At 62.4% G+C, this 57,671-nt stretch carries 47 protein-coding genes and 5 pseudogenes (1 of these 52 running past the window's edge); 28 read left to right on the top strand and 24 right to left on the bottom strand.

The genetic code is table 11. The annotated features are described in order from the left end of the window. Together J7I86_RS11080 and J7I86_RS11075 are read left to right on the top strand one after the other, a co-directional pair. On the top strand, window positions 1-958 hold the 3' portion of the coding sequence (locus J7I86_RS11080) for an MFS transporter (protein ID WP_214819772.1). 491 nt of this gene lie to the left of the window's left edge; only the last 958 of its 1,449 coding nucleotides appear in the window; the start codon falls outside the window, past its left edge; its stop codon occupies window positions 956-958. 126 nt (window positions 959-1,084) lie between these two features. Beyond that, complete coding sequence (locus J7I86_RS11075; protein ID WP_214819770.1) at window positions 1,085-1,966, top strand: aldo/keto reductase; 882 nt, start codon at window positions 1,085-1,087, stop codon at window positions 1,964-1,966. Between the two features lie 18 nt (window positions 1,967-1,984). Here the strand turns inward: J7I86_RS11075 and J7I86_RS11070 are convergent, their stop codons facing one another. The 11 genes and pseudogenes from J7I86_RS11070 to J7I86_RS11025 all read right to left on the bottom strand — a co-directional run bounded on the left by J7I86_RS11070 (window position 1,985) and on the right by J7I86_RS11025 (window position 14,262). Continuing rightward, complete coding sequence (locus tag J7I86_RS11070) at window positions 1,985-2,926, bottom strand: carbohydrate kinase (RefSeq protein WP_214819767.1); 942 nt, start codon at window positions 2,924-2,926, stop codon at window positions 1,985-1,987. A 27-nt stretch (window positions 2,927-2,953) separates the two neighbouring features. Then, entirely contained in the window at window positions 2,954-4,378 is a 1,425-nt protein-coding gene (locus J7I86_RS11065; RefSeq protein ID WP_214819899.1) for a glycoside hydrolase family 32 protein, read from the bottom strand. A 146-nt stretch (window positions 4,379-4,524) separates the two neighbouring features. Next, window positions 4,525-6,075 (bottom strand): glycoside hydrolase family 32 protein, encoded by a 1,551-nt coding sequence (locus J7I86_RS11060; RefSeq protein ID WP_214819765.1) that lies wholly within the window; start codon window positions 6,073-6,075, stop codon window positions 4,525-4,527. Next, window positions 6,072-7,166 carry an ATP-binding cassette domain-containing protein gene (locus J7I86_RS11055; RefSeq protein ID WP_214819763.1) on the bottom strand — a complete coding sequence of 365 codons (1,095 nt, stop codon included), beginning with the start codon at window positions 7,164-7,166 and terminating at the stop codon, window positions 6,072-6,074. Before J7I86_RS11055 ends, J7I86_RS11060 begins: the two co-directional genes overlap by 4 nt. Beyond that, window positions 7,163-8,125 (bottom strand): ABC transporter ATP-binding protein, encoded by a 963-nt coding sequence (locus J7I86_RS11050; RefSeq protein WP_214819761.1) that lies wholly within the window; start codon window positions 8,123-8,125, stop codon window positions 7,163-7,165. The genes J7I86_RS11055 and J7I86_RS11050 overlap by 4 nt, the downstream gene beginning before the upstream one ends. After that, window positions 8,122-9,046: pseudogene (locus J7I86_RS11045) on the bottom strand (ABC transporter permease). The gene J7I86_RS11050 and the pseudogene J7I86_RS11045 overlap by 4 nt, the downstream one beginning before the upstream one ends. Before the next feature lie 10 nt (window positions 9,047-9,056). Next, complete coding sequence (locus J7I86_RS11040) at window positions 9,057-10,034, bottom strand: ABC transporter permease (RefSeq protein WP_214819759.1); 978 nt, start codon at window positions 10,032-10,034, stop codon at window positions 9,057-9,059. A 102-nt stretch (window positions 10,035-10,136) separates the two neighbouring features. Continuing rightward, window positions 10,137-11,810 (bottom strand): ABC transporter substrate-binding protein, encoded by a 1,674-nt coding sequence (locus J7I86_RS11035; protein WP_214819757.1) that lies wholly within the window; start codon window positions 11,808-11,810, stop codon window positions 10,137-10,139. Window positions 11,811-11,888: 78 nt separating this feature from the next. Further along, a complete protein-coding gene (locus J7I86_RS11030) occupies window positions 11,889-12,956 on the bottom strand; it encodes a LacI family DNA-binding transcriptional regulator (protein ID WP_214819755.1) in 1,068 nt (355 codons plus the stop codon). Between the two features lie 179 nt (window positions 12,957-13,135). Next, entirely contained in the window at window positions 13,136-13,264 is a 129-nt protein-coding gene (locus tag J7I86_RS22780) for a hypothetical protein (protein ID WP_286179655.1), read from the bottom strand. Window positions 13,265-13,341: 77 nt separating this feature from the next. Beyond that, window positions 13,342-14,262 carry a LysR family transcriptional regulator gene (locus J7I86_RS11025; protein ID WP_214819753.1) on the bottom strand — a complete coding sequence of 307 codons (921 nt, stop codon included), beginning with the start codon at window positions 14,260-14,262 and terminating at the stop codon, window positions 13,342-13,344. A gap of 129 nt (window positions 14,263-14,391) precedes the next feature. Between J7I86_RS11025 and J7I86_RS11020 the strand changes: the two genes are divergently transcribed. Both J7I86_RS11020 and J7I86_RS11015 read left to right on the top strand, forming a co-directional pair. Beyond that, complete coding sequence (locus J7I86_RS11020) at window positions 14,392-15,375, top strand: nitrilase family protein (RefSeq protein WP_214819751.1); 984 nt, start codon at window positions 14,392-14,394, stop codon at window positions 15,373-15,375. Window positions 15,376-15,453: 78 nt separating this feature from the next. After that, window positions 15,454-16,230 carry a type 1 glutamine amidotransferase domain-containing protein gene (locus tag J7I86_RS11015; RefSeq protein ID WP_214819749.1) on the top strand — a complete coding sequence of 259 codons (777 nt, stop codon included), beginning with the start codon at window positions 15,454-15,456 and terminating at the stop codon, window positions 16,228-16,230. 86 nt (window positions 16,231-16,316) lie between these two features. On the opposite strand, the gene J7I86_RS11010 is transcribed toward J7I86_RS11015, so the two are convergent. Together J7I86_RS11010 and J7I86_RS11005 are read right to left on the bottom strand one after the other, a co-directional pair. Continuing rightward, the gene (locus J7I86_RS11010) at window positions 16,317-17,273 is read right to left on the bottom strand and encodes a LysR family transcriptional regulator (protein WP_214819747.1); all 957 of its coding nucleotides are present in this window, start codon (window positions 17,271-17,273) and stop codon (window positions 16,317-16,319) included. Window positions 17,274-17,302: 29 nt separating this feature from the next. Continuing rightward, window positions 17,303-18,517, bottom strand: a complete 1,215-nt coding sequence (locus J7I86_RS11005) for an MFS transporter (protein ID WP_286179654.1) — start codon at window positions 18,515-18,517, stop codon at window positions 17,303-17,305. A gap of 276 nt (window positions 18,518-18,793) precedes the next feature. Between J7I86_RS11005 and J7I86_RS11000 the strand changes: the two genes are divergently transcribed. The 10 genes from J7I86_RS11000 to J7I86_RS10955 all read left to right on the top strand — a co-directional run bounded on the left by J7I86_RS11000 (window position 18,794) and on the right by J7I86_RS10955 (window position 30,287). After that, a complete protein-coding gene (locus J7I86_RS11000; protein WP_214819745.1) occupies window positions 18,794-19,813 on the top strand; it encodes a VOC family protein in 1,020 nt (339 codons plus the stop codon). Between the two features lie 5 nt (window positions 19,814-19,818). Continuing rightward, the gene (locus tag J7I86_RS10995) at window positions 19,819-20,760 is read left to right on the top strand and encodes a fumarylacetoacetate hydrolase family protein (RefSeq protein WP_214819743.1); all 942 of its coding nucleotides are present in this window, start codon (window positions 19,819-19,821) and stop codon (window positions 20,758-20,760) included. Next, window positions 20,757-21,764, top strand: coding sequence for a cyclase family protein (locus tag J7I86_RS10990; protein ID WP_309476705.1), 1,008 nt, complete (start codon window positions 20,757-20,759; stop codon window positions 21,762-21,764). Before J7I86_RS10995 ends, J7I86_RS10990 begins: the two co-directional genes overlap by 4 nt. A gap of 64 nt (window positions 21,765-21,828) precedes the next feature. Beyond that, window positions 21,829-22,953 carry an FAD-dependent monooxygenase gene (locus J7I86_RS10985; protein WP_214819741.1) on the top strand — a complete coding sequence of 375 codons (1,125 nt, stop codon included), beginning with the start codon at window positions 21,829-21,831 and terminating at the stop codon, window positions 22,951-22,953. Next, the gene (locus tag J7I86_RS10980; protein WP_214819739.1) at window positions 22,950-24,026 is read left to right on the top strand and encodes an amidohydrolase family protein; all 1,077 of its coding nucleotides are present in this window, start codon (window positions 22,950-22,952) and stop codon (window positions 24,024-24,026) included. The genes J7I86_RS10985 and J7I86_RS10980 overlap by 4 nt, the downstream gene beginning before the upstream one ends. Window positions 24,027-24,036: 10 nt before the next feature. Next, entirely contained in the window at window positions 24,037-25,038 is a 1,002-nt protein-coding gene (locus J7I86_RS10975) for a fumarylacetoacetate hydrolase family protein (protein ID WP_214819737.1), read from the top strand. A 134-nt stretch (window positions 25,039-25,172) separates the two neighbouring features. Beyond that, window positions 25,173-26,195: a DUF808 domain-containing protein gene (locus J7I86_RS10970; protein WP_214819735.1), complete on the top strand. Its 1,023-nt coding sequence runs from the start codon at window positions 25,173-25,175 to the stop codon at window positions 26,193-26,195. Window positions 26,196-26,459: 264 nt separating this feature from the next. Next, window positions 26,460-27,506 (top strand): homoserine dehydrogenase, encoded by a 1,047-nt coding sequence (locus tag J7I86_RS10965; RefSeq protein WP_214819734.1) that lies wholly within the window; start codon window positions 26,460-26,462, stop codon window positions 27,504-27,506. Beyond that, entirely contained in the window at window positions 27,499-28,914 is a 1,416-nt protein-coding gene (locus J7I86_RS10960; protein ID WP_214819732.1) for an aldehyde dehydrogenase family protein, read from the top strand. Before J7I86_RS10965 ends, J7I86_RS10960 begins: the two co-directional genes overlap by 8 nt. After that, complete coding sequence (locus J7I86_RS10955; RefSeq protein ID WP_214819730.1) at window positions 28,911-30,287, top strand: aspartate ammonia-lyase; 1,377 nt, start codon at window positions 28,911-28,913, stop codon at window positions 30,285-30,287. The genes J7I86_RS10960 and J7I86_RS10955 overlap by 4 nt, the downstream gene beginning before the upstream one ends. Before the next feature lie 102 nt (window positions 30,288-30,389). Here the strand turns inward: J7I86_RS10955 and J7I86_RS10950 are convergent, their stop codons facing one another. The 3 genes from J7I86_RS10950 to J7I86_RS10940 form a co-directional block, all read right to left on the bottom strand. Beyond that, window positions 30,390-30,845, bottom strand: a complete 456-nt coding sequence (locus J7I86_RS10950; RefSeq protein ID WP_214819728.1) for an Lrp/AsnC family transcriptional regulator — start codon at window positions 30,843-30,845, stop codon at window positions 30,390-30,392. Between the two features lie 102 nt (window positions 30,846-30,947). After that, window positions 30,948-32,207, bottom strand: coding sequence for an MFS transporter (locus tag J7I86_RS10945; protein WP_214819726.1), 1,260 nt, complete (start codon window positions 32,205-32,207; stop codon window positions 30,948-30,950). A 3-nt stretch (window positions 32,208-32,210) separates the two neighbouring features. After that, the gene (locus tag J7I86_RS10940; RefSeq protein ID WP_214819724.1) at window positions 32,211-33,098 is read right to left on the bottom strand and encodes a dihydrodipicolinate synthase family protein; all 888 of its coding nucleotides are present in this window, start codon (window positions 33,096-33,098) and stop codon (window positions 32,211-32,213) included. A gap of 116 nt (window positions 33,099-33,214) precedes the next feature. On the opposite strand from J7I86_RS10940, the gene J7I86_RS10935 reads away from it, so the two are divergent. Next, window positions 33,215-34,612 carry a PLP-dependent aminotransferase family protein gene (locus J7I86_RS10935; RefSeq protein WP_214819722.1) on the top strand — a complete coding sequence of 466 codons (1,398 nt, stop codon included), beginning with the start codon at window positions 33,215-33,217 and terminating at the stop codon, window positions 34,610-34,612. Between the two features lie 26 nt (window positions 34,613-34,638). On the opposite strand, the gene J7I86_RS10930 is transcribed toward J7I86_RS10935, so the two are convergent. From J7I86_RS10930 to J7I86_RS10920, 3 genes and pseudogenes are all read right to left on the bottom strand, one after another. Further along, window positions 34,639-35,673 (bottom strand): AAA family ATPase, encoded by a 1,035-nt coding sequence (locus J7I86_RS10930; protein ID WP_214819720.1) that lies wholly within the window; start codon window positions 35,671-35,673, stop codon window positions 34,639-34,641. Between the two features lie 55 nt (window positions 35,674-35,728). After that, window positions 35,729-36,879 (bottom strand): annotated as a pseudogene (locus tag J7I86_RS10925) (fatty acid desaturase family protein). Between the two features lie 13 nt (window positions 36,880-36,892). Further along, window positions 36,893-37,993, bottom strand: a complete 1,101-nt coding sequence (locus J7I86_RS10920; RefSeq protein WP_214819718.1) for a ferredoxin reductase — start codon at window positions 37,991-37,993, stop codon at window positions 36,893-36,895. Between the two features lie 261 nt (window positions 37,994-38,254). Here J7I86_RS10920 and J7I86_RS10915 point away from each other — a divergent pair, with 261 nt between their 5' ends. Then, window positions 38,255-39,718, top strand: coding sequence for an MGDG synthase family glycosyltransferase (locus J7I86_RS10915; RefSeq protein WP_214819716.1), 1,464 nt, complete (start codon window positions 38,255-38,257; stop codon window positions 39,716-39,718). Between the two features lie 20 nt (window positions 39,719-39,738). On the opposite strand, the gene J7I86_RS10910 is transcribed toward J7I86_RS10915, so the two are convergent. Further along, the gene (locus J7I86_RS10910) at window positions 39,739-41,943 is read right to left on the bottom strand and encodes a beta-glucosidase (protein ID WP_214819714.1); all 2,205 of its coding nucleotides are present in this window, start codon (window positions 41,941-41,943) and stop codon (window positions 39,739-39,741) included. Window positions 41,944-42,066: 123 nt separating this feature from the next. Here J7I86_RS10910 and J7I86_RS10905 point away from each other — a divergent pair, with 123 nt between their 5' ends. From J7I86_RS10905 to J7I86_RS10880, 6 genes and pseudogenes are all read left to right on the top strand, one after another. Then, complete coding sequence (locus tag J7I86_RS10905; RefSeq protein ID WP_214819712.1) at window positions 42,067-42,759, top strand: histidine phosphatase family protein; 693 nt, start codon at window positions 42,067-42,069, stop codon at window positions 42,757-42,759. Window positions 42,760-42,783: 24 nt separating this feature from the next. Beyond that, window positions 42,784-43,335, top strand: coding sequence for a DUF3090 domain-containing protein (locus J7I86_RS10900; protein WP_214819710.1), 552 nt, complete (start codon window positions 42,784-42,786; stop codon window positions 43,333-43,335). Continuing rightward, a complete protein-coding gene (locus J7I86_RS10895) occupies window positions 43,335-44,102 on the top strand; it encodes an SCO1664 family protein (RefSeq protein WP_214819708.1) in 768 nt (255 codons plus the stop codon). The genes J7I86_RS10900 and J7I86_RS10895 overlap by 1 nt, the downstream gene beginning before the upstream one ends. Window positions 44,103-44,331: 229 nt before the next feature. Further along, entirely contained in the window at window positions 44,332-45,531 is a 1,200-nt protein-coding gene (locus tag J7I86_RS10890) for a pyridoxal phosphate-dependent aminotransferase (RefSeq protein ID WP_214819706.1), read from the top strand. Then, window positions 45,528-46,487 (top strand): D-glycerate dehydrogenase, encoded by a 960-nt coding sequence (locus J7I86_RS10885; RefSeq protein ID WP_214819704.1) that lies wholly within the window; start codon window positions 45,528-45,530, stop codon window positions 46,485-46,487. Before J7I86_RS10890 ends, J7I86_RS10885 begins: the two co-directional genes overlap by 4 nt. 187 nt (window positions 46,488-46,674) lie before the next feature. Next, a pseudogene (locus tag J7I86_RS10880) lies at window positions 46,675-47,954 on the top strand (mycothione reductase). Between the two features lie 78 nt (window positions 47,955-48,032). Here the strand turns inward: J7I86_RS10880 and J7I86_RS10875 are convergent. Beyond that, window positions 48,033-48,644 (bottom strand): GAF and ANTAR domain-containing protein, encoded by a 612-nt coding sequence (locus tag J7I86_RS10875; protein WP_286179651.1) that lies wholly within the window; start codon window positions 48,642-48,644, stop codon window positions 48,033-48,035. 535 nt (window positions 48,645-49,179) lie between these two features. Then, a pseudogene (locus tag J7I86_RS10870) lies at window positions 49,180-50,009 on the bottom strand (hypothetical protein). Between the two features lie 87 nt (window positions 50,010-50,096). Here J7I86_RS10870 and J7I86_RS10865 point away from each other — a divergent pair. Both J7I86_RS10865 and J7I86_RS10860 read left to right on the top strand, forming a co-directional pair. Further along, on the top strand, window positions 50,097-50,774 hold the full coding sequence (locus J7I86_RS10865; protein ID WP_214819700.1) for a hypothetical protein: 678 nt from the start codon (window positions 50,097-50,099) through the stop codon (window positions 50,772-50,774). A 202-nt stretch (window positions 50,775-50,976) separates the two neighbouring features. Further along, entirely contained in the window at window positions 50,977-51,642 is a 666-nt protein-coding gene (locus tag J7I86_RS10860) for an SDR family oxidoreductase (RefSeq protein WP_309476709.1), read from the top strand. Between the two features lie 569 nt (window positions 51,643-52,211). Here the strand turns inward: J7I86_RS10860 and J7I86_RS10855 are convergent. Next, on the bottom strand, window positions 52,212-53,006 hold the full coding sequence (locus J7I86_RS10855) for an SDR family oxidoreductase (protein ID WP_214819696.1): 795 nt from the start codon (window positions 53,004-53,006) through the stop codon (window positions 52,212-52,214). Window positions 53,007-53,086: 80 nt separating this feature from the next. Here J7I86_RS10855 and J7I86_RS10850 point away from each other — a divergent pair, with 80 nt between their 5' ends. Further along, window positions 53,087-53,962, top strand: a complete 876-nt coding sequence (locus tag J7I86_RS10850) for a sigma-70 family RNA polymerase sigma factor (RefSeq protein ID WP_214819695.1) — start codon at window positions 53,087-53,089, stop codon at window positions 53,960-53,962. Window positions 53,963-55,121: 1,159 nt separating this feature from the next. Here J7I86_RS10850 and J7I86_RS22770 read toward each other — a convergent pair. Continuing rightward, window positions 55,122-55,265, bottom strand: a complete 144-nt coding sequence (locus tag J7I86_RS22770) for a hypothetical protein (protein ID WP_286179650.1) — start codon at window positions 55,263-55,265, stop codon at window positions 55,122-55,124. Between the two features lie 257 nt (window positions 55,266-55,522). Between J7I86_RS22770 and J7I86_RS10840 the strand changes: the two are divergent. The 3 genes and pseudogenes from J7I86_RS10840 to J7I86_RS10830 all read left to right on the top strand — a co-directional run. After that, window positions 55,523-56,513: pseudogene (locus J7I86_RS10840) on the top strand (IS481 family transposase). A 379-nt stretch (window positions 56,514-56,892) separates the two neighbouring features. Further along, the gene (locus tag J7I86_RS10835) at window positions 56,893-57,081 is read left to right on the top strand and encodes a hypothetical protein (RefSeq protein ID WP_214819692.1); all 189 of its coding nucleotides are present in this window, start codon (window positions 56,893-56,895) and stop codon (window positions 57,079-57,081) included. 399 nt (window positions 57,082-57,480) lie between these two features. Then, window positions 57,481-57,671 (top strand): NAD-dependent epimerase/dehydratase family protein (locus tag J7I86_RS10830; RefSeq protein ID WP_214819690.1); only part of this gene is annotated, 191 nt, incomplete at its 3' end.

Here is a 57,671-nt window from a genome sequence, read left to right as displayed (position 1 = left end):
GATCTCCTGGCGTGCAGGATTCTTCGTCAACGTACCCATCGGCGCAGCAATGATCGCCCTCGCCCCCAAGGTCCTCCCGGAGACCGGACGGAGCCGGGGCCGTTTCGACGTGTTCGGCGCCCTGGGCGCCACCCTCGGTGTCGGCGCTCTGGTGTTCGGAATCATCCACACCACTGAAGCGGGCTGGAACTCGCCCGTGACGCTCACAACCGTCAGCACCGGCGTCGTACTTTTGATCCTCTTCGTCCTCATCGAACGCAAGGCCGCCCAGCCCATCATGCCGCTGCGCCTGTTCGCCAGCCGCCGCCGCACCGGCGCCTACCTCGCACGCTTCCTGTACCTGGGGGCGATGATCGCCTTCTTCTTTTTCACCACCCAGTTCCTGCAGGAAGTCCTGGGATTCAACCCCCTGCCGGCTGGCATGGGATTCCTGCCCATGACAGCAGTCAATTTCGCTGTTGCCATGAGCATCCCCCGAATCCTGCGCAACATACCCGGATCACTCGCACTTGTAGCCGGGGTGCTGATCACCCTTGCAGGGATGATCTGGCTCAGCCAGGCCGGAGTCGGAACTGACTACACCCTCGGGGTGGCACTGCCGATGGTGCTCATCGGTACCGGCCAAGGGCTCGCGTTCGCTCCCCTGACCTCCTTCGGCATCACCGGAGCACCAGCCGACGACGCCGGTGCCGCATCCGGCCTGGTAAACACGTTCCACCAAGTGGGCACCTGCCTAGGGCTCGGCATCGCAGTGGCCGCCGCAGCGACAGTCCCCACCACCGGGACGGCCGCAGTCGATATGGCCGCCCAGGTCGGTGTCGCCCTCACCACAGGCAGCGTCCTGCTGCTCCTCGCCCTGATTGTCACCATCATCCTGATACTCCCCGCCGACTTCGCAGCACGAAAAAGGACACCTCGAACGGCCGCGCCTACACCCGAAACCGCGCACGCCCGCTAACCGAGTCGGCGCTCCAAGCCCAGCACTTCAAGCCCCGCACTTCAAGGGGGTACTGACATGCACTCCCTGGGGGTCGACACCAGGTGTTCACTGGAACCGAACCAGGACCTACAAAGGAAAGATCGCATGGACATCACACTTAACAATGGAGTCACCATGCCGGCCATAGGGCTCGGCGTCTTCCAAAGCGCTCCGGAAGAGACGACGGCGGCTGTCGAGGCCGCACTGAACACCGGCTACAGGCACATCGACACCGCGGCTGCTTATGCCAACGAGCGGGAAGTCGGGCAAGGCATCCGCAATTCAGGTCTGAACCGTTCGGACCTATTCATTGAGACCAAAGTATGGGTCAGCGACTACGGCTATGACCAGGCACTGCACGCGTGGGACAAAGCAGTCGGCAAACTCGGCGTGGAGCATCTTGACTTGTTCATCCTGCACCAACCCGCTCCGGACCGGTTCGAGAAGACCATCGACGCGTACAAGGCCCTCGAGGCACTCCTCGCTGATGGGCGTGTACGGGCGATCGGTGTCAGCAACTTCATGCCGAACCATCTAAAGCAACTCCTCGACGCCACTACTGTCATCCCGGCCGTAAACCAAGTTGAACTCCACCCCTACTTCACCCAACCGGAAGTCCAGGCAGCCAACGCCGAGCACGGGATCATCACCCAGGCGTGGTCGCCGATCGGAGGAATCACCTTTTACCCGGGGTGGGGCGAGGACCGCCGGAACGTCATGGAAGACCCTGCCATCGCCGCTATCGGTCAAGTCCATGGCAAGACCCCGGCGCAAGTAATGCTTCGCTGGCACCTGCAGCAGGGCCGCTCAGCGATACCGAAATCGACCAACCCGAACCGCATCGGCGAGAACTTCGACGTGTTCGACTTCGAGCTATCCGAAGCCGATACCGCCGTCATCAACGCGCTCGACACCGGCGTGCGGAGTGGACCCGACCCGGACGAAGCCCGCGAAGAGCGGTTCGCCATGGTCATTCCCGAAGCCTGAACGAAAGAAATCATCCATTTATCCCACCCGCTGACTTTCGAGACGGGCAGTCAGCTCCTCCAGGCTGGGCGGGTTTGCCCCCGGACGTTGAACGGTGATTGCAGCAGCAGCGGCCGCAGCCCGCCCGAGTTGCTCCAGAACGGCAGGGGCGAACCCTTCCGTGTCGCGATTGAGCAGCCCATGAATCAGGGCTGACATGAACGAGTCTCCGGCGCCGATGGTATCTGCAACTTTGGTTTTCACGGCAGGAACGGTGACGTCAAAGCCCGGGGTGCTCAGGTAGGAACCTTCTGCGCCCCTGGTGATGACCGTGAGGCTGGTACCCAGCCCGAGGATGCGCGCAGCTGTCTCGTCAACGCTGTTCCCTGGGTATAGCCACTGCGCATCCTCGTCGCTGAGTTTGACGACGTCGGTGAACCTCACCAGATCCTCGAAGATGGCCCTCGCTTCCGCATGGCTGCCAAGGAGGGCCGGGCGGATGTTTGGGTCATACGTGATCACACAGTGCCTGTGGGCTTGTTCCAGCAGTGATCTCACAGCACCGGCGCCCGGGGCCAGAAAAGTGGCGATGGAACCGGTGTGCAGGATTTTCGGGAAAAGGGCAGGGGTCTGAGGGGCCAGGTCCCAAGAGATGTCGAAGTCATAATGGGCTGAGCCATCGGCCGCAACGGTTGCTGTTGCCGATGCCGTCCGGGCGAGGCGCTTCGATCCCGGCAGGAGCACGACTCCAGCGCCACTGAGATGCTCTTCAATTCGCCTCCCCCAGGCATCCGGGGCCATGGCTGTCAGGAGGCCGGTGGTGACCCCGAGCCGTGCAAGTCCGTAGGCGACGTTGGCTGGTGAACCGCCAGGGTGTTCCACCCTGTGGTTCCCGGAGGTCACCACGTCGATGAGTGCTTCACCAACCACCATGACATCAAGCTGCGGATGCGGTTGGTCGGCGGTTTTGAGGTAATCCATCAGTTCTCTCTCTCGTTCAGGGGCGAGCTATTGCGTCGCCTTGAGCTCACGGATGGTCAGGTCCCGGAACGTGGCGGCTCCTTCATGGGCGTAGAGGCGGATGCCGTCATCGCCTTCAAGGGGGAAAACCCGGTGCGAGTGAACCACCCGCCCATCGCCGACGAACATCTCCACGCTGGTGCGATCCACCAGGATCCGCAGCGTGAGTCGCCCGGAGGCCGGGTCCATCGGGGTTTGGGTTTCGCCTGCAGTGGGGTTGATGGTGGGGCGGCGATTGACGTAGGTAAACGGTCCGCGCAGGAAGACGCCCACGGCCACATGCCGGCCTCCACCTGGCGCACGGCATACCTCCAGACCGAGATTTGCCGGTGGCTCGGCCGGATCCCACACCAGCTCGCAGCTCAGATCGTAGGCGTTGGAGCGGACTTTCAGGTCATGAGTACCCGCAACCGCCACATCGCCCAGTCGATGCGTCCGCTTCACGTGGTCTTCCAGCGCAGACGTGGGTGCGGAAGCGAGGTAATAGGCGCCGTTTCCACGCTTGAGCCGGACATCGCGGACAATCATGTCATCGCCGTTGTAGCCGTCAGTGGCAAGGGTGGGCGTGTTATGCGGGTAGTCCCAGAAGTTTGCCCAACCGATCGCCCGGCGGAGGGTCGGGTCCCCCGCACCCGATGCATCGTGATGCGGATACGTCACCGCGCCGTAGAAATCGAAGCCACAATCAAGCCATTCCGGCTCGGTACGGTCGGGCGTGAAGGAACTGCCGTCAAAAGCTCCCGTCCAGTAGGCATACGTCGCAGGCAGTCCGCGGCCCTTGCCGTTGGCGCTGGTACCCAAGACCCAATGCGAGGTGCCGTCGTCGGCAGTCATCCTGAAAAGGTCAGGGCACTCCAGCAGCCCCAGGTCGCTGCGAAGGAATTCGCCTGCACGCTTCCAGGACCGCAGGTCCGGGGAGGTGTAAAAACCCAGCTTTTGCCCCTCTGCATTGGCCATGAACCACCGGCCACGGGCCTCATCCCATATGACCTTGGGATCACGGAAATCATGCACCCCCGGGTTGGGCAATACCGGAGCCTTGCCGCCGGGTTTGAAAGAGCGACCCCTGTCCGTGGAATACCAGAGGTACTGTGCTTGCCGGCCTTCCGGTGCCTGGGTGACCAGTGCGATGACTGCACCAGCCCCATATCCCGCAGTATTTTTCTCATCAACCACCAAGCATCCGGACCAGCAGTCGCCGTTGCCGTTGCTGAACTTCGGAATCGCGACACCGCGGTCCCGGAACGCGACGTGATCGGTAGTGGTGGCCCGACGCCAGGACGTGCCGCCACCGCCCTTGATGTAGTCAGCGTTGTACAAGTAGTAATAGTGGTACTCCCCATCCAGGTAAATGGGCCGTTGAGGGTCGTTCTTCCAGTTATCGGTCACGCTGAAGTGGTAGACCGGACGCATCCGGGATGATCCTTTCGAAGGTGAGCCGCCCACGGCCGAGGCGGGATCAGCGGGACTGGACAGCGCTATGGAACCGCCCAGCGCTACCGCACCGGCGCCGGTTAGAAGTCCGCGGCGAGAGACTGATGGTGAATTTTTCATGGTTTTCACTTCCGTTCAGGCAGGAGGCTGCGGGTCTCTTCAAACACAGCGGCCATGGTCCAAGCGTCAAAGGAGAGGAGGCGCACGGAACCTTCAGTGGCGGCCAGTGTCACGCGCTCGCCGCCCAGGGTGGGGTAGATACGGGCCGTGAGTGGCTTCCCGTTGGCGAAAATTTCGACGGCGGACCGGTCCACCAGGACGCGCAGGCGAACTCGCCCGTCCGGCATGGGAAGGGGTCCGGACTTGTCCTCCACATCGATCTCAGGGTCGAGGCTGCTGCGCGTGCGGTCAAGGCGGAGAGTGCCTGTGGGGGTTCCGTCAGCAGCCCGGCTCATCACGATGACCGTTTCCTCAGCACCATCCGTGGACGCCAGCACTCCAAGCCGAACCTCCGCACCAGGGGCGAGCTGTACGTCCAGGTCAAGGTCCAGCTGGTTGCCGGACACACGGGTATCCAGTGGCGTTCCGGCTCCCACCAACGCCTGGGCCTGCACGCTGACGTGGTTGCTGCGGAGTTTCGCGATTTCGGGAACCGGTGCAAACTCCAAGGTTCCGTCCTTAGCCACTGTGGTGAGCCGCGGCAGGCTCATCACCCCGGACCAGCCGGCTTCCACCATGGCTGCGTCGCTTCGCCCTTCCTGCATCCAGCCGAACATGACACGTCGGCCGGACTCATCCTGGAAAGACTGCGGGGCATAGAAGAAGCGACCTCCATAGTCCAGCCGGTGCAGCGCCTCCGGCTCGAAGGTATCCCCGGCGTAGCGGCCGGTCCAGTAAAGCGGGTGGCGGGTTTCGCCGTCGTCCCACGCGGAGAAGACCAGCACGTCCGGCGAGTTATCAGCAGGTGCAGACCCCAGCGATCCTTCTCCGGCCCTGAACAGATCCACGCATTCCCACATGGTCCCGGTCCAGTCAGTGTCCGCGGGATCACCCTTGGAGGCGTCGCCGATGAACAGCGGCCCGAGGTAGTCCCAAGACCGCAGATCCGAAGACTCATACAAGAACGCCGTGCCGCCGAGGTGTCGAATCCCTGAACCCACCAGTTGCCGCCACTTGCTGCCTTCGCGCCACACACAGTGATCGCGGTACGCCGTGATCTCTACCCCGGCCGGCGGGGCGCCAATGACAGGATTCCGGGGATCCTTGGTCCAGTTCAACAGGTCCGCCGATCCCACGGCCACACAGGGCAACTCCTGATCCTTATAACGTCCCGAGTACACCAAGGTGGGCGTACCGTCGTCGTTCACCAGCACGCCTGACCAGCAGCCCTCGGCATCCGGTCCCGCGGACGGTTCCAAGGCAACGGGCTGATCAGACCACGTGACCAGGTCCGTGCTGGCGGCATGACCCCACTGGATGCGGTGGTGAAAAGCACCTTCAGGGTTGTACTGGTAGAACAGGTGGTACGTGCCGTTCCATTGGCTGACGCCGTTGGGATCGTTGAGCCAACCGGCCGGTGAGACGAAGTGGAACCGCGGGCGGAGGGGGTCGGCTTCGGCGCGGGACAGCAATTCGTCCCTCGGAATGGTGGCGAGCGGGTGAGTCATTTCGGTCATGCGGGAGCCTCTTCTTGAGCGTTCGACGCCGGGTGGCTGGATGGGACTGGTTCACTCGCCAAGGCATGGCTGCCGGCAGCAGCCCACGGCCGGTAGAGGTGGCAGCGTACCCAGTGGCGGTTTTGCGGGTCACCCACCTGATGGCGCACGGGTTCTTCGGACGAACATGCTTGATTTGGATCGTCCTGGAACGTGCAGTGCGTTGAGGCCATGACCGCTTGCCGCAGTTCGGCCCTGCGGACCGGATCATACGAGCCTGCACGGGCAGGGTCCGGGACAGCTGAAACCAGCAGCTGCGTATAAGGGTGCGCAGGGTTGGCCAGGAGGTCCAAAGACTCGCCTTCCTCCACCAGTTCACCGGCGAACATCACCGCGGTACGGTCCGCCAAGTATCGTGCCGACGCGAGGTCGTGGGTGATGTAGAGCATGGAGATGCCCTGTTCGTCGCGGAGCTTGCGCATCAGGTTCAGCACACCGATCCGGACAGAAACGTCAAGCATGGAAGTGGGCTCGTCGGCCAGGATGACCTGCGGTTCAACCGCGAGCGCCCGGGCGATCGCAACGCGTTGGCGCTGGCCGCCGGAGAGCTCGTGCGGGTACGAGTTCAGCATGTCAGCTTGCAGGCCGACGGTGGTCATGAGTTCTTCGAGCCGCCTCTGGGTCTCGCGCTCAGAGGCGCCGCTCCTGCCGTGGATCGCCAAAGAGCGGCGCAGGAAATGGTCCATCCTGTGGGCCGGGTTCAGTGAACCAAAGGGGTCTTGGAACACCATTTGCAGTTGCGAGCGAAAGGCACGCGACGCTTGGAAGCGGTCGCGTTTGAGGACGTCGACGCCGTCAATCAGGATCTCCCCCGAACTCGGCTTTTCGAGCCGGGCCACGCAGCGGGCCAGGGTGCTCTTTCCGGAACCGGACTCCCCCACGAGCGCTACGATTTCGCCCTTGCCGATGCTCAGATCGATCCCGTGAAGGGCGCGGACAGAATCGCGGGAAAACAACCCACCAATGGGGAAAGTCTTTCCCAGGCCTCGAATCTCCAGGGCAGGGGTGCCCGTGCCGGACACGGCCGATGATGTCATGAGTGAGTGGCTCATCGTGCAGCTCCTTCCAGGTTGATGGAATCAATCACCGGGGCGTCGGCCTCAAACGGTGCCACAAAATGGCCGGGTGCCACCTCGGCGAGGTCCGGAATGTTCCGGAACTTCACGCCGTCGGGAAGTCCGGTCAACGGAACCCGGGGACCGGTGAGCGGCGGAAACGCGCCCATCAGCGCCTGGGTGTACGGGTGACGGGGATTGGCGTAGACGTCCTGGGCTTTCGCGGTCTCCACCATCCGGCCGCCGTACATCACTGCCATCCGGTGCGAGAGTTCCACCATCAGGGACATGTCATGTGTGATGAACAGGACGGAGAAGCCTAGCTCGCGCTGGAGTTCCTTGATCTGGGCCATTATTTCCTGCTGCACCACCACGTCCAGGGCGGTGGTGGGCTCGTCAAGGATCAACAGGGACGGCTTAAGCGCTACCGCCATGGCGATCACGGCTCGCTGACGCATGCCGCCGGAGAGCTGGTGCGGATAGGACTTGAGCCGGGCGGGGTCAATCCTCACCAGTTCCAGCAGTTCACCGGCACGCCGCAGGGATTCCTTGCGGGAGTAGCCGGCATGGGTGGTGAAGATGTCCACGATCTGTTCGCCAATGGTCAGCACCGGATTAAGCGAGTTCATGGCCGATTGGAACACCATGGCCACGTCCTGCCAGCGGAAGCGCCGCAGCTCCTCCGGACTCATGGCCAGGACGTCCTTGCCGCCAAAGGAAATGCTGCCGCCGGCGATCTTGGCGGGCTCCTTCAGGAGTCTCATGATCGAGTTGGCGATGGTGGACTTTCCGCAGCCGGACTCCCCGGCGAGGCCGAACACCTCACCGGTGCCAATGCTGAAGGAAACGTGGTCGACGGCGGTGGTGGAGCGGGCGTCGCCGATGTACTTGACTGTGAGGTTCTTGACCTCCAGGACGGCTTCGTGGGTGCCGAAGGAAACTTGGGAGATGGTCATTTGGCGGCGCTCCTTTCGGTATCTTTCGGTGCTTTGATCTTTCGCAGCCGCGGGTTGGTGACCTCATCCACGGCGTAGTTGATCAGGGCAAGGGCAAAGGCCACCAGTGCGATGCATACGCCGGAGGGTACGAAGACCCACCAGCTGCCGGTCAGCAAGGCGCCTTCGTTGCCGGCCCAGAAGAGGTTGTTTCCCCATGAGACTGTGCTGACGTCGCCCAGTCCCAGGAACTCCAGGCCGGCTTGGGCGCCGATTCCGTAAATGACGCAGGCCAGAAGGGTGCCCATGACGATTGAGGCCATGTTGGGCAGGATCTCCCGGAACATGATCCGCCCGGCCCGTTCACCGGACACCACAGCCGCAGCCACGAAGTCCTTGGAGCGGATGGACAAGGCTTGTGAGCGAAGGACGCGCGCTGAGCCCGCCCAACCGGTGATCACCAGTACCAGGATCACGGTGCCCAGCCCCGGCGGGAGGAAAGCAGCCAGGATGACCAGGAGCGGCAAACCAGGCAGGAGCAGGAAGACGTTGGTGACCAGGGACAGCTTCGTCAATGAATTTTCCGAAGTACGCCGAGGCAAGGCCCACCAGGATGCCGATGAAAGTAGAGGCCAAACCCACGGTCAGTCCCACGAACAGTGAGCTGCGTGAGCCGTGGACAGTCAGTGCCAGCACGTCCTGTCCTTTGGCGGTGGTGCCCAGCCAGTGTTCAGCCGATGGTTCCAGGGACGCCATTGCGGTGATCCGCGAAGGGTCGCCCGGAAACAGCACCGGTGCCAGCAAGGCCAGTGCGATGAAGATGACCATCACGGCCATACCTGTCAGCGCTTTCTTGTTGCTGATGAGGCCGTGGACCAAGCTGCGGTTGGGCTTGCGGACAGCCGGGGTTTGAGTTGGCTGCTTCAGAAGTGCGGTTGTCATGATCGGTCCTCTAGTTGCTGCGCACGCGCGGGTCGAGGCGGACGTAGAGGATGTCCACCAGGAAGTTGGCAAGCAGCACAGCGGCGGTGATGGTCAGGAACAGGCCCTGCATGAGCGGATAGTCGAGGCCCTGGACAGCGTTGAGAAGTTGGTAGCCAACGCCGGGGTAGGCGAACACCACTTCGGTGAGCAGCGCACCACCCACCACGAATCCCAGTCCCATGCCAAAGCTGGTCACCGACGGGAGCATGGCGTTGCGTGCAGCGTAACGAAGCATGATGCGGTTCGGGCGGAGGCCCTTGGCTTCGGCCATGGTGATGTAGTCCTCGGAATTGGTGGCGATCATGGTGTTTCGCATGCCGAGCATCCATCCCCCGATCGAGACCAGCACAATCGTCAGCGCCGGCAGCACAAGGTGCGCACCGACGTCGCCGATGAACTCCCAAGTGAACGCCGGCTCCAAACCGTCAGTAAACGCATGGCGGATCGGGAACCAATCCAGCACCACGCCGAACAGGTACAGCGCACCCATCGCCAGCCAGAAGTAAGGGAACGAGCCGATGAACACCAGCACCGGTGGGAGCGCGGAGTCGATCGCGCCGCCACGACGCCAAGCGGCGAGGATGCCCAACAAATTACCCACGACGGCGGCAATCACCAGGGCGGTTCCGCCCAGCAGGAGTGTCCACCCGATTTGGGACGCGATGACCTCGGTGACCGGGGTGGGGAAACGGGAAATGGAAACACCCATCTGTCCGGTGAAGATGTTGTGCATGTAGTCGATGTATTGCTCCCAAATGGGCCGATCATCAACACCCAGCAGCTTGCGCAGGGCCTCGATCTGTTCGGGTTGCATTCGGTCCTGGGAGCGGGCGAACATGCGGGACACAGGGTCTCCCGGCATGAACCGCGGAAGCAGGAAATTCAGGGTGATGGATGCCCAGAAGGCGATCAGGTAGAAACCCAGGCGGCGCAGGATGAAGCGCACGGTTTCCCTCCATTCGGGAAGTGCGGAAATGTGGGGGCACGCCCGGCAGCATTGGCCGGTCGGCAAAAGAACTGCCGGGCGTGCAGTGTGAGGCCCCAGGGCCTACTTGCGCGGTTCCAACGTGGTCAGGATCAGCACCGTTGTGGGTGACCGGACGGAGAGCGTTGCGTACGGGTTGTCCTCGGCGGGCCAGCCGGTGAAGCGGGTGTCATTGAAGGCACCCCATTCAGGGCCTGAGAACAGCGGCACCAAGGGCGCGACGTCGTTGTACTCTTCCTGCAGCTTGTTGGCGATGTCCTTTTGCTTGGATTCGTCAGCCTCCGCAACGAAGTCCGCCAGCAGGGCATCGGCCTTCGTGTCGCCGAAGCGGTGGTAGTTATCAAACGTCTTGGTGCCTACCGGCTTCACAGTGGCCGTGCCCATGGAAGTGTTGAAGTACTTGTAAGGACTGGGATCGTTGGCGCTCCAGACAATGCCGGAATCGAAGTCACCGGTCTCATAGCCGGCAACCACTGCAGCCCAGTCAGGGGACTCCACCTTCGCAGTGACGCCCACCTCGGCCAGGTTCTGCGCGATCACGTTGGCCACGGACAGCCAGTCAGAAGAAGTGGCGCCCACGGAGATCTTGAACTCGAACGGCTTCCCGTCCTTCAACGTGCGCTTGCCATCGGCACCCTTGGTGTAGCCAGCCTTGTCCAAAAGCTCGTTGGCTTTCTGCACATCATGATTGGTCCATGTGCAGTTGTCCTTGACCGCCGCGTTCTTCCAGGTCTCATAGTTGCCGGAGAGACCGGTGCAGTCCGCCGGCTTGGCATAGCCGCTCATCCCGATCTTGGTGACCTGATCGCGGTCCACGGCCATGCTCAGTGCCTTGCGGACGTCAACATCATTGAACGGCGCCTTGGTGGTGTTGAGCTGCCAGTTGATCATGGCGCCTGTGGCAGGGAACCAGTACTTACGGTGTTCCTTGTCCTTGGAAACGAACGTCTTTTCAATGTTGGGAATGTACTGCGGGGCCCAGTCCACGTCCCCGTTCGCGGCGGCGAGGTTGGCGCCGTCGTTTCCTGCGAAAGCGAGCATCTTGATACCGGCGATCTTCTGCTTCTCAGGCTGCCAGTAGTTAGGGTTCTTCTTCAGCACGAAGGACTGGGCCTGGAAAGTATCCACCTCGGTGTAAGGCCCGGTACCCACCGGCTTGGCATTGGCATCCTTTTCCGGGTCAGGCAAAGCAGACCAAACGTGCTTGGGCAGGATGATGAGTTGGCCCACATCATAGAGGGCAGGAGACCACGGCTTGTTGAAGTTGAACGTGACTTTATTGCCCTCGGCCGTGACGGTGTCAAGATACTCGAAGCCGCCCTTGATCTTCTTCTGCAGTTCAAACGTGTAGGCAACATCCTCAGCCACAAAAGGCTGCCCGTCGGACCACTTCACCCCGTCACGAAGGGTGAACGTGACCGATTTGCCGTCCTCTGCAGCTTTCCACTCGGTAGCCAGCCACGGCACCGTGTCTCCCTTTGCCGGGTTGAAGATCAGGAGGGATTCGTAGATTGACTGCTGAACCATCGGGTTCACCGTGGGAGCGAACGGGTTGAAGTTCTGCACGAACGTACCCATGTCCTCACGCGGAATAGTGAGGAACGCGCTCGCGTTCGCTCCGGCGTCGGAAGTGCTTGTCTTGGTGACGTTGGCCGTGCAGCCGGTGAGCAGCATTGCGCCCACTGCAAGGCCTGCCGCCGTCATCCGGGCAGCCCGGAAGTATCGGGGTTGTGTCATGATGGTTATCTCTTTCCTATCTTCATCGTCCAAGGTGAAGGGGTGGGTAAGGGTTGCTCTTCGACGTTGATTTCGCGGTCAGACCGAAGAGCGTTCTAGCAGCGGACAGTCGACCAATTGCTGGTCGGCGAGGATCGGCTGTCCTGCTGTAAGAGCGGCGAGCGTTTGGACGCCCAAGGCGCCCATTCTTTCGAAGGGCAACGCAACCGTGGTCAATTTTGGCCGCAGATAAGCCGCAATAAGTTCCTGGTTGTCGAAGCCGATCACGGCAATGTCTCCGGGGATGGTCAGGCCCCGCTCCTTGATGGCGTCATAGGCGCCCATCGCCATACGGTCATTGAGGCAGAACAGCGCCGTTGGCCTCCCGCCCTCCGGGTAGCGATCCAGGATGTGGCAAGCGGCGTCGTAGCCACCATCAGCAGTGGCGTATCCGGACACCACCAATTCCGGGTCCAGCTCCAGTCCCGCGGCGGCGAGTGCTTCGCGGGCACCCTCCAAACGCCCCACTGCTGCAGGAATATTCGGGTCAAGGTTGATGACTCCGATCCGGGTATGGCCGCCTTGGAGCAAACGTTCCACCGCCACACGGCCACCCGCACGCTCGTCAGGAACGATCGAGGGCAGCTTTCCGTCCGCATCGAAGCAGTTGATCAACACGGTGGGTACTTCATTGGCGCTCGCCGGAACGTGGACGCCCCGGTGAAAGGTGGCTGCGTAGAGAAGCCCCTCCACCCGTTGTTCCAACAGCTTTTCAGTTGCAGCATCTTCAAGGCCCTCATTGGGTCCTACGGCATCGGCCTGGTCGGAGGGCGCGATGAGAAGGAACCGACGGTCAAGCCAGGCTTGGTCCTGGGCCCCTTTGATGATGTCGACGGCGAACGGTGCCGTGACGATCTCTGTCACGATCCCGTACCAGTCACTGCGCCGGGATGCCAGCGCTCGTGCTCCGGCGTTGGGCCGATAACCCAACTCCTGCACGGCTTGGTTGATCCGAGTGCGGGTTTCCTCGGAAATGCTGGCGTTTTCCCGGTTGCTCAGTACAAACGAGACTGCAGTCCGGGAGACGCCTGCGTGGTTGGCGACGTCCTTCATGGTGACTCCCCGCTGCCGCACAGGTACGGTCTCGCCAGTGGTGGTTTTCGCCATTGAATGCTCCGGGTGCTCTTGTTCCATCCGAGGTTGATGCCAGGGCTTCATTGTCTGGCTGCTCAACGGATGACGCTGTTGGTAACGCGCGTTACCCGGTGGGCATGTGACTTAGGTTACCCGCGTTACTTCGAGTCTGTCAACAGGGCTGCAAGAGCCTGGAGGATGCCGCTTGGCGACTACCTTTCGCCGGGTTCGTCGCTGGAGGCTTTTGGTTCTTCCGCGTCCGGGTGGTCGTGAACTTTTCTTGGTATTTTGCCCTCGACGTCAGCAGGTACGGGAGGATCCTTCTCTTCATCAGTAGACATGAGGCAAGCATAGGCGGCACATGCTCGCCCACCTCGAGTCGCCTACCAATTCTGACGGCCCGGTTCAATCAGCTCGCTTATTCCTCGGAGGCAATGGAACGTTGAACTTCTAGGCCTCTGCGCTTTGCCGTGGACTCTGCGGCAGCGAGAAACAGCGGAACCAAGGGGTTCCGGTTCTCGCGCAAACACGCCGTTCCAACTCTCCAAGATGCCGAGTCGAGGTTGACCGGGATTAGTTGCACTCCCCCCGGGACCATGGCGGAGACGCTGGCTGGAACCACCGCCGAGCCACCCCCTGCAGCCACCAAGGCCAGCACCGTCAGCAAGTCCGACGTCTCATACGTCACCGTTGGGCTGCATCCCAGATCGGTGAACAGTTGGCTGCTTTGAGCCGCCAGCCCCGGCCCTCTCGCCGGAACCAGACGAATCAGCGCCCTGCCTTGGAGCCATTTCCGCAGACTTCCAGGGTCGGGCTCCGGAACCGGCTCTCCGGAGGGAAAGGCAAGGGCAAGCTGATCACGGCGAATCGCCCGCGTTTCAATGTCTGGGGGCGCCGGAAGGCGGACAAACCCAACGTGTAAGGAGCCGTTGCGGATAGCGGCAAGCTGCGCCGAAGAGGACATGTCCTCGAGCCGAATGTCGACCCGTGGGTGTCGGGAACGGAAGACCGCCACTGCGCGCGGCGCGATGTCAATGGCGGACATCCCGAACCCCACGTTGATCACGCCTTCGGCACCCATGGCCACGCGCTGCATGCGGTGGGCCAAGGCATCTGCCCTGCGCACCAGATCAACGGAATCTGCCAACAATGCCTCGCCCGCCGGGGTGAGTGTGGCACCATGCCTCCCGCGGGCAAACAGCGTGTTTCCTGCTTGACGCTCCAACACCTGAATTTGCTTGGTGAGGGCGGATTGAGTTGTCATCAGCACCTTCGCCGCAGCGCCGAAGTTTCGGTTCTCAGCAACCGCTATAAACGAGCGCAACAAGCGAAGTTCCATTCCGCAATCCTATGGCGTTTGCAGTAGATGCATTCCTGCATGGAATTGAAAGCAGCAAATATTTCAATGGACAGAATGCATTCCGGCAAGAAGGGTGGAAGAAGCCAAACACCCCACCAAGGAGACCCAATGCCCAACCAGACACACCCGACCCTTCGGGCCTCAACCGTTCAGTTCGAGGCCGTCCCCGACCGACCGGACCTGAACCTGAACACCATTCGCCGGTTGGCGACCCTGGCAGCAGAGGACGGAGCGCAACTGGTCGTGTTCCCGGAAATGTGCTTGATCGGCTATTGGCACCTTCGCAGGCAAACAACCCGGCGTTTGGAGGAGCTTGCCGAGCCGGAGCACGGGGCTAGCGTCGGTGCGGTCGGCGTGCTTGCCCGGGAGCTGGGTGTGGGCATCGGCGTCGGATACTTGGAAGTCGGCAGCGACGGCCGCCTCTACAACTCCTACACCGTATGCCTGCCCGATGGCGCACAACACACACACCGAAAGATTCACGCTTTCGAACACGAGGCGATCGAAAGCGGCTCGGACTTCACGGTCTTCGACACTCCCTGGGACGTCAGAATCGGCATCTTGATCTGCTGGGACAACAACCTCGTAGAAAACGTCCGCGCAACCGCCCTCCTGGGCGCGGAGGTGCTCCTGGCTCCTCACCAAACCGGTGGCACGAACTCCCGAAGCCCGCGGGGAATGAAACCCATCCCGGCGGCCCTCTGGGAAAACCGCGCTTCAGATCCTGATGCCATCCGCGCCGCCTTCCGAGGACAACACGGCCGTGAATGGCTCATGCGCTGGCTACCATCCCGCGCCCACGACAACGGAATCTTCGTTCTCTTCAGCAATGGTGTGGGCCGCGACGACAACGAGATCCGCACTGGGAATGCGATGATCATCGACCCCTATGGTGCCATCGTTGCCGAAACCTGGGTGGCAGGCGAAGCCATTGTCACCGCCGACCTCGACCTCGGCCTCGTCCCGTTTTCCACCGGTCGGAGGTGGATCCGCGGACGCAGGCCGGAGCTGTACGCCATCCTCAGTCAACGGCGGGGCCATGAGTTGGATGCCCGCGCGGCCCGCTTCTCTTCGGATCCGGTCAGCTTGTAGACGACTCGTGGGCTCAGCGTTCCGCGGGGCCGGCAATGGGTGGGGCGTAGTGTGGACGTTGGACGAAAGGAGCACTTCATGAAGAAAATCCTCATGGTACTGACCAGCGTTTCCGAGCTCGGCGATACGGGCGAGAAGACCGGCTATAACGTGGCCGAAGCCGCACATCCCTGGAAGGTCTTCAAAGATTCAGGCCATTTCGTCGATTTTGCCTCCATCAAGGGCGGCCAGCCTCCCAGCGATGAGGTAGACACCGATGACCCCATCCAGGTTGCCTTCACCAAGGATGAGACCACACGCGCCGGGCTGTACAACACTGCCCGCGTCGACGTCGTAGATCCTGAACAATATGACGCCGTCTACCTGGTGGGCGGGCACGGCACTATGTGGGACTTCCCGGACAGCGAAGGATTGCAGCGCCTGGTAGCCAGCGTCTACGACGCCGGTGGCCTGGTGGGAGCGGTGTGCCACGGTCCCGCCGGTCTGCTGAATGTGGAATTGAACAACGGATTCCGCCTCGTCCAGGGGCGGGACGTTGCTGCCTTCACCAATGACGAGGAAGTCGCCGCCGGCAAGGACAAAGTCCTTCCATTCTTCCTGGCGGACCGCCTTGAGGAGCAGGGTGCCCGCCACGTTTCCGCCGGCGTGTTTGAAGAGAAAGTGGCAGTTGACGAGCGCCTGGTAACCGGCCAGAATCCAGCCTCCGCGGCAGGCGTCGCCAAGGAAATGGAGAAGCTCTTCGCCGCGGTCATCCACCAGGAAAAGGCTGAAGAACAACACGAGTCAGAAGTGCTGCGTGCTGAGAAGGATGCGGAAAAGAGTGCCAGGAAGGAAGCGGCGGACACCGAACACTAGTCCGCTGACACGAGTTCTTTGGCACTAGTCTGCCGGCACTGATCCGAGCGGCCCCCATCCGTGGGGGCCGCTCGACGGTTTCCGAGCTAACCGGCTTGGACGCCCATGACGGTGACCGGATGCGCCGTCACAGGAAAGATCTCGTGGAGCTGTGAACAGGCGCGTTGCACCACGGAACGGAGCCACACGTTGGCGGGATCCTCTGTCCGGGATGGATGCCAGTACATGGCTTCCACTAACGCCGCTTCCAGCTCTCCGTCGAACTCAAGGACCTCAATGTTCGCCCCCCGCTGCGCCCTGGAGGCCAGCATGCGCGGAACCAGTGCCACAAGGTCAGACCCCTCCACCAGGAGCGGCAGGGACAGGAATCCGGCCACCACTGCGGCCACTCGTCGTCGGACACCGCCGGACTCAAAAAGCATGTCGGCAGGAGTGCTGATGCCTTCGCCGAAGTACCCCACAGCGTGTGGCACCCCGACGAGGTCCTCCAAGGTCAACCGTGGCAGCTGCAGAAGGGGATTGCCTACATCAGCCACGGCTACAAAGCTGTCCCTGAACAGTTGTTTTGTGGCACCTTGCATCTTGTAGCCCGTGGGCCCCACCAGCAAGTCCATCCTGGAATAGTCCGCCAAGGCGCCCTGCACACCGGAGGTCGGGACGATGTCCACCACCACATGCGGAGCCTCCTGCTGCAGGATTCCGCGCAGGGGGCCAACAATGAGTGCCGCCGCATAATCGGATGCGGCAATCACGAATTCACGTTCGCTGGTAGTGGGATCGAACCCGGACCGGACGCCCGTGGCCCGCTGGATGTGAAGCATCGCCTCGTCAACCAGCGGCACCAGAGACTGCGCAAAGGGCGTGAGCTCATAGCTGCGGCCGTTACGGACCAAAAGTTCGTCGTCGAAATGCCTCCGCAGCCTGGCCATCGCCGCACTCGTGGCCGGCTGACTTAATTGGAGCCGTTCCGCGGCCCGGGAAACGTTGCGCAGCTCAAGCAGAACCTGGAGTTGTGGCAAGAGGTTCAGATCCAGGTTCTTCATGCCCCTAGGTTATCCACCAGCGAAGGACATTAGCTGGCGATGCTCACGAGCCGCGGGCCCCGGACCAGGACGGCAAGCAGCGCGACGGCACAAGCGATGCCCAATGCTCCCAGTGCCAGGCCCACGTTGCCCAATGCGGCAGCAGTTGCTCCGAGGACTATTGGCGTCAGGAACTGACCAATGAACAGGGTGGATGTCCAGATGCCGGTACCACGGCCGCGCTGGGAGAACTCCAAGCCGTTGACGGCCCAGGTCAGCAGCGTCGGCAACAGCACGCCGGTTCCGGCGCTGGCCACCACCGCGCCCAGAATGGCAACGGGCACGCTACCCGCTACTGACACCACGCAAAGCCCCACTGCTGCAAGGCCGAAGGCGCCCATCAGCAGTTTCCGGGTACCCAGCTTGGCGAGGTAACGGAACGAAATAGCACCTGCCGCAGTGGCCAACGAAGCGATGGCGGCAGCTCCGCCGATGAGGCCGGTGTCAGTGACGCCGAGCCCGGTGATGACATACGGCAGGTGGACGATCAAGGCGTAAAACACGATGCCCCCGAACAGCGTCACTGCTGCCGGTGCAGCGATGTCCCGCCAAGGCACCGGTTCTTTGGTGGTGGACGCATCTTGAGCACGGCTCTTGGCGGGTTCCCACAGGGTGAAGATCATGGGGATCACCAGCACGGCGCTGACAGCGTACAGCCAGAACGGAGTCCGCCAGCTGATGCTGCCCAAGGCGCCACCGAGCGCGAAAAATGCCGTGGCGGCAAGTGCGCTGACCATGGTCTGAAGCCCCAGGTACTTGTTCCGCTGCTGGCCTGCGTAGTAGTCGGTGATCAGCGTGGTGCAACAGGTCATAATGGCTGCCTCGGCGATTCCTACACCCACCCGCGATAAAGCTATGGCGCCAAGGGAGTCCAGCCAAAGTGGGGCCGTTCCGAAGAGTGCATAGGCCAGCATCGCGCCGATGAGCAGCTGCTTCCGTCCCACGCGATCGGCCACGTACCCGGCCAGCGGAGAGAACAGTGCCACAAACAACGCGGGCAGGGTTAGGACCAGCGGAACAAGGATGGCGACGCCCGCGGTTTCGGCAAAGACCTGGTTCAGGGTAGGGAGAACGGGGGCCAGCAGTACTGCGCCTAGTACGGGCATGCAGCTGCCGGCCACCAGCAACGCCGCCTGGGCCTTTCCGGCCGTTCGGTTTAAGGCAGGCGGGCCGGGCTGGGTTGCAGTTGGATCCATGGTGCTCATTGGGTGTTCCTTCGCCTTTGAAGATGATCCCGCGGAGTGGCACAAGTGCCGGGAGGGATTGCATTCACTGTGGCAAGGGCTCTGCAGGCGGAGAATAGCTGTTTCGGTATAGCAGGTATTCGTGGGATGGATATCTTCGCTATCCATCAACTATTTGTTGAACAGATAGTTGCTATCAGAGAGTTGCCCTTCTCCGAATACGTGATGTGGCTCATGGTTGTTACAGGACCTGCAGATAACTGTCCGAGCAATCAGAGCACTCAGAAGGAATTCATCGTGGAAACTCCCCTCTCCCATCTTGCCCACCTGGAGATCACCACTCCGGACGTTGAAGCCTCGGCGCGGTTCTATGAAGAAAAGTTCGGCATGCGCGTCATCGATCGCGTGGATGGCAACGTGTACTTGCGCTGCTGGGGCGACTACTACCGCTACAGCCTGGTCATCACCGAAGGCCCGGAGGCCTCGCTGGGCCGGATGGCATGGCGTACCAACTCCCAGGCCGCACTCGAAGCAGCAGCAGCCCGGGTAGAAGCAACGGGTGTGCAAGGTACGTGGACTGCCGGCGGACACGGCTTCGGCAAGGCCTATGAGTTCACGGGTCCCTACGGCCACCACATGCGTCTGTTCTATGACGTAGAGAAGTTCGTTGCAGAGCCTGGCTTCGAATCCACCTACCCGGACCGCCCGGAACGTCGCAGCAGCCACGCGGCCGCTCCCCGCTTCCTGGACCACGTCACGGTGGCTTCCTCCGACGTGCGGGGATTCGCCAAGTGGTACAACGAAGCGCTGGGCTTCCGCGTCATGGCCTTCGTGGACCTGGACGAAGCACCCATCACCGTGTTCTCGGTATTGACCACCAACGAGAAGTCCCACGACCTCGGCGTCGTCCTTGATACTTCCAACCGCCCCGGCCGCGTCAACCACATCGCCTTCTGGGTTGACGCAACCGAGGACCTGCTCCGGACCGCCGATGTGATGATGGAAAACGGCACCCCGATGGAATACGGTCCCTCCATTCATGGCGTGGGAGAGCAGAACTTCCTGTACTTCCGGGACCCCTCAGGCCTGCGTGTGGAACTGAACTCCGGCGGCTACCGCAACTACGTCCCGGACTGGGAGGCCAGCACCTGGAAGCCCTCCGAAGGCTCCAACAACTTCTACAAGAACGGTGCCATGCCGCACTCCATGACCGAATCCTTCCCGCCGGCTGAGGGCTTCACCGCAACGGAAGAAGGTGCTTCCGCCGAAATGAAGGAAGCCCTCCTGAACCCCTATGCAAAGCAGGGGCGGGGCTAGAAAACATGACTGACGCAACGTACTCCCTGATCCGCTTCCAAGAACCCGGCGACACCAAGGCCAGGGCAGGCTTGCTGGTTGGCGAACGTGTCCTTCCCCTGGACGGGGACATCAACTCCCTGATCCAGCACTGGGAAACCACCGAAACCGAGCTGGACGAGCTCGCAGTATCCGCAGGTGAGGAAGCCGGACTGGCCCTGTCCGCCGTCGAGGTCCTTGCACCAGTGGAACCCGCTCAGGTTCTCCAAACAGGCGCCAACTACCGCAAACACGTGATCGATCTTGCTGTGGCGCACCGCGAAGCGGGTCAGAATGCGGAAGAGGTGCGCGCCAAGACCGCGGCCATGATGGACCAGCGCGCTGGCAAGGGAACGCCGTACTTCTTCATCGGGCTTCCCACGGCCATCGCTTCAGCTACGGATGACCTCACCCTGCCGGCTTACAGCAAGTCCCACGACTGGGAACTCGAACTCGCAGCCGTCATAGGTAAGGAAGCGTTCCGGGTCAGCCCCGAAGAAGCTCTTGAGCACGTCTTCGGTTACACCATGGTCAACGACATCACTACGCGCGAATACGTGTTCCGTAAGGACATGCCGGCCATCGGCTCGGACTGGTACCGGGCCAAGAACGCTCCCGGGTTCCTGCCAACGGGTCCCCTGCTGGTGCCGGCCAAGTTCTTCGGTAACCCCCAGGACGTCCAGGTGACGCTGAAACTCAACGGGAAAGCCATGCAGGACGAGTCAACGCAGGACATGATCTTCGGTGTGGCCAAACTGGTCAGCGAAGCATCGCAGATCATGCCGCTCCGGCCCGGCGACCTTGTCCTCACCGGCAGTCCCGCCGGGAATGGCCAGCACTGGGGACGCCTCCTCCAGGACGGCGACGTCATGGAGGGAACCATCACCGGATTGGGAACCCAACTCATACACTGCAAGGACGAACAGTGACCGCCGACGCCGTCGAGACCAATTTGATCCGACCCTCCGATCCTCTGGCCAGCATCGCCGCCGCCGCACAGCTATACAACAACTGGGGACGATGGGGCGAAGACGACGTCCTCGGTACCCTCAATTTCATAGACGACGGCAAGCGCGTGGAGGCTGCGCAGCTGGTGAAGTCCGGAGAGGCGTTCTCCCTGTCCCAGCCGTTCGACACCAATGGCCCCCAGAAGGGGTGGCGTCGCCGCACCAATCCGGTCCACACCATGACGGACACCGGGGTGGACGCGGAGCGCGGCAACCAAGGCTTCCCCCATGGATTCGGTGGGGCCGATGACGTGATCGCCATGCCCCTGCAATGCTCCACGCAGTGGGACGGACTGGGCCACATCTTTGATCGTGGCAAAGCCTGGAACGGCCGGGCCGCAGGGGACGTGGTCACCTCCGAGGGCGACCTCGTCACCGGGATTGAAACCGCCGCCGCCAAGATCGTTACCCGCGGAGTTCTGCTCGATGTTGGCCGTGCACTGGGCCCGGAGCTGGGACGTGCAGACGGGGAATTGCCAGACGGATTCGCCATCACCCCGGAACATTTGCAGCGCACCATTGAACGTCAGGGTCCCGGCTCGGCAGTTCGCAGGGGCGACATTGTGTTGATCCGCACAGGTCAGTACACACGTGTCCGCCGCGACGGCTGGGGCGACTACGCGGGTGGGTCCGCTCCCGGGTTGTCGTTCAGCACGGCTCCATGGTTGCATGCCTCGGAGATCGCCGGAATCGCCACGGACACGTGGGGATTCGAAGTCCGCCCCAACGAATTTGAGGGCGCTTTCCAGCCGCTCCACCAAATTGCCATCCCCAACCTAGGGTTGTTCCTTGGCGAGATGTGGGACCTGGACGCATTGGCAGAAGCCTGTGCCGCGGAAGGCCGGTATGACTTCATGCTGACCGCCGCGCCACTCCCCATCACCGGGGCGGTGGGTTCACCGGTGAATCCCATCGCGGTTCGCTGACACGCCGCCAGCCAACAAGCGCAGCACAATAGGCAGTATGGCCGTCACCACAAAGGAGTCAAAGATGGCAGCAGTACAGAAGGTCGGAATCGTCGGAGCGGGAGCTGCGGGACTCGCTGCGGCGATCCTCCTGGCCGATGCCGGGATCGAGGTGGAGGTCCTGGAAAAGGCCGCCGAGCCGCAAACCCTTGGCTCCGGTATCACGTTGCAGGGCAATGCACTGCGCATCCTGCGCGATCTCGACGTCTGGGAACAGGTGGAAGCGAAAGGGGACGCGTTCAGCACCCTCGGCCTTCGTGCGCCTGATCCCACAGGAACGGTGATCGCCGTCCTGGACGACATCCGGACCGGTGGTGACGACCTCCCCGCGACGCTTGGGATGTACAGGCCGGACCTGACTGCCATTCTGCGGGACCGCGCATTGGAGTCGGGTGCCCGCATCACTTACGGCAAAACCGTCATGGAGATAGCGGACGACGCCCGCAGCGTCACCGTCAGCACCAGCGACGGCGGCACCTCGGCCTACGACCTCCTGATCGGCGCTGATGGACTCCACTCCACAGTCCGCAAGGCTATCGGAATCGAGGAGGAGCCCACGCCCACCGGCATGGGAATTTGGCGTGCGTTCGTTGAGCGGCCTGAGGAAGTGGTCAGAACGGACCTCACCTACGGAGGACCGTGTTTCATCGCCGGATACTGCCCCACCGGACCGGACACCATCTATGCCTATCTCGTGGAAAAGGCACAGGAACGCAATCACGAAGACGGCCCCAAGGTGATGGCGGAACTCGCTGCTGTCTACGGTGGTCCATGGAAGGAGATCCGCGCCAACCTGGACCACAGCGCCCGCATCAACTACACCTGGTTCACTTCGCATCTGGTGGAAGGACCATGGAACCGCGGCCGTACCGTCATCATCGGCGATGCCGCGCACAGCTGCCCGCCAACGGTGGCGCAAGGCGCGGCCATGGCTCTGGAAGACGGTGCCGTTCTTGCAGAACTGTTGATCGCCGCGGACCACGTCACCGAGACGCTCTGGAAGGAGTTCGCGGACCGTCGCACCGAGAGGGCAACCGCCGTGGTCAAGGCATCCGTCCAGTTGGGTCAGTGGATGCTGGACGGTGTTAGGGATGCGGATGTTCCCGGCCTGATGAACTCGCTCTCCACCATGCTCAAGGAACCGGCATGAACCACATCGACACAACCCCACAGCCTACTGTTGATGTCCACAGCCACGTTCTGATCCCTGCCCTGCAACAGGTGGTTGCCCAGGCCGATCCTGAGGGCTTCGCAGAACTGCAGGCTCTGGAAGTCCGGCGGAACGGGCCGGAATCCATGGGGAACTCCGGCCTCATGGTCAAGGAACGGTGGCCGCAGCTCACTGATCTTGACCGTCGCCTGGCGGATATGGATGCCCAGGGAGTGGACGTTCAACTCGTGTCGCCGTCGCCGTCGCACTTCTACTACTTTGCCGGTGAAGAGCTCGCACTGCGGCTTGCCAAGCAGGCCAACGACGCTGTCCGCGATCTTGTGCAGCAGGCACCTGCTCGGTTGAACGGGCTGGGCTTAGTGCCGTTGCAACACCCCCATCTCATGGTCGAAGCTTTGGAACACGCCGTCCTTGAGTGCGGCCTGTTGGGGGTGGAGATCGGTTCCTTCGCTGCCACACCTGAAGACCCGGAGCGCAGCACTGTTGAACTATCAGACTCGCGGCTTGATTCTTTCTGGAGTCGGGCCGTGGAACTGGGCGCGATCGTGTTCCTGCATCCCTTCGGCTGCTCCCTGGACGAACGTCTGGACCGCTTCTACCTGTCCAATACCGTCTCCCAGCCCGCCGAGAACGCGGTGGCACTTTCTCACATGATTTTCAGCGGTGTGCTTGACCGCCACCCGGGCCTCAAGGTTCTTGCCGCGCACGGGGGTGGCTATCTGCCAACAACCATAGGAAGATCAGATCGCGCCTGGAAGGTGCGCCCCGAGGCACGGCGGTGCGCCGAACCGCCGTCGTCCTATCTCCGGCGAATCTTCTTCGACTCCCTGGTGCACAGCCCCCGGGAACTGCGCGGCCTCCTCGAAGCTGCGGGACCCGGACAAGTGCTGCTCGGCTCGGACTACCCGTTTGACATGGGCTCGGACGATCCCATCGGGGAAGTCCATGCAGCCGTGCTCACCACAGCTCATGCCGCCAAGGTTCTTGCCGGGAACGCTGCCGTCCTCGGCATCACCGCTGCGGCCACCATGGCCGTCCGACCCACCGTCTAAGGAGGAACACATGGTCAAGATTGCGCGCTGGAATCACGACGGCGGTACTTACGCCGGGTTCGTGGATGGCAGCAGCTGCTTTGCGTTGCCCCACGGACAAACCGTGAATGAGCTGCTGGACGCCGGGCTTGCCACCACTCTGGAGATTGCTGCGGAAACGCTCCGCGCGGCAGCTGCGGTTCCGCTGCCTGAGGTGCAACTGCTGGTTCCGCTGGTACCGGCCACCATCCGGGACTTCGTGGCCTTTGAAAAGCATGTCGAAGGTGTCAGGAAAAGCATCGACGGCGTGGCCGGCGTGGTTACCGAATGGTACGAGGCACCCACGTTCTACTTCACCAACCCGCACACCGTGACGGGTACCGGCGAGGTGATTGGAGTTCCGGCGGGATGCAGCGAACTGGACTTCGAAACCGAGGTGGCTGCCGTCGTCGGGCATGTACCGGGAAGCAACGGCAGCAACTTGACCGCCGCAGATGCCCACCGGCACATCTTTGGCTACACCGTGCTCAACGACTGGTCGGCCAGGGATCTTCAGCGTCGTGAAATGAAAGTCAGCCTGGGCCCGTGCAAAGGCAAAGACTTCGCAAGTACCTTGGGACCCTGGATCGTCACGGCCGATGAGTTCGAGCACCTGCACGACGAGGAAGGTTTCCTCCCCATCTCCATGTCCGTGGAAGTCAATGGGCAGCCCCTGGGTCAGGATCTGCTATCCAACATGGGCTGGCCGTTCGCGGAGCTGGTGGCGTACGCGTCCCAGGACTCGGTTGTGCGCCCAGGGGATGTCCTTGGCTCCGGAACCTGCGGCAGTGGCTGCCTGGCCGAGCTCTGGGGACGGAACGGCACCAAGACTCCCCCGCCGCTGAAGACGGGCGACGTTGTTCGGATGGACGTGGAGGGAATCGGCAGCATTGCGAATACCGTGGGTGAGCGCCGTGAAGCCGTGACCAGAGTTGCTGCCCGGAGCCGTCCCCGGAACCGAACTGCCGGTGCGGCCGCCCGCGCCCAGGGCTGACGTTGTCCCTTTGCGCGCGTTTCGTCCGTCTGCGGTCTGGGACGGGCATCATATAATCCGAGCATGCCATTTACGCGTTTCTACTTAAGTAGCCATACTCTGCTGTCCGCCCATGAGCAGGACGGGGCAGTTCTATGAGCGGCGGTCTGGTAGCGCTTTTGGACGATGTCGCGGCCCTGGCCCGCATAGCGGCCGCATCCGTGGACGACATCGCCGCAGGGGCCGCCAAGGCCGGGGCTAAAGCAGCCGGGGTGGTCATTGACGACGCCGCTGTCACCCCGCAGTACGTATCCGGGGCGGACCCGTCCCGCGAACTGCCCATGATCAAGCGGATCTTCTGGGGCTCGCTGCGAAACAAACTGGTGATCATCCTCCCGGCGTTGCTGCTTATCAGCGCCTTTATTCCGGGAATCATCCCGTTCATCCTCATGTTGGGCGGCACCTACCTCTGCTACGAGGGTGCCGAGAAGGTCTGGCATAAACTCCGAGGCGACTCCGCGCACCAGAAGGCTCCGGCTGTCCAACGCGGACCTGACGCCGAGGCCAAGGTGACCAAGGGCGCCATCACCACCGACTTCATCCTGTCCTGCGAGATCATGGTCATCGCCATGAATGAGGTAGCCACGGAGTCTTTGTGGGTCAGGGCGTTCATCCTGGTGGTCGTGGCAGTGGCGATCACTGTCCTCGTTTACGGAGCGGTGGGGCTCATCGTCAAAATGGACGACATCGGCCTGCACCTGACCACCAAGGACTCCGAGGGTTCCAAGCGCTTCGGCCGCCTGCTCGTCAAAGGAATGCCGGCTGTGTTGGCTTCCATCACCCTCATCGGGACCATCGCCATGTTGTGGGTTGGTGGTCACATCATGCTGCAGGGTGCATACGACCTCGGATGGCACGCGCCTTATGACCTGGTTCATGTACTCGAGTCACCCTTCGCCGGGATCCCTGTAGCGGGCGGCTTCCTCGCCTGGCTCGTGAACACGCTGTGCTCGGCCATCCTGGGAGCCATCTGGGGCCTGGTCATCTTGCTCATCCTGCACCCACTGCTCAAGCTGCTGCCGTTCGGCAAGAAGAAGGAAGGACACGAGGAAGGCGACGTCCGTGCCGCAATCGCCGGCCATAAGCCCGCGAAACACGAGGACGATCCAGTCTCCTAGCAAGCTTGCGGCGTCCGGCATGGGTCAACCCTGGACGCCGCACCTGCCTCGGGCGTTTGCGGACACGGGGGTATCGACGTAAGTCCTGCTGGGCCCGAACTTCGACGCTGCCGGGAGGGAAACACGGGTCAACGGCCGATGGGGCCAAAACGGCTGCATTTTCGGGCGTTTCGGCATCGCCGATGAGCGATTCGTACCTAGGAAACTGACACTCCCGGGAGCGAGGCTTGAAGGACAGCACCACCGCCCTTCAAAGGAGATCCCGTGACTACTTACAACTTGGCTCTGATCGGTTTCGGAGGCGTAAACCGCGCTCTGGCAGAACTGATTCGCGATGAACCGCAGCGTTTCCTTACCCTCGGATTTGAGCTCCGCGTTGTGGCCATCACCGACCTTGCCTTCGGCTCACTGGTCCAAGGCGACGGCGTCGACTTGGACGCCGTCCTGGCGATGCCTCGCGGGTCTTCCTTCGACGGACTCCCTGGCGGAAGCCCCGACCCCCGCAACGAAGAGGTCATCAGGAACAGCCCCGCCGACATCGTGGTCGAGGCCACCTTCACCAGCCCGATCGACGGCGAACCAGCGGTCTCGCACGTAAAGTGGGCCATCGAATCGGGCAAGCACGTGGTAACCACCAACAAAGGACCGGTCGCTCTCAGCGGCCCGGAACTGAGCCGGCTTGCCGCAAGCAACGGCGTGCGCTTCGAATACGAAGGCGCCGTCATGAGCGGAACCCCTGTGATCCGTCTTGCACACAAGATGCTCGGAGGTCTCGAATTGAGGGCTGTGCAGGGAATCCTGAATGGAACCAGTAACTACGTGCTGGGCAGGATGGAAGCCGGGCTGCGCCTGGACGAGGCTATTGCCGAAGCCCAGGAACTCGGATACGCGGAGGCTGATCCCACGGCCGACATCGGCGGCTCCGATGTCCGGCTCAAGGTCGCCATTTTGGCCAACGAACTTCTCGGTGCCGGCATTCACCCGCGCGATGTGGAAACCACTGGTATTCAGGACATCACCAGCGATGACGTGGCCAAGGCATTGGCAAGCGGGCTCCGATGGAAACTGATCGGTGAAGCGCGCCGTGAAGCAGACGGCCGTGTGGTCGCCACCGTCCAGCCCATTGCCCTGCCGTCCGATCACCCGCTCGCCGGCATTTCCGGTGCCACCAACGCCGCGTCCTTCACCACCGATTTACTCGGCGCCGTCACCGTTTCCGGTCCGGGCGCCGGTCGCGTCGAGACCGCCTACGCACTCATCTCCGACATCATGGCCGTCAACGAATTCGCTAAAGGAGCCGTCCGTGCCTGAAACAGCAACCGCCGAAGTAAACTCCCCTGTGACAACGCAGGATCTGCTGGTGCACAACAAGTTTGACGGTACCGTCCTGGCAACCTTGCCCCAATGCAGCGAATCAGACGTCCAGCTGGAACTGATCCGTGCCGCTTCCGCCGCCCCCGCGGCGGCCGCCATGCCACGCCACGAGCGCGGCCGGATCTTGGACACCGCTGCGGATCTACTTCAGGAGCGGTCCCAAAAAGTCGCGGAACTGATCGTTGCCGAAGCCGGCAAGACCGTCAAGCAGGCCCGCAAGGAAGTTTCCCGCGCGGCGAACACCCTCAAGCTGTCCGCAGCTGAAACGCGCCGTAATGTCGGCGAAGTCGTTCCGTTCGATTCCTTCGCCGGTTCGGAGAACCGCCAGGGCTGGTTCACCCGTGAACCGCTGGGACTCATCGCCGCAATCACGCCCTACAACGACGCATTGAACCTCGTGGCACACAAGCTCGGGCCCGCGATAGCCGGCGGCAACACCGTCATCCTGAAGCCGTCCCAGCTGACACCCCTGACGGCCACCTTCCTCGTGGACCTCCTGCGTGAGGCTGGCCTGCCAGCGGAGTTCGTCACCGTTGTCCTGGGCAACCGCACGATCGCTCAAACCATCGTCTCCTCCAAGCTGGTCCGCATGGTCTCCTTCACGGGCGGATTCGCAACCGGCCGGGCGATCGCGGCGAACGCCGGTCTCAAGCGTCTGTCCATGGAACTCGGCGGCAACGCACCTGTCATCGTGTTCGACGACGCCGACCTTCCCGCCGCCGTCGAAGCCTGTGTCTCCGGCTCCTTTTGGGCTGCAGGGCAGAACTGCATCGGCGCCCAGCGCATCCTTGTCCAACGATCGGTCTTTGATGCCTTCGTGCAGAACTTCGTCGCCCAAACCGCTGCACTGAAAACCGGTGATCCGCGCAGCGAACAAACCGATGTTGGTCCTATGATCAGCAACGCCTCCGCGGCCGAAGCGAAACGTAAGATCGATGACGCTGTGACCGCCGGGGCTCGGCTGCTCACGGGCGGAACCCTGAACGGCCCGGTCCTCACGCCCGCTGTCCTGACCGGAGTCCCCCGCAATTGCGAGGCCTGGAGCGAAGAACTTTTCGCCCCCGTGGTTTTGGTAGAACCTTTCGACACCGCCGGGGAAGCCATCGAATTGGCCAACGACACCGAATACGCCCTGCAGGCGGGGGTCTTCACCAGGGATCTGGGCCGCGCCCTAGCCACCGCTAGGGCGATCGACTCTGGTGGCGTGATAATCAACGATTCATCTGACTACCGGCATGATGCCATGCCGTTCGGCGGTTCCAAGTACGGCAGCATGGGCCGCGAGGGCGTCCACTTTGCCTATGAGGAAATGACCCAGCCTAAAGTCATCGCGATCACCTCATGACCACAGGAGTAAGAATCGAGCAAGACAGCCTCGGCTCCTTGGCTGTCCCGCAGTCCGCGCTGTGGGGTATCCATACCGAGCGGGCCATCCTCAACTTCCCCATCAGCGGCATCCACTTGGGAACACACCGGCACCTCATCCGCGCCCTCGCGTTGGTGAAGAAGGCCGCGGCCCTGACTAATGCAGAGCTGGGCCTGATCCCGGCAGACATTGGCCAAGCCATGGCCTCGGCCTGCGACACGGTGGCTTCCGGAGATGTCGACCACGCTTTTCCGGTGGACGTCATCCAAGGCGGAGCCGGAACATCCACCAACATGAACGCCAACGAGGTCATCGCCAACCTCGCCTTGGAAGCCTTGGGCCACCCGCGCGGGTCCTACGATGTGGTTGACCCGATCGGACACGTCAACAAGTGCCAGTCCACCAATGACGTCTATCCGACGGCGGTGCGCCTGGCTCTGGTGTTCGCGTTGGAGGACCTGTTGAAGCGTCTTGCCCTGCTTTCGGCAGCGTTTGCCGAACGGGGTCGGGAGTTCGCATCCATCCCGAAGATTGGTCGCACGCAATTGCAGGATGCTGTGCCGATGACGCTCGGCCAGGAGTTCACCGCGTTCTCCGTGACCCTTGAGGAAGACCAACGGCGGTTGCGCGAAGCGGCTGCACTGTTGCTTGAGTGCAGCCTGGGTGCCACAGCCATCGGCACCGGTATCACCGCCGATCCTCTGTATGTTGAGCGCGTCATCGACAAGCTCTCCGAGGTCACTGGGGTCCGGCTGACGCGTGCTCACGATTTCGTTGAGGCAACGTGGGACACCGGTGCGTTCATGACGTTCTCCGGAGCCCTGAAACGCACCGCCATCAAACTCTCCAAAATCTGCAGCGACCTGCGGCTGCTTTCCAGCGGACCGCAAACAGGGCTCGCGGAAATCCGTTTGCCGCCGAGGCAGGCGGGCTCCTCCATCATGCCCGGCAAGGTCAACCCTGTAATTCCGGAGGTCGTCAAACAGATTGCCTTCTTCGTCGCCGGGGCCGACCTCACTGTCACCATGGCCGCCGACAACGGACAGCTTCAACTGAACGCGTTCGAGCCAGCCATCGCCCACGCCCTGCTGCAATCACTGCTATGGCTGACCAACGGAACCGATGTGCTGCGGGACCTTTGCGTCGAGGACATTGAAGCAAACGAGGCTCTGCTGCGCTCCCGGACCAGGGCCTCCACAGCGCAGGCCACTGCGCTGCTCCCATTGCTGGGCTACACCGTGGCGGCAGAGCTCACGCACCGTGCCTTTGCTTCAGGGCAGAGTGTCATGGACCTCGCCGTCACCGAAGGCCTGCTCCTGCCCGAGCAGGTGGAGTCGCTGATGCTGGCCTAATCCGATCCCGTCCAAGAAGAGCACCCAGCAGCACGCCGGCGTTGCGGGACCATGTGGTTCCGCAACGCCGGCCCCTGTTTATCTGCCTGGCCCTTCTTGGCTCTAATAAGGCAACTGCCGATCGATAACCGTGGAGAGGGACAGTGCGGTGGTGATGTCGCGGACGCCAGGGAACTCCGACACCTGCCGCCAGATTTCCTGGATTCTTGCTGCATCAGGTGCCTCTACCCGCGCGATCAGATCAAGCTCACCGCTCACTACATCACAGGAGGTGACCTCCGGAATCGCCCGTAGGCCGGCAATAACATCGCCGCCCCGCATCCTGTCCTGACGCTGGATAAGGAGCACCGCGTTGACCGTGGAGCTTCCGTCCCCCGCGGATTCCTTGATGGTGTAGCCGTTGATGAAGCCGTCCCGCTCCAGCCTTTCGATTCGCTGCCGCACAGCATTACGGGAAAGCAGTACCTTCTCGCCGAGTTGGGCCAAACTAATGCGGGCATTTCTCCTCAGTTCGGAAAGAATCTGCGCGTCTATCTCATCGCGTGGATTCTTGGGCATTGAGGACTCCTGACTGAGGGCGTGAACAAGTGATGGGGTGACTCCCGACGGACTCAGACCGAGCACGTGGCGCTAAGTCGATACAGATCCATACGCATAACCTTAATCGTTGTGTCGGTCCACCACGGACATCACGACCGCCAGCACAAGGAGCCCGGAAGCCAGGTATAAGGGAACCTGGGTTACAGGCGCAATGAGCGCGCCCGCCAGTGCCGTGCCAGCTGATCCGGCAGTGATTTTCAGGGCGCCGATCCACACGAATACCTGACCCCTCGCAGCGGGCGGCGCATATTCGCTGCGAGCTGCCAAGGTGGAAGCGAAGAAGTAGGAATTCAGCACTCCGGCACAGGCGAAGGCTGCAACCGCCGTCGGGAATGTCCCTGCTACGGCTGCACCGCACAAAGCAACCCCTACGGCGGCCGCCAGCCACGTCATCAGCGGATCTGCGTCGGTTCTCAGCGGCCGGATCATGACGCCCGCTGAGCCCAAGAGTCCCCCGAGCCCGTAGGCGGCTGTCAGAATTCCGGCTGCGGCCGGGGCTACGCCCATTTCCGGGGTGGATGCCACTGCCGTAATGGGTAATGCGGCCACTGTCAGGGCCACCACAACGGTCATATAGAGGGTTCGACGCAGCGGGCCGTAGGAGATCATCATCAGAAGTGTCCGGCCAGGCCGGGGAACTTCAGGGGCAACCGTAGCCGGAGGTGTACAGGGCAAAAGCCTGATGACGGCAGCGGCCGCGAACGTTGACCCTGCAATGATCAGTGCTGCAGCGGCGGGATTGGCCCAGGCCGAGACCGCCGCTACCAAGGACGGTCCGATCGTCCCGCCGATGCCGTAGGTGGCCACATCCCAACCCTGAGCGCGCCTTTGGCTGTTCCTCTCCGGGCCGGCAATTGCGGCCAGTCTGCTGCTGATGCCGCCTGTCAGCAGTGGACCCACCAGCCCGGAAGCGATGAGGAAGAGCCCGGGCACAAGGGGCGGAGTCACCCGGAAGAGGAGAACCGCCGCCGCGAGAGTCGCTCCGTGGACCACGCACGCCCACGCAATGACCGTCCTGCCATCCTTTGCTGTGTCGAGGCTCCGCGCTACAAGCGGACCGAAAAGATGCGGCGCCGTGATGCAAGCACCCAGAATCCCGGCCAACCACCCTGATGCACCACTGGTTGTGGCCAACAGGACTATTGCCACAACGGCTCCACCATCCGCGGTGCGTGCCAAGGTTGCGGCCAGGACATAGCGGGCAAGACCGTCTGAAGTACCCCGCTGGCCGGTCCCGGCGTTTCGGCTTCTCCCTGCCAGTCCAACTGCCACCCGTCCGGCACTCTCATCCCGTGTTGGGGCAGATTCATCCTGAGCCAACTGCTAACCCTCCAGACCACATTGCCGGATGGCCTCGGCCACTTTCTCCCGCCCCTCGGAGTCCAGGCCGCGGAGGGGCAACGGCAAAGCCGAAGACGGCACGACGCCAAGATCCTCAGCCAGAGCCACAGTGACCCGAAGGCTCCCGTAGATGCGGAACAGGGACCAGATGGGTTCCAGGTCCGAGGACGCGGCCAAGGCCAGATCGCTTCGACCCGCAAGGGCGTGATCAACGAGGGCGCGTGCTTGACGTGGCAGTACACCGGCAATCACCGAGTACCAAACGTTGCATCCGGCCAGCAGCGCCTCGGCGGCGACCCAGTCGCCGCTGATGCCAAGTGACGTTTGACCGGGCAATCCGGCCCTGAGCCCGGAGACCCGCGTAGCAACTTCCCCGGACGGAGGCGGTGGAATTTTGATGGAGGCAATCCCCGGGATCCCGGCGATCCTTGCGAGCAAATCATCACTGAAGGTGAAGCCGGTGATGTTCGGGTTGTCATAGACAACCACCGGAAGATCAGACTCTGCTGTCACAGTCTCGAAGAGCCCGAAAACCTCTGCCTCCGAGAGCTTTTGGTAGGAAACGGGCGCCAGCAGCAGAGCTGAAGCGCCGGCACTCCGGGCATCACCTGCAAATACCAGGACGTCCCGGGTGCGCACAGCTCCGACGCCGGCGAGAACCGGAACGCCGTTGGCAGCTTCCACTGCAGTTTCAAGGACTGCCCGGCGTTCATCGCGGGAGAGGTAGGCGTAATTTCCCGTTGAACCCAGAACACCCAGCGAGTCCGCACCGGCTTCGGCGGCACGGCTCACCACCTTGCCAAGGGCATTGAGGTCCACGCTTTCACCGTCCATGGGGGTAAGGGGAAAGGCGCTAAGGCCGTTGAACACTGTGGATCCTACTTTCATCGTGCTGCAGGAACGCAGCGCCTCAGGTGACCCTGTCCATGCTCCCAAAAGCCTTGGTCCTATACTAGGTCCAAGAATGAACAAGCCTGGAGGTCCAAATGAGCGAAGCCGAACTACCGATCGAGCTGGACCGGCACAGCCCCAGCCCCCTCGCCGCCCAAGTGGCCAGCCAACTGCGGGCGGCCATCCTGAGCGGTGTCCTGCAGCCGAATCACACGCTGCCGGCCACCCGTAGGTTGGCCATGGAACTAGGCATCTCCCGAGGTGTCATAGTGCGGGCGTTCGAACAACTATCGGGCGAGGGGTTCCTGGTGAGCAACGGCGCGGGCGGAACCAGGGTGGCCGTCCGCCCGGACATCAACAGCCGCCCCCATGAGAACAGAAGAGAAATCAGAGCTTCGCCTCGGCCTGACGTGATAGACCTGACGCCCGGCCGCCCCTCCGGATCGCCGTTTCAGGACAGGCAATGGCGCAGTGCCTGGAAGTCGGCGATCGCGGACCAAGGCAACGTCCAACTCCCGCCAGCCTTGGGAACTTCGGCCCTGCGTGAGGCAGTCGCTGATCATTTGGCCGTGTCCAGGGGCCTCGTCGTCGATGCTGATGACATCATCATCACCGGCGGCACCAGCGATGCACTGCAACTCGTCGTCGCCATGCTCCGTAACCGGGCCCCTCAGCCGCGCATCCTGATGGAGGACCCCGGCTACCCCACCGCGCGCCGGGTCATGACGGCAGCGGGTGCCCACATGGTGACAGTCCCCGTGGATGAAAACGGCCTGAAGAGCTCACAGTTGGCCGCTCTAAGGGACATACCGGACGCAGTTCTGGTGACACCCAGCCACCAATACCCCTTGGGCGGCAGGATGGCCGTTCAGGAAAGGCTGGAACTGTTGAAATGGGCGGAGCAGCACGGTGTCCTGGTGCTCGAAGATGACTACGACAGCGAATTCCGACACAGCAGAATGCCACTTCCTGCCGTCGCTTCCCTACCCGGCGGGGCCGAGGTAGTCCTGCTCGGAACATTCTCCAAGAATCTCAGCCCTTGGCTACGGTGCGGATATTTGGTGGTTCGCGGCGACGCTGGTCAACGGTTGAAGGCCACGAGGCAAGCCTTGGACACACCAGTGGCCGGCGTGCTGCAGTCAGCTATCGCCCACTACATCCAGGAAGGCGGGCTCGCCCGGCACATTACGCGCGCCAGACGCGAATACGGGCACCGCCGCTCGCTCCTCATCGATCGTCTGGGTTCGCGGCGGGACCTGGAAGTCTCAGCCCTCGACGGCGGCCTCCACGCTGTCGTGCGGTTCCACCACCCGGACGCCACCGACGTGGCCGCCAGGGCGTTGGAACAGGGAGTGCGAGTCATCCCCTTGGCCGGATATTACGCGGACCGCACGCCCGAAAACGGACTTGTCCTTGGTTACGGGGCCGTCACGGACCTGCGATTAGCCAAAGCCCTGGGGATTCTGTCGGACCTGATCCGACCACCGATGTAAGTGATCGGGCGCGTTAAACGATCAGCTCAGACCAACCAGCTCCACCAGCGCGACCGTTCCGGTTCCGGCGTCGGTTCCGGTTCCGGCTCTTCACCCAAGGCAAGCGCTGCCTCGACGATGTCATCCCCGGTGAGGGTCATGACTGCCTCACGATCCAGTGCGTCGAGGCTTTGTTCCTCATCGCGCGAAAGTCGCAGAGCCTGTCGGTTGAGTGCCTGCTCGAACAGGGTACGGGCAAACCGCGCATTGCCGGAATCCTCGCCGGCGTGGAGACCGGCAAGGATTCGGCGCAGCATCTGATCCGCGCCCGGTTCCAGGGTGTACTCGTGCTGGACCAGCATCCGGTGGAAAATCGTTTGGAGTTCGTCCACGGAATAGTCAGGGAACGTGATTTCCCTGGCGAACCGAGAGCGGAGTCCGGGGTTGGAAAGAAGGAATGCTTCCATGAGGCGCGGGTACCCGGCCACGATCACCACCAGGCGGTGACGGTGGTCCTCCATCCGCTTCAGCAGAACCTCGATCGCCTCGGGACCAAAGTCCATCCGGCCATCTTCCGGGGCCAACGCGTAGGCCTCGTCGATGAACAGAACACCGTCCAGAGCACGTCGAATCACCCGGTCCGTCTTGATAGCGGTTGCCCCGACGTACTGCCCTACAAGGCCCGAACGGTCGACCTCAACCAAGTGTCCTTTTTGCAGCAAACCGACGGCTCGGTACATTTCGGCCAGAAGCCGCGCCACGGTGGTCTTGCCCGTTCCCGGGTTTCCGAGGAACACCAGATGCTGTGACGTGGCAACCTCCGGGAGGCCGTGCGCCTTACGACGGGCCTGGACCTGGAGCAATGCGACAAGGGCCCGTACTTGTTCCTTCACGGTCTCCAGTCCCACCAGCGAGTCGAGCTCGGCCTGTACCTCGGACAGCGGCCGGGCCGGGCCGGGCCTCGAACCGATGACATCACCTACGAGGTCGTCCACGCGCTCCGAACCGGACAACTTGAGCTGATTGGCCAGATGGCCAATGGTTTCGCGCAGGTCATCGAGCGGATTGCGGCTTGCAGCCATACATCTACTGTAATACTGGATTCCCGGCCACGGTGGGGCTGCAGACACTCCCCCGCTAAGGAAGGGCGAGCTTGAAGACCTTAGCCCACGCAGAGCCCACCTGTTTCAGCAGCGGCCCGGTGGTGTACTTCAAACCGTAACGATCGCAGATCTCACGAACCTTTGGTGCAATCTCTGCGTACCGGTTGGATGGTAGATCCGGGAAAAGGTGATGTTCAATCTGGTGCGACAGGTTGCCCGTCATGAGGTGCATGAACCGTGACCCCGAGATGTTGGCGGACCCGATCATCTGACGCACATACCAATCCCCGCGGGTTTCGCCTTCCACCATTTCCTCGGTGAAAGTGTCCGTTCCTTCGGGGAAGTGGCCGCAGAAGATGACGGCGTGGGCCCAGACATTGCGGACTGCGTTGGCGGTGAGTGTGCCATAGAGGGCTTGCTTCCCCGAACCCGTCAGCATGGCCAGGGCCGGAGTGGCCGCATAGTCCTTGGAGAACTGTTTGAGAGCCTTCCGCCCCAGCGCTTTGAGGTCCTTGTGCATGGCCTCCTTCGATTTCAGGCCTTCCTTGTACTCGGGGATCTCCAAGTCATAGATGGCTATGCCCCATTCGAAGACAGGCGCGAGCAGGGCGTTGTATAGGGGTTGCCCACATTGAAGGGTTTCCACTCTTGATCGGGGTCCATCCGCAGAAGGTTGTAGCCAACGTCGCGGTCCTTGCCCACCACGTTGGTCCACCGGTGGTGCAGGTCGTTGTGTGTGTGCTGCCACGAACGTGAGGGGGTAACGAAGTCCCACTCCCAGGTGGTGGAGTGGATATCCGGGTCACGCATCCAGTCCCACTGGCCGTGGAGGATGTTGTGGCCAAGTTCCATGTTCTCGAGAATCTTGGCCACGCTCAGAAGGGTTGTGCCAGTAAACCAGGCGGCCTTGTTCCTGCCCACCAGCAACGCGGCGCGGCCGGAGATTTCCAGCGCCCTTTGGATCTTGATCATGCGCCTAATGTAAGCGGCGTCGCTGGAGCCTCGCTTGGCAAGGATCTCGTCACGGAGGGCATCGAGCTCACGGCCCAGTTGGGCTACTTGCTCGTCACTCAGGTGTGCTGCCGACGGTGGACGCACCACGGGCCTTCCCGCCTCGGCAAGGGCGCCGGGCCGGGTCTTGGGCCCGACGGCGGTGGCGGGGCTTTGGGCTGAAGCTACTGACATGTGGTTGTACTCCTCAGATTTCGAGGTTGACGGGTCCGGCAGCTGCCGAGACACACGTTTGGATTAGTTCCCCGGGTGCCCCGTGGACCTCACCGGTACGCAGGTCGCGGACCCTTCCGGCGAGCAGCGGGGTCAGGCAGCTGTGACAAATACCCATGCGACAGCCGCTGGGCATCAGCACCCCTGCGTCCTCGCCGACGTCGAGAAGGGGGACGCCGCCATCGGCCAGGACCTCGCGATCGGAAGCTTCGAAGGTGACCAGGCCACCTTCCTTTCCGTCGCCTCCCCGGAGCTCGGTGCTGAACCGTTCAATGGTGAGCGAGCCCGGCCCTGTTTCATCATCGGCTTCCTTCCCGGAAGTAGCGGCATGAGCCACAGCCGCTTGGTTCCACAAAGCTTCGGCGTCATCCAGGAAAGACTCAGGGCCGCACGCGTACGCAGCCCTGTCCCTCCAGTCCGGGCAAACTTCTTCCAGAGTGGCCGTGGAGGTGAAGTTCATTCGGCCACGACCGCCGGTGTGCCACTGCACCAGACGGAAGTTGGGAAATTGATCAGCTAGTTCAGCCAGTTCCTCACGGAAGATGCTGTCACCTTCTCCGCGGGAAGAGTGGATCAGCACAACGTCTGCGTCGGGGCGGCTGGGTACGAGTGTCCGAATCATTGACATTACGGGGGTGATGCCGCTTCCCGCAGTGAGCATCAAAAGTGAACGGGGGTGCTGAGGGAGGACAAAGTCGCCCTGAGGCGGAGCCAGGAAAAGGATGTCACCCACCTTCGTCTTGCGGACCAGGGTTCCGGACACGGATCCAACGTCAGTGACAGTGATGGCCGGATCCTTGCCGGCCGGAGAACTCAGTGAATAGGACCGCCATTGGCGGACCCCGTTTAGCTCAACACCTATCCTCGCCCACTGACCTGCCAGGTGGGCATGCCAGCCGCGTCCGGGCCGGAAGAAAATAGTGGCTGATTGGGCCGTTTCGTGGACTACTTCAGTGACGACTCCACGCAACTGCCGAGATGAATAGACCGGGTTGAAGAGCGCCAGGATATCCTCCGGCGCAAGCGGGGTGGTCAAAACCGAAGTGATGCGGGCCAGGGGCCGAAAGCTGACCATGAGCTACTCCTCGCAGACCGAACCACTACTGGACAGACGGAAACACTGCAAAACATAGGGAAAGCCCCTCGGGAGGGGCTTTCAACCGGAATGGGACAGGTTGCTTGGATTGGTCAGCGGTGATGCGCTCCTCCTCTCCGGGCTTCAGGCGCCCATGTCGGTTTCAGTAGCAAGACAGTAATACGTTCACCGGATTTCATGCAAACCCGAAAGCTTGGAGTTGGCCGTCTCTGCGGTGGTTCATCCTGCTAGCCTCTCCTCATGCGCACATCGTCGGCACGAGCTAAAGCAACCGCCAGCGGAGAGCGCGTCCTCATCCTGTCAGCGGGCGTGGGATCGGGGCATAACAGCGCCGCAGCGGCGGTGCAGCAGGCGTGCGCCGAACGCGCTGACATCGCCGAGGTGCAGGTGCTGGACGTGCTGCAGGTGAGCAGCGTCCTCTATCGTGCACTGCTGGGCAAGGGTTACTTCGTCCTCGTGGAGGGCTTGCCGTGGCTGGTCGAGTGGGGCTACGACATCAGCAACCCTCCGTTCCGGCGCAGGGGCCCCATCGACCCTTGGACACGGGTGAACGCCAGCCCGGTTGTCAGTGCCATCAAGCGGTTCCGGCCCACCGCGATTGTGTGCACACACTTCCTCCCCGCCCAGCTGTTGGCCTCGCTGCTTCTTCGTGGCGTGGTTGACGCGAAAACAGCTGTGGTGACTACCGACTACGACTTCCAGGGCTTGTCGCTCACGGGCGCGTTCCACAAGATCTTTGCGGCCAGGGAGGAGGGCAAAGTGGAGCTGATGGCGCTCGGTCTTCCTCCCGACCGTGTTGCTGCCACAGGAATCCCAATTAACAAACAGCTCAGTCCAGCGCCTATACGCGATGCCAACAAGCCACCGATGCTGCTCATCTCGGCGGGCGCGACCGGTGGCGACTACGCGGTCTCGGTGGTGCGGCAGACGATGCATATGCGCTCGGCGTTCACGGCCACAGTCGTGTGCGGACACAACGACGTACTGCGACAGCGCATCGAGGCACTCGTGGCGCCGGCTGGCGACCGCTACAGCGTGCTCGGCTTCACGACAGAAATGCCTGAGCTACTTCAGCGGGCGGACCTGTTCGTGGGCAAGCCGGGCGGGCTCTCGGCGTCGGAGTGCATGGCTGCGGGGCTGCCCATGGTACTTGTAAACCCGATTCCTGGTCAGGAGGTACGCAACGGCGACTACCTCATGGAGCAGGGGGCAGCCGTCCGCTGCAACGCAGCTGCAACGATCGGCTGGAAGATCGATGAGGTGTTGCGCGAGCCCGGCCGCTTACAGAAGATGCAGGCGGCGGCGCAGAGAACAGGCCGCCCAGACGCCGCGGCCAACGTATTGAGCGAGCTGCTGGGCGGGCCTTCCCGTCCGCTTGTAGTAACGCGGGCAGCTCAAAGAACTATTCTTGCCGCCAGCGAGCAGCGCTTCGTCGCGACCGATCTCACGGGGCCCTCCTCCTTGGTCCGCTTGGTCGACCAAGCGTCGGGCAGCACGGTTGCACTGCTGCAAGAGGAGGAACTGGCGGACCTCCAGAAGCGGTACGCGACGTCAGACGGAGACTTGGTGCTGCGGCCGGGCCAAGCGTCCCTGCTTCTCCATTGGGAGGAACGCCGGTTGCTCCGCGCAATGCTGCGGGGCAACGACGAACTGCCTGTCCGGGTAGAAGGGCCGTTGGCGCCGTACCGCGACCTTCACGGGTAATGGACGGAACCTGAATCGAATCAAGCCGGCTGGCCGTCTGAGATATCTTCCTGGTCAATCAGGCCCTCCGTGCGCGGCAAACGGACGGCATTCTCCCATCTGACGGGGCTGTGTTGACTGGCGAGCAAGGCCCACTCCCCCGCGCGGAGAGACCAGCGCCGTGTGGTCGGATCCCGCTGCAGGGTGGGACCCGCATCTAAACCAACCCGCACAGTGGTTTCTGCACCGGGCTGCAGGGTCACCTTCCGGAAGCCCAGGAGCTGAGCCACAGGTCTGCGGAGGGACACATCCGCCGCGTAGATCTGAACGACGGTGGAGCCCTTGCGGTCGCCTGCGTTCGTTACGAGCACGTCCGCATGGCCGCCGCTTGCATCCAAGGTATGGTCAAGAAGCCGGTGCTCGATGGTCGTGTAACCCAGGCCGAACCCGAACGGGAACGCGGGCGTGTGCCCCTCGGAGTCGAGAAGGCGCTGACCCCATTGGTCGTCATAGGCAACGGCCTTTGCCGCGGAGTCAAAAAACGGCAAGTGCGCTGCGTCCGTCGGCAGCACAAAGGGCAGACGTCCGCCGGGCTCCTCATTGCCGGTCAGCACGCTTGCCAGCGCGCGGCCGCCCTCCATACCGCCGTACCAGGCAAAGAGGAGCGCTGGCACGCGGTCCCGCCATTTTTCTGTGAGGACCGCGCTGCCGCTGATCAGCACGACGACGGTCCGGGGGTTCACGGCGGCGACTGCGTGGATGAGCCGTTCGTCGGAGGGGCGCAGGTTGAGCGAGCTGCGGTCGCCGCCTCGGACGAAGCGCGAGGCCACGTGTGCGAGTCCGATGAGAACCCGACGGAGGGGACCTGAGCCAAAGGCCCGGCCGAGGACGCCCACGTCGACACCTCCGGTGACAACGGATTCGCCTTCGTCGTGCTGGTCCAGGCCGACGACGACGATCGCCGTCTCCGCCGCGGCTGCCAACGCTGCCGCGCGCCGCTCATTTTTGCCGGTGGTAGACGTGATCCGAACCCCGGGAAGCGCCTCACGCAGGCCCTGCAGCGGCGAAACTGTGGAAGGAGGCCGAACACGTGACGAGCCATGATCTCCGAGGTTCGCTCGTCCGGCGAGGCGTCCGATCACCGCGAGATGACGGAGAGCGGGTTTCAATGGCAGTAGCGGCTCTGTGCCAACGGTTTCGTTTTTTAGCAGGACGATCGACTCCGCGGCCACTTGATGGGCCAGAGCCCGGTGGGCCGGGGAAGCGATAACGGTGGGCGTTGGGGACGCTGAATCCCGGGTTGCGGCGTGCTGCACGCACGTGCGCAGGATGCGGCGCGCGGACTGCAGCACAGTGGTGCGATCCAGGTCTCCGTTGCGCAGCGCGGCGGGCAGTTCGCGGGCGCGAAGCAGCCGGAGCGGCATTTCCACGTCCATTCCCGCCTCCAGGCTGGCCACCGCGTCGTGGGTGCCGAACACCCAGTCGCTCGTTACGAACCCCGGGAAACCCCACTCATGCCTCAAGACGTCCGTGAGCAGGGCGCGGTTGACGTCCATGTACTTGCCTCGCACGCGGTTATAAGAACTCATGACGGAATCGGCGCCGGCGTCCATCACGGCCTTGAAGTGCGGCAAGTAGACCTCATGTAACGAGTGTTCGTCTACTGCTACGTCCACCTCGAAGCGCTCATTCTCCATTGAGTTGAGCGCGAAGTGCTTCACGCAAGCCATCACATGCGTGCGAACGCCCCGTGTGAGGGCCGATCCCATCCGGCCGGTAAGGACCGGATCTTCCCCGTAGCACTCCTGCGCCCGGCCCCATGCAGGGTGGCGAAGCAGGTTGACGCAGACTGATGCCGAGTAGTTTGCTCCCCGTGCCCTGGTTTCCACACCGATAGCGACCCCGACACGTTCCTCCAGCGATGGATCCCAGGTGGCTGCCCGCGCAATGGTCACGGGGAAGGCAGTGGAGGCGCCGATCACCACGCCGCGGCCACCGTCACTGAACCGAATGCCTGGTATGCCGAGTCTCGGGACTGCCCCCGCCACGAACGGCACCCTGTCGAGCAGTATCGGGATGAATGGGAGCAGCAACCTGGGCGAGTCGCCATCGAGCAGCCCGAGGATTTCCTTGTCCGTCATCCGGCCGATCAGCAGGTTCGCCGCTTCATCCGCGGTGATCCCACCCGCCCGGACTGCCCGGACTGCGTCGTCGTACGCGCTGCCCGTCACCGTCGTAGTGTCCATCAAGTCCGACTCTTGCGTTCGCGGCGCCGTAAGCCCGCAGCCATCATCATGAACCCAATTCTGCACCCTCTGGCCAGGTCCTCTTTGGAAGCACCCAGTCATGCTGGTGGTTAGGCTGGGTGGATGGCAACAGTAATTCTCGTACGGCACGGCCGTACAACAGCCAATGCCACGGGACTGCTGGCCGGTCGGACAGACGGAGTCAGCTTGGACCAGGTAGGGCGCGAACAGGCGGCTGTTACGGCAGAGCGGCTCTCAGCCTTACCGGTAGTCGGCGTGGTGTCCAGTCCTCTTGAGCGTTGCCTGCAGACCGCCCAATTCATCCTCGATCGCCAAGCCGGAACACCGTACGCGCCGGTGGATCCCGATCTCACCGAGTGTGACTACGGCCAGTGGCAGGGCCGCTCGCTGAGCGATCTCGCCACCGAAGATTTGTGGCCGGTGGTGCAGTCGCAACCCTCCGCCGTCGTTTTTCCTGGTGGTGAATCCATGGCCGCCATGCAGGCCAGGTCCGTAGCAGCGATTCGACGCCACGATGCAGCCTTTGAAGCCGAGTACGGGCCAGGTGCCGTGTGGGCGGCCGTCAGCCACGGCGACATTATCAAGTCAATTCTCGCCGACGCGCTGGGTATGCACCTTGACCTGTTCCAACGGATCAACGTGGGCCCCGCGTCCATATCGATCGTGCGCTACGGCCCCAACCGTCCCAGCGTCTATGCAACCAATACCGACGCCGGTGATCTGTCATGGCTGTCGAACGGCATCCACTCCGGCGACGCGGCGGTGGGCGGCGGTGCAGGGCACACGGCGCCATGAACCTTATGTGCCTAAAATACTGACATGCCTACACGTGTTCACGAGTTTGTCTGGCCTGATCGGGTTGTAGTTGGCACCATTGGCCTTCCGGGGTCGCGGACGTTCTACCTGCAGGTGCGTGCGGGCAAGCAGATCGTCAGTATTGCCCTGGAAAAACAGCAGTCCGCCCTGCTCGCAGATAAAATCGACGAAATTCTCGATCAACTCATCACGGTCGACGGCAATCCGTTCAGCGTTCCAACGGGGACTCCCATTGAGCTTGTGGACAACGACCCCCTTGAGGCCGTTGAAGAACAGTTCCGCACCGGTGCCATGAGCTTGGGTTGGGATCCCACCACGGCTCAGGTGGTCATTGAGGCTTACCCCATCACCGATGTCGATGCTGAAGACGACGAATCGTTTGATGAGGACGACCCCAACGTGCCAGAAATGTTGCTGGTGAGAATACCGGTCGGCACTGCCCGCGCGTTTGCCAAGCGCACCCGTGAGATCGTCGGTGCCGGTCGTCCGGCGTGCCCGCTCTGCGGTTACCCCATGGACGCCGACGGGCACACCTGCACCATTCCCGAGGTCTGATGCCGACGCCGGACCTAGTGACCGCCGAGCTGACGCTCACCGGCCGCATCACCACGGCCTCAAACGCTACATTCGTTGGCAGCATCGGCGATGTGGAAGTCGTCTATAAGCCCATCGCAGGCGAAAGCCCTCTATGGGATTTTCCTCACGGCACCCTGGCGCAACGGGAGGTAGCCGCCTACCTGGTCTCGCAGGTCTTCGACTGGGATATCGTGCCACGCACCTGGCTCCGCGATGGCCCCTTGGGCGAAGGCATGGTTCAGCTCTGGCAGGAGCAAGACTCCACCCAACGCGCCGTGAACCTGCTCGCAACGGACCACGTGCCGGATACAGGCTGGAAACACGTTCTCGAGGGACAGGATGAGAACGGACGAATGGTCACCCTGGTTCACGAAGACTCGCCGGCGCTCAGGCGGATGGCGGTCTTCGACGCGGTGGTCAACAACGCCGACCGCAAAGGCGACCATGTCCTTGCCATGCCGGACGGACACCGCCACGGCGTGGACCATGGGCTCACCTTCCACCACGAACACAAGCTGCGCACGGTGCTGTGGGGATGGCTGGGAGACCCTCTTACCGCCGAGGAACTCGAAGGCATCAAACGTGTCGCCGAAGGACTTCATGGGGAGCTGGGCCATGCCTTGGCCGATTTGCTGACCGCCGATGAAATCGCATCGTTCGCGACGCGCTGCGAACGGTTGCGCCTGGCAGGGCGTTTTCCAGCTCCGAGCGGTGAAATGTCGGCGGTGCCCTGGCCGCTTTTTTAGGGGTTACAGGCTACCTGCCCCAACCTGAAATGCCGCCCGCCGTCGTCGTGCTCTAAATAGTAATTTTCGACGACGGCAGGTACCGTGAGCGCGCAGCGTCAGGCTGTTTTGTGCCCGCCAACCAGGGGCTCGCCCTAAATATCGCTGGTTGTGTCCAAGGACGCTCTGATATATTAGTTAAGTATTAGCGTCTACGGAAGACTCTTAAACTCAACGAGGAGTACACAGCATGCAGCAACTCGCGCATCGACTCGAACGGCTCGGCACCGAAACCGCCTTTAGCGTCGCCCAGGCTGCGGCGGCCTGGAAGGCGAAGGGAAACTTGGTTTACCCGTTCCACCTTGGCGATATCAATGTCCCGACGGCCCCACATATCGTCGAGGCCATGACCAGGGCAATCGCTGATGGTTACACGGGCTACTGCCCCGGTCCTGGCATCCCACAGCTGCGCGAAGCGCTGGCCGAGGACATCGGCTCACGCCGCGGCATCAGGCTGTCCCCGGACAACGTCGTGGTCATGACGGGCGGCAAGCCGGTCATTACCAAGTTCCTGCAGGCAGTCATGAACCCCGGGCAAGAAGTGCTGTACCCCAACCCGGGATTCCCGATCTATGAGTCGCAGATCGAATACCTTGGAGGCACAGCCGTACCGTACCGCTACCTCCCCACGAGCCAAGGTTTCTCGATCGACCTTGACCAGGTACGCGCGTCGATTACTCCGAACACCGTTGCGATCATTTACAACGACCTCCAGAACCCCATTTCCGCGGAGTCCACCACTGCCGAGCGCGAGGCCATCGCGCAGATCGCTCAGGAGCACAATCTCTGGGTGCTCTCCGACGAGGCCTACTTCGAGACCCGCTACGAAGGCGTCTCCAGCTCGATCGCCTCCATCCCGGGAATGGCAGAACGCACCGTCATCCTCTACACGTTCAGCAAAAAGTTCGCCATGACCGGCTCGCGCCTCGGCTGTGCTGTAGCGCCCCTTGAGATCGCCAAAGTTCTCAGCACGCTCAACACCAACGATGAATCATGCACCACGCACTACGTGCAGTGGGCTGGCATCGAAGCGCTCCGCGGCACCCAGGAACCCGTCCAGCAGATGTTGGAGATCCTGCGTGAGCGGCGGGATGCTGCCTGCGAACTCGTCAACTCTGTCCCCGGTATGCACGTCGCCGTGCCGCAATCCACCTTCTACCTGTTCCCTGACGTCACCGACGTCATGGAAAAAATGGGCTACACGGCAGTAGGCGACTTCGCCAGCGACGCACTCTACAAAACCGGCGTGTCCTTCTGCACTCGCGAGCACTTCGGCCGACGCCAACCCGGCGAGGAACGGCAATACATCCGGCTCGCTTACTCAGGCATCGACGTCGCCGACATCCGCGACGGCCTCGGCCGCCTCCGCGAGTGGATCGTGAGCGCATGAGCCGGGTTGTCGTGACGGGCCGCATCCCCGACGCCGCGATTGAAAAGCTTCGCGCCGAACATGAAGTCGATGCGTGGAGCGGCCCTGACACCATTAGCCGGGAGGAACTCCTGCGCAGGGTAGCCGGTGCAGACGCGATCGTGAGCCTGCTCACCGAACGAATTGATGCCGAACTGCTCGACGCCGCCGGCCCGCAGCTTAGGGTCGTCGCGAACGTCGCCGTGGGATACGACAACATGGACGTGCCCGCCTGCACGGAACGAGGCATCGTGGCCACCAACACTCCCGGGGTGCTCACCGAGGCGACAGCGGACATCGCGTTCGGTCTCATCCTCATCGCGACCCGACGGCTCGGCGAGGGTGAACGACTCATCCGCTCCGGTCAGGCCTGGAAATGGGGCATGTTCTTCCTGCTCGGGTCCAGCCTTCAAGGTAAGACGCTCGGCGTCGTCGGCATGGGCGGCATCGGCCAAGCTACAGCGCGCCGGGCCAAAGCCTTCGGCATGGAGATCGTGTACCAGTCCCGCAGCGAGGTCGATCCCACGATCGCCGCCGAGTTGGATGCACGGCGCGTCGATCTTGACGAGCTGCTGGCCGTTTCCGACGTCGTCTCACTGCACTGCCCTTACGGCCCCGCAACACATCACCTGATCGGGGCCGAGCAACTCGCTGCGATGAAGAGCTCGGCATTCCTCGTCAACACCGCGCGCGGACCCATCGTCGATGAAGGCGCACTTGCGACGGCCCTCCGGGAGGGTGCAATAGCGGGAGCCGGGCTCGACGTCTACGAGCAGGAACCCCGCGTCCATCCCGGCTTACTGGAGTTGGACAATGTTGCGCTGCTGCCACACCTTGGCTCAGCCACAGTAGAGACGCGCACCGCCATGGCCATGCTCGCGGCCGACAACACACTCGCAGTGTTGAGCGGGGAACAACCGCCTGCGCCGATCGCCTAAGGCGTCGGGAGTAAACAATGAGCAAAAGTTGACTCGACTACGCCGTGATCGGGCGACCGGGTGACTCGCTAGGGGGTGTTCGTGCTTCGCGGACACCCCCTAGTGGTACTCCCCGATAAACAATACGGAGATGAAGTCGCGTCCTCTTCTGTAGGGTTGAGAAGAGCCCGGAGTGAGGACCGCCCAGATGCGCACCACCGCCAACAAGACCACCGCAGACCGGCACTACGACTTGGTCATCATCGGCACCGGCTCCGGGAATTCCATTCCCGGGCCCGAGTTCGAAGACCGATCGATCGCCATCATCGAGAAGGCGTCGTTCGGCGACTCCGTTGACTGGCCGGGTATGGTCGCCCGTATCTTCGAGAACCGCGTCGAACCCATCGCCGCGGCCGGCAGACCCCGAACATCGACGTCTACGACCAGCACGCCGTCTTCGTTGGAGAACGCACGTTACGCACCGGCCAAGGGGTCCACCAGAGAACCATCTCCGGCGACCAAGTGGTCATCGCCGCAGGCTCCCGACCTTTCATCCCTGAGGCCATCGCCGCCTCGGGCGTCCGCTATCACACCAGCGAGGACATCATGCGGCTGCCGCAGCTACCCAAATCCCTGGTAGTCATCGGCGGCGGCTACATCGCGATGGAGTTCGCGCACGTCTTTGACGCCCTCGGCACGGCCGTCACCATCATCGCCCGCTCCACGCTCCTGCGAAGCCTCGACCACGACCTGCACGACCCGTTCAACGATCTGGCCGCAGAACGCTTCGATGTCCGGTTTGGGCGGACCATCACGGGCGCCGATCAGACAGACCAGGGCATAAGCGTCAGGCTCGACGACGGCTCTGCCGCCACCGGGGAGGTACTGCTGGTGGCCTCGGGGCGCATCCCTAACGGCGAGCTGTTGGACCTACCCTCCGGCGGAATCGAGACGATCGGCGCCGGGCGCATCAAGGTCGATGAATACGGCCGGTCAACCTCCGCTACAGGTGTCTGGGCCCTTGGCGACGTCTCCTCACCCTACATGCTCAAACACGTCGCCAACGCCGAGATGCGCGCCGTTCGCCACAACCTGCTGCACCCGGAAAACCTGAAGAGAATGCCACACGACCATATCCCCGCCGCCACCTTCACCCACCCCCAGATTGCCACCGTCGGAATGACCGAATCCCAAGCCCGCGAACACGGGCACAACGTGACGGTCAAGGTCCAGAGCTACGGAGACGTCGCCTACGGCTGGGCCATGGAAGACACCACCGGCATCTGCAAACTCATCGCCGACCAGGACACCGGCAAATTCCTCGGCGCCCACTACATGGGCCCCCAAGCATCAACCCTGATCCAACAAATGATCACCGTCCTGGCCTTCGACATCGACGTGCGCCAGTTCGCTGCCAACCAATACTGGATCCACCCCGCGCTACCCGAAGTCACCGAAAACGCCCTGCTCGGTCTCACATTCAACTAGCCGAGTCACGCCAATGAGACTTCCACGCATGTCCTGCACGCAAGACGGCGGGCTCCTTGCGGCGCCCTACGCTTCCTGCTAAACCGGCGTCTTGTGGGCCCCCACTCCGTCCACGAGCGATTGGGCGAGTTCGCGGAGTTTTTGATTCCGATCGTTCGAAGCCTTCCGCAGGATTCTGAACGCTTCGTCGTGAGTGCACCGGTTTTGGGAAATGATTACCCCACACGCCCTGTTGATGACCGATCTACTTTCCATGGCTGCGTCCAGGTCTTCGGCAGCCTCGTTCAAAGTGGGGATCCTGATCGCCACCTGCAGCGCCTTGCCGGCCATGCCGGCGAAGGTCAGCGCATCGGCGACGGCGTCGGGGGTGAAAGTCCCGGGTGTGGGAGCGAAGAAATTCAACACGGCTGCGGAGTCCTGCTCGAGTTCCATCGGGACACCCAGTGTGCTGCGCATCCCCGCCACGCACAACGCTCCGCAGTAATCACCCCACTGAGGTGATGCCTGGGCATCATGCAGAAGGACCGGGCGCCCGCTGTCCAGCGCGTCGATGCAGGGCCCCTGCCCAAGCGTCTGCTCAATCCTGTTCAGCAGCATCGCCTGGTCGCTGCTGCCTCCAATCGTGTCCGTGCGCTTTCTCCGCCCCAAAGTCACAGCACACTCAATACGGGTTCCACTCGATCTGGTCATCACAGCCGCCCCGAGACTGGCCGTCCCATCAAGGATCGCCCCAAGATCTTCAGACCCAACGAGCAGGTCCGCCAGCCGCTCAGCATCCCCCGTGCAAGCCTCTTCATTAGACTCCAAACCAACACCAACCTTCACAGGCACGCCCATTAGAAAAAGGCTCCCTGCTGAAGCCCAGGACACACCTACAATGCCCTCCTGGCTAATCTTCCCTACCTAGAGGCCATCAACGTGTCCGCCAATAATTTAGCAAGGAAATCTAGCAATTTCTAAGAAGCGGCCGCCGGTCTTCTGGCGTCGGCGACGACTCCAGCGCTTCCGGTGCTGGACCCGGCGAACCCATGGTGGATTTCAGAAACGGCAGTCCCCTGTTTCAAGCTACGGAATATAGCGGTCCTGGCCTGCGTCGAACTGGCAACCTGCTGCAGAATGGGCCGTGCCGCAACGACCAACGGATCGTTTTCCAGGAAGCTGGGGGCCGCTGGAAGAACCGCAGGCCCGAAGCTGTAGGTCTTGTCCGTCGTTGGCGCCAAGAAAATCAGAACCTGCACAGAAAATTGGGCAACTGCCCGTTAAGCAACGAGGCCGTTGATTCGGCAATTGCGCGTTCTTCGTCGCTGGGAACCACAATCACGGGGAACGATGAGTCGTCAGTGCTGACGTCACGGATGCCACTGAGAGCAGCTGAGTTCCTGTCATCAGCTGTGGCCAGTCCAAGGGGAATTAGCCATGAAACAACTTTTGCCCTGAAAAGGTGCGAATTTTCGTCTAGTCCCCCGGTGAAGACCAGCGCATGAGGCTGGCGAATCACCATCGCATAGGCGCCGATGTACTTGGCGAGACGGTATGCGGCCATTTCGAGGGCGAGGACGGCCCCGGGGTCTCCCCGGTCGACGAGTTCGCCGACCTCGCGCGTGTCGGAAGTTCCGGCCAGCGCCAGCAGGCCCGAGCGGTGGTTGAGGATGTCGTCTACTTCATCGGCCGTTGCCCCGGAACGCTGCAGCAACAGGACAATGGAGGGGTCCAGATCCCCGGAGCGGGTGCCCTTGACGAGTCCTTCCAAGGGCGTCATCCCCATGGAGGTGTCCACGCTGAGACCCCCTCTGACGGCAGTTACGGAGGCCCCATTTCCCACATGCGCCACAATCACGTCCAACGATGGAACTGGTATGCCGAGAAATCCTGCCGCATCACCGCAGGCCATTTCTACGGAGATCCCATGGAACCGTAGCGGCGGACTGGATGCTCCGTATAGAGGTCCTCGGGAATGGCATAGCGTGCGGCGAAGTCCGGGATGGAGCGGTGGAAGGCTGTGTCGAAAACGGCCACTTGCGGGAGGCCCGGCCAACGTTCGCTGGCCGTCTTGATGCACTCGGCGCTGGCATGGTTGTGCAGCGGCGCTAGCGGATCGGGGCCAAAGAACGCACTGCCAATGATCTGTCGACGTGGACCACTTTGAGCGATGGAACTCTTGAACTACCAAGCCAGTCAGCAGCTGAGAATACTGTCACCATCGCAGTGCCTGCCGATGCCGCCCCAGGTGAAAGCTACGCCATCGTCTGGGCAGAGGTGAGCACCAGCGGTGGTGACGGCGTGAAGCTCGTCAATCGGGCAGGGATCCGCATCTACCTGGATGTGCGCGGCAGCAACCCGGCAGTTAGTAGCTTCACCGTTGATTCGATGACCGCAGCACGCGACGCGGAAGGAAAGCCAACCGTGCTCGCCCAGGTACACAACACCGGCGGCCGGGCGATCGACCTAAAAGGCACCCTTAGCCTGACGTCCGTTTCCGGATCCCTCACGGCGGGACCCTACACCGCGAAACTCGGAACAACAGTAGCGCCAGGAAAGTCTGGGGCTGTCACCGTCGGGCCCAACGATGCCCTCGCGGACGGGCCCTGGACCGCGGTCCTGGAACTCACGAGTGGTCGTCTCAAAGGGAGCACCCAAGCCGAAATCACCTTTCCCTCCAAAACAGGCACAGCCCCACCGGCACCCACCCACACCACCGGTGAGGATAACAACTGGCCCGTTCCCGGCCTCATCCTCGGCTCCCTCGGGGTCCTGCTACTCCTCGCAGCAGGAATCATCATCTTCCGGGCAGCCAAAAAACGCCGCCACCAAACGCAGTAACCGTTGAAGGCCACATGAGGCCGGCCTCCACCGCATCACCATCTCAACCGGGACCCGGTCAGAATTCGTAGAATCCCACTTCCTTGGAACTGGACAGCCCAGTCGGAACATTCCCCCTAGTGGCTTTTGGTCTCTATGACATGACCCGTATTGCCCTCGTGACCGGAGCCAACCGCTAACTCGGACGAGCCACCGCCTTGACATTGGCCCGGAACAAGAAAAAAGTTCTCGCCGCCTCGGGGGCGGTGAGAGCGAGGTAGTGAACGAAATCGTCGAATCGGGCGGCGAGGCCATCGCGATCCAGTTGGATGTCGCGGACCTTCACTCCATCGAGACGGCTCGCCTCGCCGTGCCTGCCGGCATTAGCCACGCGTGGAACGCCAGCACTATCGATGTGCTGGTCAACAACGCCGGAGTGGGACTGTTCGCGCCGCTCGGTACCATTACGGCAGAGGACTTCGACGCCACCTTCGCCGTTAACGTACGTGGTCCACTTTTCGTCATGCAAGCCTTCCTGCCCCACTTGTCAGAAGGAGCAAACATCGTGAACGTGTCGAGTTCGCTCAGCCGACACGTCAGCCCGGCGACCTCCGTCTACGCGGCGTCGAAGAAAGCACTCGAAGCACTTACCCGAAGCCTGGCCCTCGAACTTGGCCCGCGGGGCATTCGGGTCAACTCGATCGGCCCCGGGCCGACCGCGACGGACTTTAACGGCGGAGCCATGCGCGCGGCACTGTCCGGGCAAACCGCCCTCCGGCGAGTGGGCAGCCCTGAGGAAATCGCCGACGCGATCTCTGCCTTGGTGTCCCACGAGTTCCGCTCGGCGACGGGTGAGCGCATCGAGGTATCCGGTGGTGTGCTGCTGTGAATGGCGCCTGCATCCATCGACCAGAGATCAAGGTACGGCGCTGACGCCTATGACGGATGTGTGTGCTCGCTTATTCACCAACGGCGTGGACGAAACGGAAACTGTCACCCCCACCTCGTTGGGTGTTCCACTTCCTTGGCAGTGGAACACCCTTCCTTTCGGGCGTAAAACCTGAATGATTGCCGGTAGCACTGTCTCCTGCTAGGTTTCCCAAGTCGTTAGGGAACGTTGAGTGGTGGACTTCGTCTAGTTCTTGCCGCTTCCACGCTTTGCCTCGGGCTGCTTTCCATTCCTGGTGCGCGCAACCAGGTGAACCAGCCTGTGAAGCACCACCCCCTGCCCCTTCGGCCAGCTCTGGGTCAGCTGCCGACGGACCCGCTCTCTCGACTACTTCGCCGAGCCCTTCGCCTTCTGACTCATGCATGGACCACACACAAATTTTTAGGTAGAAACCTATGTCTGAATGGTGTCCCACTTCCTCAGAACTGAAACACCCTGGTGGGACGCTCCCCCCAACGGTCCGGATACGAGCAGCGTGAAAGCTGTTCTAGCTGGGGTAAGACCGAACATCAGCCTTGCACGCTTGAGGACGCTGTCTGCGCGGCTGCGCTCTGCTCGGCGAGGAACTCTGCCCAGCTGGACATCATGCGCTGCGCCCCGGGACCGGTCAGGTTCTCACCGGCCCGGTAGGCGCGGCCAATCGCCCCGGGCAGTCGGATGGGTAGCTTCGGGCGACGGCGGCCGTTAAAGTCAGTGTAGGTAGCCAGCAGCTGCGGGATGTCGAGTACCTCCGGTCCGGCGATGTCAGCCACACGACCGGCCGGGTCCCCGAGGGTGAGCTCAGCTAAACGAGCGGCGACCTCCTCCACATGAACAGGCTCGAAGCGCAGACCACCGGGCACAGGCGTGAGTGGCACGCGCGCCAGACCCTTCACTAAGGGGAGGACAAAGTCGTGCAATTGCGCTGCTCGCACTACAGTCCATGGGACGCCGGACTCCACGATGGACCGCTCGGCTACCGCTTTCGCACGGAAATACCCGATGGGCATCCTGTCCGCGCCGACGACAGAGATGAGGACTAGGTGCGAGGCCCCCGCAGAGCTCGCCGCTTCCGCAAGATTGCGCGCCGCGACATCGTCCCCTTTGGCACCGCCAGCGAGATGCAGCACGATGTCCACACCTTTCAGCGCTTGTTGAAGACCGGCACCAGTGACCGTGTCGCCTTCTGCGTATTCGATACCGGCCGCGTTCGGGCGGGGGTGACGACTGAGGACGCGGACGTTCCTTCCGGCGGCCCGTAGGAGGGGGACGACCCGGGTGCCGATGGTGCCGGTGCCTCCGGTCACAAGAATGGGTGCATTCATTATTCGACTCCTTGTTCGATGTCACGTCGAGGTCATCTGCCCCGTCAGTATGATGACGATCGAGACGATGAGGATGTGACATGACCGATCAGAAAATTCTCGCCCGGCGCTTTGAGAAGGCCCGTCCGCGACTGGTGGCGATCGCTAATCGACTGCTCTCATCCAGAGCCGACGCCGAGGATGTAGTGCAGGAGGCCTGGTTACGCCTTGAACGCGCGGACGCCGACGGGATAGAAAATCTCGATGCCTGGCTCACCACAGTTGTCTTCCGGCTGAGTCTGGATCTCCTGCGGGCGCCCCGCCGCACACGTGAGCAATCCTGGCACGTAGAACCGTGGCGGGATGAGCCCGTCGCACTCACAGGCAACCCAGTAGAGGAAGCCGAGCGCAGCGACCGCCTGAGCGTGGCCCTTTTCGTCGTTCTGGAAACGCTCTCGCCGGCAGAGCGAGTGGCGTTCGTCTTACATGACGTCTTCGGTTGCCCGTTCGAAGAGATCGCTGAGGTGCTCCACCGATCTGTGGATGCCGCCCGCCAGCTCGCCTCCCGCGCACGACGACGGCTCCAGACCACGCCCACCACGATCCGGCCGAGACCCGAACGAGCACGTGAATTGGTGGGAGCATGGCTCGTAGCAGCCCAGCAAGGAGACTTCACGGCGCTCCTGGACCTCCTCGACGACGCCGCAATACTGCAGGCGGACTACGGCACGAGCACCCAAGTCCTCGAAGGCGCACAGGCGATAGCGGACCAGGCAGTCCTGTCGGCGCGACTAGCCGCGCACTCCACGCCCGTCCTGATCGACCAGCGCCCCGGTGTAGCGGCGGTCCTGGACGGACGAGTGGTGTCCATCATGGCGTTCACGATCACAGAGGATAGGATCACCCGACTCGACGTCCTCGTCGACGCCACGCGCCTAAATCACCTGAACGTGGCCGAAATCGTCAACCCGGACTAGCGCGGCACACCATTTCCTCAGTTGCCACCGCATTCAGCACGTTACAAGGAGTAGAACAGGTCAACGAATAACCCCGCCAGGAGGCTCCCTCCTCCCCGCCTTGATGTCTCTACTCCGGGTATCCCACTTCAGGAGAGCCCGGACACTTCCGGCGCAAAGGCCCGCCCCCACGCGGCTCACCATCCCATTTCCTTGTAAGTGGAACACCGGGTGCGGGACGATCTCCGGAATTTGGCTCGTGCATTTCAGGCTCATGTGCGCTAAGTCTCCGGAGACGATCTGAAGTCAGTGTCAAGTGTGCGGGGGTTGTTACACGCAGCAAGGGTCGGACACGAAACGAGACCGTTGTTGGCCGAGGCCGGATGAACGAACGGAAGCAGGGTGGTCTCGATGCAGCATCTCGAAGTCATGTTGCGCTCAGTCCTCCTACCCATGAAGAGGTGTAGGCCAATCACGGACTACCGGACGAACCACGAGAGGAACACATAACCCCGCTTCAGAGCATGCGGAGGGCCCACGGCCAGGACCCTGAACCCGCTCCCCCACAACCAAACAGGCGACCGCGGCTCCAGGCACACCCCGCGGCCAGTGTCAGAGGGACGTGACCAACCAGAATGTACCCACATTAAGGCAAAACCCCTCTGGCGAGGGGGTATGCCGTGCCCGAGGTGGGACTCGAACGGGATTCCGGGCCCTGGTAGCACTGGGAAGAGGCGGAAACATGCGGAATCCGGGCCAGTCCGGCTCCGGTACGACCCGATCCGAGACGCAAAGTGCGGACAGTGTCCACATCCCCATCGCTGCTTCATTGCCCTGGCCGGACTGCAGCACCCGCAACAAGTGAGTGGGCGGCGCTTCGTTGTCCTGATCATGTGCGAAGAGTCCGAGCATGCCGGCAACCACATCATGCCCTCGCGGGTTGCAGGATTCTCGTTCAGGCCACATGGCGCGCATAGCCTCCGGCGTTTTCACGTTGACTCCCCTCCCTCCTGCCCCTTCGTGACGCGGTCGAGTGAATAGCTGCATGCCGTTGTCACGGCTTACGGTCGGGGTGGTAGGGCCGAGCAGGCCCTGCCATCCCTTGGTGTCACAGTCCATCCAGCGTCGATACGGCCGAGTTCGACTCCCGGCCGCGTCCCTGTTGGCACTCCAGTCGAGGCTATCGCGAGACCAGATGCTGGGAAATCAGCGCGGCGGAGTCCCGCAATTCAAAAGTTCCTTCGGCGACTCCGACCACGAGGTCGAAGTCCTCGTCAGTCGTGAAGTCATGGCGGTAGCCGTTGATCCACAACAGCAGGACCATGAGCGTCCAGGCGCTACGCTTGTGCCCTCAAAGAGCGGATGGAAGCGAGCCACCGACTCCAGCAACGCGGCCGCCTTCATCGCCAACTCTGGATAGGCCTCAGCGCCCATTACTGTTGTCGCTGGCCTAGTTGTACTGCCCAGGGACGTTGGTTGGGTGATCGTGATGACTCGCTGGAGTCATTGACTCATGGGTGAGGACCTCCGGTTGCACAGTGGAGTTGCTTAGACAACCGCTGCAGCAACCAGGAGGTCCTCATGTCCCACGCTAATGCCGCTCTGACTCCACGCCAACGTCTGCGCGTTGCGCGTTTGATCGTTGACCATGGCTGGCCGGTATCCCGGGCCGCCGAGCAGTTCAATTGCTCTTGGCCGACGGCCAAACGGTGGGCGAACCGCTACGCCGCGATGGGTCAGGCGGGGATGGTTGACAGGTCCTCGCGCCCTCACCGGGTGGCGAACCGGACCCCGCAACAGATTGTACGCAAGGTCGTGCACCTGCGCTGGAAACAGCGACTGGGGCCGGTCGCGATCGGAGCGAAGCTGGCCATGCCGGCATCGACCGTTCATCCCGCCCTGGTCCGGTGCCGGCTGAACCGGCTGCATCATGTGGACAAGCGCACCGGCGAAGTCAGCCGCCGCTACGAGCACGACAAGCCCGGAGCGATGATCCACGTTGACGTGAAGAAACTCGGCAACATCCCCGACGGTGGCGGTTGGCGCTACGTTGGCCGACAGCAGGCAAACAGAACCGTGCTGCGACTCCGTCAAAGCCGCAGAGCAGCCACCGTAATCCGCTGATCGGCACCGCTTATGTCCACACGATCATCGACGACCACTCCCGGGTCGCATACGCCGAAATCCACAGCGACGAAACCGCAGCCACCGCAGTTGGAGTGCTCAAGCGGGCAGTGTCCTGGTTTGCCGCCCGCGGCGTCACCGTCGAGAGGGTCCTCTCCGACAACGGATCGGCCTACAATTCCCACCTATGGCGAGACACGTGCCAGGAGCTGAACATCAGGGCAAGAAGACCCGGCCGTACCGCCCGCAAACCAACGGAAAGATCGAACGCTTCCACCGGACCCTCGCCGACGAGTGGGCCTTCAAACGCTTCTACGCCACGGAATCAGCCCGCCGAAACGCCCTCCCGGCATGGCTGCACCACTACAATCACCACAGGCCCCACACCGCAATCGGAGGCCACCCGCCCATCAGCCGTTTAACCAACGTCCCTGGGCAGTACACCTAGCCAGTGCCGAGGCGAGCAGGCCGACGTCGCGGATGTGGTACCGTACCGGTCGATTACCTACAGTGCGTCCTCAAGGCGGGTCAGCAGCTCGGCGTCATGGCCCATGACGAAATCTAAGCCCGCACTGATCTCACGCCGGCGCGCGTGGCGCTGCAGGACCAGCTCGGCACCCTGCAAGAGCAACGCCGACTTGGAGGTATGTCCCTCGCTGCGAGCTTCTCCAACCGGCGATCGAGATCTTCCGGGACGCGGAGATTCATTGCCATGCCCCAATAATGGCCAACGCATATGAGAGGGCACGTTGTCAGAGGAGATTGTCACGAAACGCCCGCACCGAACGACAGATACCCGGGGAGCACCGTGAGTGGGATCATGGATCATGAACCAGAACACATCTGATGCCGAGGCGCCGCCGGAGCGTTGGGAGCAAACAGTCGGGCAGAAATCAGTCCCGTTGGCCCATCACAACCCGATTACACGGCAGATGCTGGTCATGGGCAAACGCCGCGAAGCCACTGAAGCGCTGCTCGCCGAGCGCCTGCGCGACCGCAGAACGACCCACCCCTAGCCCTGGTGTGGGTGTACCCGCTCAGACAGGGCCTGTACGGCGGGCTGCTGTGCCGGCCAGCTCACCGTCTGCTGGGCAAATGGCGTGATCATCAGTACCGACGCGTTCGGGAGATCGCGGAGTCGGGCGCGAATTCGCGCCCCGTCCCTGTCCGGCAGTCCCACGTCAAGGGTGTTCAGGGAGACAAATGCCGTGCGAACTCATGGTTTGGACAATCTACGACCAGCGTCTCGGTCGAGTGCGGACACCGGCCCGTTATCCTGTTCAAGATCGCCTGCCCGGACCAGAAGGAGTGTCCCGGTTCTAAGCGTCTAGGAAGAGGGACGGGACGCTTCCAGTGTTTGGCAGTCTGCGGGACGTTTGGTCGGGGTGAGGATGAGGGCGCAGTACGGTTGGAGAATGGTTGATGTTGCGGGGAGTCGCTGGGTTATCACAGGTGCTGCTGGGACGATCGGATCCGCTCTGCGGGCGGCGCTCTTCGAGTTGCAGGTTGAGTTGGTGTCCACTGATATTCGTCCGGTAGTGCCGATTGGTCCGAGTGATGTCGTGGTGACGGCGGACCTCACCAACCTGGGCTCTTTGGTGGAGCT

Origin of the sequence: Arthrobacter sp. ISL-95, from assembly GCF_018613695.1 — a bacterium.
In the GTDB taxonomy this organism is placed as follows: Bacteria; Actinomycetota; Actinomycetes; order Actinomycetales; family Micrococcaceae; genus Arthrobacter.
This window is presented reverse-complemented; position numbering and strand designations above follow the sequence as displayed.

Coding starts and splice junctions, on each gene's coding strand:
- J7I86_RS11060 (WP_214819765.1), bottom strand. CDS start 6,075: ATGACCGAAATGACTCACCCGCTCGCCACCATTCCGAGGGACGAATTG.
- J7I86_RS10895 (WP_214819708.1), top strand. CDS start 43,335: ATGCCGACGCCGGACCTAGTGACCGCCGAGCTGACGCTCACCGGCCGC.
- J7I86_RS11050 (WP_214819761.1), bottom strand. CDS start 8,125: ATGACCATCTCCCAAGTTTCCTTCGGCACCCACGAAGCCGTCCTGGAG.
- J7I86_RS10970 (WP_214819735.1), top strand. CDS start 25,173: ATGAGCGGCGGTCTGGTAGCGCTTTTGGACGATGTCGCGGCCCTGGCC.
- J7I86_RS22770 (WP_286179650.1), bottom strand. CDS start 55,265: ATGGTCCTGCTGTTGTGGATCAACGGCTACCGCCATGACTTCACGACT.
- J7I86_RS11005 (WP_286179654.1), bottom strand. CDS start 18,517: ATGAGCACCATGGATCCAACTGCAACCCAGCCCGGCCCGCCTGCCTTA.
- J7I86_RS11025 (WP_214819753.1), bottom strand. CDS start 14,262: ATGGAACTTCGCTTGTTGCGCTCGTTTATAGCGGTTGCTGAGAACCGA.
- J7I86_RS10935 (WP_214819722.1), top strand. CDS start 33,215: ATGAGCGAAGCCGAACTACCGATCGAGCTGGACCGGCACAGCCCCAGC.
- J7I86_RS11070 (WP_214819767.1), bottom strand. CDS start 2,926: ATGGATTACCTCAAAACCGCCGACCAACCGCATCCGCAGCTTGATGTC.
- J7I86_RS10855 (WP_214819696.1), bottom strand. CDS start 53,006: ATGAATGCACCCATTCTTGTGACCGGAGGCACCGGCACCATCGGCACC.
- J7I86_RS10885 (WP_214819704.1), top strand. CDS start 45,528: ATGAGCCGGGTTGTCGTGACGGGCCGCATCCCCGACGCCGCGATTGAA.
- J7I86_RS10890 (WP_214819706.1), top strand. CDS start 44,332: ATGCAGCAACTCGCGCATCGACTCGAACGGCTCGGCACCGAAACCGCC.
- J7I86_RS11035 (WP_214819757.1), bottom strand. CDS start 11,810: ATGACACAACCCCGATACTTCCGGGCTGCCCGGATGACGGCGGCAGGC.
- J7I86_RS10975 (WP_214819737.1), top strand. CDS start 24,037: ATGGTCAAGATTGCGCGCTGGAATCACGACGGCGGTACTTACGCCGGG.
- J7I86_RS10985 (WP_214819741.1), top strand. CDS start 21,829: ATGGCAGCAGTACAGAAGGTCGGAATCGTCGGAGCGGGAGCTGCGGGA.
- J7I86_RS10920 (WP_214819718.1), bottom strand. CDS start 37,993: ATGGTCAGCTTTCGGCCCCTGGCCCGCATCACTTCGGTTTTGACCACC.
- J7I86_RS11010 (WP_214819747.1), bottom strand. CDS start 17,273: ATGAAGAACCTGGATCTGAACCTCTTGCCACAACTCCAGGTTCTGCTT.
- J7I86_RS11020 (WP_214819751.1), top strand. CDS start 14,392: ATGCCCAACCAGACACACCCGACCCTTCGGGCCTCAACCGTTCAGTTC.
- J7I86_RS10875 (WP_286179651.1), bottom strand. CDS start 48,644: ATGACCAGATCGAGTGGAACCCGTATTGAGTGTGCTGTGACTTTGGGG.
- J7I86_RS22780 (WP_286179655.1), bottom strand. CDS start 13,264: ATGTCTACTGATGAAGAGAAGGATCCTCCCGTACCTGCTGACGTCGAG.
- J7I86_RS10850 (WP_214819695.1), top strand. CDS start 53,087: ATGACCGATCAGAAAATTCTCGCCCGGCGCTTTGAGAAGGCCCGTCCG.
- J7I86_RS10915 (WP_214819716.1), top strand. CDS start 38,255: ATGCGCACATCGTCGGCACGAGCTAAAGCAACCGCCAGCGGAGAGCGC.
- J7I86_RS11065 (WP_214819899.1), bottom strand. CDS start 4,378: ATGCGTCCGGTCTACCACTTCAGCGTGACCGATAACTGGAAGAACGAC.
- J7I86_RS10910 (WP_214819714.1), bottom strand. CDS start 41,943: ATGGACACTACGACGGTGACGGGCAGCGCGTACGACGACGCAGTCCGG.
- J7I86_RS10980 (WP_214819739.1), top strand. CDS start 22,950: ATGAACCACATCGACACAACCCCACAGCCTACTGTTGATGTCCACAGC.
- J7I86_RS10905 (WP_214819712.1), top strand. CDS start 42,067: ATGGCAACAGTAATTCTCGTACGGCACGGCCGTACAACAGCCAATGCC.
- J7I86_RS11015 (WP_214819749.1), top strand. CDS start 15,454: ATGAAGAAAATCCTCATGGTACTGACCAGCGTTTCCGAGCTCGGCGAT.
- J7I86_RS10930 (WP_214819720.1), bottom strand. CDS start 35,673: ATGGCTGCAAGCCGCAATCCGCTCGATGACCTGCGCGAAACCATTGGC.
- J7I86_RS10900 (WP_214819710.1), top strand. CDS start 42,784: ATGCCTACACGTGTTCACGAGTTTGTCTGGCCTGATCGGGTTGTAGTT.
- J7I86_RS10995 (WP_214819743.1), top strand. CDS start 19,819: ATGACTGACGCAACGTACTCCCTGATCCGCTTCCAAGAACCCGGCGAC.
- J7I86_RS11055 (WP_214819763.1), bottom strand. CDS start 7,166: ATGAGCCACTCACTCATGACATCATCGGCCGTGTCCGGCACGGGCACC.
- J7I86_RS10955 (WP_214819730.1), top strand. CDS start 28,911: ATGACCACAGGAGTAAGAATCGAGCAAGACAGCCTCGGCTCCTTGGCT.
- J7I86_RS10950 (WP_214819728.1), bottom strand. CDS start 30,845: ATGCCCAAGAATCCACGCGATGAGATAGACGCGCAGATTCTTTCCGAA.
- J7I86_RS11030 (WP_214819755.1), bottom strand. CDS start 12,956: ATGGCGAAAACCACCACTGGCGAGACCGTACCTGTGCGGCAGCGGGGA.
- J7I86_RS11075 (WP_214819770.1), top strand. CDS start 1,085: ATGGACATCACACTTAACAATGGAGTCACCATGCCGGCCATAGGGCTC.
- J7I86_RS10835 (WP_214819692.1), top strand. CDS start 56,893: ATGAACCAGAACACATCTGATGCCGAGGCGCCGCCGGAGCGTTGGGAG.